Annotated in this window: 55 protein-coding genes, 2 tRNA genes and 2 pseudogenes; 26 read left to right on the top strand and 33 right to left on the bottom strand. The window is 74.2% G+C overall.

The genetic code is table 11. The features are described 5' to 3' along the window. Positions 1–24 precede the first annotated feature (24 nt). From GD970_RS08495 to GD970_RS08485, 3 genes are all read left to right on the top strand, one after another. The gene (locus GD970_RS08495; RefSeq protein ID WP_152202454.1) at positions 25–1,317 is read left to right on the top strand and encodes an alpha/beta fold hydrolase; all 1,293 of its coding nucleotides are present in this window, start codon (positions 25–27) and stop codon (positions 1,315–1,317) included. Positions 1,318–1,574: 257 nt separating this feature from the next. Beyond that, entirely contained in the window at positions 1,575–4,259 is a 2,685-nt protein-coding gene (valS, locus tag GD970_RS08490) for a valine--tRNA ligase (RefSeq protein ID WP_226925231.1), read from the top strand. 81 nt (positions 4,260–4,340) lie between these two features. Beyond that, positions 4,341–6,176, top strand: a complete 1,836-nt coding sequence (locus GD970_RS08485; RefSeq protein WP_211489808.1) for an AMP-dependent synthetase/ligase — start codon at positions 4,341–4,343, stop codon at positions 6,174–6,176. A gap of 140 nt (positions 6,177–6,316) precedes the next feature. On the opposite strand, the gene GD970_RS08480 is transcribed toward GD970_RS08485, so the two are convergent. The 8 genes from GD970_RS08480 to GD970_RS08445 form a co-directional block, all read right to left on the bottom strand. After that, a complete protein-coding gene (locus tag GD970_RS08480) occupies positions 6,317–6,667 on the bottom strand; it encodes a chorismate mutase (RefSeq protein ID WP_152202452.1) in 351 nt (116 codons plus the stop codon). A 9-nt stretch (positions 6,668–6,676) separates the two neighbouring features. Further along, a complete protein-coding gene (locus tag GD970_RS08475; RefSeq protein WP_152202451.1) occupies positions 6,677–8,110 on the bottom strand; it encodes an MFS transporter in 1,434 nt (477 codons plus the stop codon). A gap of 106 nt (positions 8,111–8,216) precedes the next feature. Next, positions 8,217–9,443, bottom strand: a complete 1,227-nt coding sequence (locus tag GD970_RS08470; protein WP_152202450.1) for a baeRF2 domain-containing protein — start codon at positions 9,441–9,443, stop codon at positions 8,217–8,219. A 174-nt stretch (positions 9,444–9,617) separates the two neighbouring features. Then, the gene (gene clpX / locus GD970_RS08465; protein WP_152202449.1) at positions 9,618–10,892 is read right to left on the bottom strand and encodes an ATP-dependent Clp protease ATP-binding subunit ClpX; all 1,275 of its coding nucleotides are present in this window, start codon (positions 10,890–10,892) and stop codon (positions 9,618–9,620) included. A gap of 183 nt (positions 10,893–11,075) precedes the next feature. After that, entirely contained in the window at positions 11,076–11,699 is a 624-nt protein-coding gene (locus GD970_RS08460) for an ATP-dependent Clp protease proteolytic subunit (protein WP_152202501.1), read from the bottom strand. A gap of 95 nt (positions 11,700–11,794) precedes the next feature. After that, a complete protein-coding gene (locus tag GD970_RS08455) occupies positions 11,795–12,436 on the bottom strand; it encodes an ATP-dependent Clp protease proteolytic subunit (protein ID WP_152202448.1) in 642 nt (213 codons plus the stop codon). Positions 12,437–12,620: 184 nt separating this feature from the next. Next, positions 12,621–14,243 (bottom strand): trigger factor, encoded by a 1,623-nt coding sequence (gene tig / locus GD970_RS08450; protein ID WP_152202500.1) that lies wholly within the window; start codon positions 14,241–14,243, stop codon positions 12,621–12,623. 217 nt (positions 14,244–14,460) lie between these two features. Then, positions 14,461–14,811, bottom strand: coding sequence for a hypothetical protein (locus GD970_RS08445; RefSeq protein WP_152202447.1), 351 nt, complete (start codon positions 14,809–14,811; stop codon positions 14,461–14,463). Positions 14,812–14,929: 118 nt separating this feature from the next. Between GD970_RS08445 and GD970_RS21575 the strand changes: the two genes are divergently transcribed. The 6 genes from GD970_RS21575 to GD970_RS08415 all read left to right on the top strand — a co-directional run bounded on the left by GD970_RS21575 (position 14,930) and on the right by GD970_RS08415 (position 17,993). Further along, complete coding sequence (locus tag GD970_RS21575; protein ID WP_155524118.1) at positions 14,930–15,397, top strand: MerR family transcriptional regulator; 468 nt, start codon at positions 14,930–14,932, stop codon at positions 15,395–15,397. Positions 15,398–15,616: 219 nt separating this feature from the next. Next, positions 15,617–15,943 (top strand): WhiB family transcriptional regulator, encoded by a 327-nt coding sequence (locus GD970_RS08435; RefSeq protein WP_152202499.1) that lies wholly within the window; start codon positions 15,617–15,619, stop codon positions 15,941–15,943. A gap of 148 nt (positions 15,944–16,091) precedes the next feature. Then, the gene (locus GD970_RS08430) at positions 16,092–16,676 is read left to right on the top strand and encodes a hypothetical protein (RefSeq protein ID WP_152202446.1); all 585 of its coding nucleotides are present in this window, start codon (positions 16,092–16,094) and stop codon (positions 16,674–16,676) included. Between the two features lie 77 nt (positions 16,677–16,753). Beyond that, the gene (locus GD970_RS08425) at positions 16,754–16,945 is read left to right on the top strand and encodes a hypothetical protein (protein ID WP_152202445.1); all 192 of its coding nucleotides are present in this window, start codon (positions 16,754–16,756) and stop codon (positions 16,943–16,945) included. An 86-nt stretch (positions 16,946–17,031) separates the two neighbouring features. Next, complete coding sequence (locus GD970_RS08420; protein WP_152202444.1) at positions 17,032–17,445, top strand: hypothetical protein; 414 nt, start codon at positions 17,032–17,034, stop codon at positions 17,443–17,445. A gap of 89 nt (positions 17,446–17,534) precedes the next feature. Then, positions 17,535–17,993, top strand: a complete 459-nt coding sequence (locus tag GD970_RS08415) for a hypothetical protein (RefSeq protein ID WP_152202443.1) — start codon at positions 17,535–17,537, stop codon at positions 17,991–17,993. A 174-nt stretch (positions 17,994–18,167) separates the two neighbouring features. On the opposite strand, the gene GD970_RS08410 is transcribed toward GD970_RS08415, so the two are convergent. From GD970_RS08410 to GD970_RS08400, 3 genes are all read right to left on the bottom strand, one after another. After that, complete coding sequence (locus GD970_RS08410; protein ID WP_152202442.1) at positions 18,168–18,455, bottom strand: PLDc N-terminal domain-containing protein; 288 nt, start codon at positions 18,453–18,455, stop codon at positions 18,168–18,170. Next, on the bottom strand, positions 18,452–19,252 hold the full coding sequence (locus tag GD970_RS08405) for a hypothetical protein (RefSeq protein WP_152202441.1): 801 nt from the start codon (positions 19,250–19,252) through the stop codon (positions 18,452–18,454). The genes GD970_RS08410 and GD970_RS08405 overlap by 4 nt, the downstream gene beginning before the upstream one ends. A gap of 238 nt (positions 19,253–19,490) precedes the next feature. Beyond that, positions 19,491–19,564: transfer RNA gene (locus GD970_RS08400), tRNA-Pro, on the bottom strand. Positions 19,565–19,693: 129 nt separating this feature from the next. Between GD970_RS08400 and GD970_RS08395 the strand changes: the two genes are divergently transcribed. Then, positions 19,694–19,767 (top strand) — tRNA-Gly (locus GD970_RS08395). Positions 19,768–19,798: 31 nt separating this feature from the next. On the opposite strand, the gene GD970_RS08390 is transcribed toward GD970_RS08395, so the two are convergent. From GD970_RS08390 to rpmG, 4 genes are all read right to left on the bottom strand, one after another. After that, positions 19,799–20,218, bottom strand: coding sequence for a GNAT family N-acetyltransferase (locus GD970_RS08390; protein WP_152202440.1), 420 nt, complete (start codon positions 20,216–20,218; stop codon positions 19,799–19,801). 40 nt (positions 20,219–20,258) lie between these two features. Continuing rightward, positions 20,259–20,426 (bottom strand): 50S ribosomal protein L32, encoded by a 168-nt coding sequence (rpmF, locus tag GD970_RS08385; RefSeq protein WP_152202439.1) that lies wholly within the window; start codon positions 20,424–20,426, stop codon positions 20,259–20,261. 134 nt (positions 20,427–20,560) lie between these two features. Continuing rightward, positions 20,561–20,815, bottom strand: coding sequence for a type B 50S ribosomal protein L31 (locus tag GD970_RS08380; RefSeq protein ID WP_152202438.1), 255 nt, complete (start codon positions 20,813–20,815; stop codon positions 20,561–20,563). 43 nt (positions 20,816–20,858) lie between these two features. Beyond that, complete coding sequence (gene rpmG, locus GD970_RS08375; protein WP_152202437.1) at positions 20,859–21,026, bottom strand: 50S ribosomal protein L33; 168 nt, start codon at positions 21,024–21,026, stop codon at positions 20,859–20,861. A 114-nt stretch (positions 21,027–21,140) separates the two neighbouring features. On the opposite strand from rpmG, the gene GD970_RS08370 reads away from it, so the two are divergent. From GD970_RS08370 to epsC, 3 genes are all read left to right on the top strand, one after another. Next, entirely contained in the window at positions 21,141–21,776 is a 636-nt protein-coding gene (locus GD970_RS08370; protein WP_211489809.1) for an IMPACT family protein, read from the top strand. 302 nt (positions 21,777–22,078) lie between these two features. Continuing rightward, a complete protein-coding gene (gene cysK / locus GD970_RS08365) occupies positions 22,079–23,014 on the top strand; it encodes a cysteine synthase A (protein WP_152202436.1) in 936 nt (311 codons plus the stop codon). 1 nt (position 23,015) lies between these two features. Beyond that, positions 23,016–23,606 (top strand): serine O-acetyltransferase EpsC, encoded by a 591-nt coding sequence (gene epsC, locus GD970_RS08360; RefSeq protein WP_152202435.1) that lies wholly within the window; start codon positions 23,016–23,018, stop codon positions 23,604–23,606. A 19-nt stretch (positions 23,607–23,625) separates the two neighbouring features. On the opposite strand, the gene GD970_RS08355 is transcribed toward epsC, so the two are convergent. Together GD970_RS08355 and GD970_RS22160 are read right to left on the bottom strand one after the other, a co-directional pair. Then, a complete protein-coding gene (locus tag GD970_RS08355) occupies positions 23,626–24,636 on the bottom strand; it encodes an Fpg/Nei family DNA glycosylase (RefSeq protein ID WP_152202434.1) in 1,011 nt (336 codons plus the stop codon). Beyond that, positions 24,629–24,997, bottom strand: coding sequence for an MGMT family protein (locus GD970_RS22160; RefSeq protein WP_152202433.1), 369 nt, complete (start codon positions 24,995–24,997; stop codon positions 24,629–24,631). Before GD970_RS22160 ends, GD970_RS08355 begins: the two co-directional genes overlap by 8 nt. A 21-nt stretch (positions 24,998–25,018) precedes the next feature. Between GD970_RS22160 and GD970_RS22155 the strand changes: the two genes are divergently transcribed. Further along, positions 25,019–25,723: a hypothetical protein gene (locus tag GD970_RS22155; RefSeq protein WP_152202432.1), complete on the top strand. Its 705-nt coding sequence runs from the start codon at positions 25,019–25,021 to the stop codon at positions 25,721–25,723. Positions 25,724–25,819: 96 nt separating this feature from the next. Further along, positions 25,820–27,115 (top strand): GNAT family N-acetyltransferase, encoded by a 1,296-nt coding sequence (locus GD970_RS08340; protein WP_226925230.1) that lies wholly within the window; start codon positions 25,820–25,822, stop codon positions 27,113–27,115. A gap of 54 nt (positions 27,116–27,169) precedes the next feature. On the opposite strand, the gene GD970_RS08335 is transcribed toward GD970_RS08340, so the two are convergent. Continuing rightward, on the bottom strand, positions 27,170–27,625 hold the full coding sequence (locus tag GD970_RS08335; protein WP_152202496.1) for a ribose-5-phosphate isomerase: 456 nt from the start codon (positions 27,623–27,625) through the stop codon (positions 27,170–27,172). Between the two features lie 160 nt (positions 27,626–27,785). On the opposite strand from GD970_RS08335, the gene GD970_RS08330 reads away from it, so the two are divergent. Continuing rightward, positions 27,786–29,828: a M13 family metallopeptidase gene (locus tag GD970_RS08330; RefSeq protein WP_152202431.1), complete on the top strand. Its 2,043-nt coding sequence runs from the start codon at positions 27,786–27,788 to the stop codon at positions 29,826–29,828. A 140-nt stretch (positions 29,829–29,968) separates the two neighbouring features. Here the strand turns inward: GD970_RS08330 and GD970_RS08325 are convergent, their stop codons facing one another. From GD970_RS08325 to GD970_RS08310, 4 genes are all read right to left on the bottom strand, one after another. Continuing rightward, on the bottom strand, positions 29,969–31,195 hold the full coding sequence (locus GD970_RS08325) for an MFS transporter (RefSeq protein ID WP_152202430.1): 1,227 nt from the start codon (positions 31,193–31,195) through the stop codon (positions 29,969–29,971). Next, positions 31,195–31,761: a hypothetical protein gene (locus GD970_RS08320; protein WP_152202429.1), complete on the bottom strand. Its 567-nt coding sequence runs from the start codon at positions 31,759–31,761 to the stop codon at positions 31,195–31,197. Before GD970_RS08320 ends, GD970_RS08325 begins: the two co-directional genes overlap by 1 nt. 179 nt (positions 31,762–31,940) lie before the next feature. Continuing rightward, on the bottom strand, positions 31,941–32,582 hold the full coding sequence (locus GD970_RS08315) for a mycothiol-dependent nitroreductase Rv2466c family protein (RefSeq protein WP_152202428.1): 642 nt from the start codon (positions 32,580–32,582) through the stop codon (positions 31,941–31,943). Between the two features lie 110 nt (positions 32,583–32,692). Beyond that, the gene (locus GD970_RS08310; protein WP_152202427.1) at positions 32,693–33,664 is read right to left on the bottom strand and encodes a cupredoxin domain-containing protein; all 972 of its coding nucleotides are present in this window, start codon (positions 33,662–33,664) and stop codon (positions 32,693–32,695) included. Positions 33,665–34,030: 366 nt separating this feature from the next. Between GD970_RS08310 and pepN the strand changes: the two genes are divergently transcribed. Continuing rightward, a complete protein-coding gene (gene pepN, locus GD970_RS08305) occupies positions 34,031–36,607 on the top strand; it encodes an aminopeptidase N (RefSeq protein ID WP_152202426.1) in 2,577 nt (858 codons plus the stop codon). A 74-nt stretch (positions 36,608–36,681) separates the two neighbouring features. Here the strand turns inward: pepN and GD970_RS08300 are convergent, their stop codons facing one another. Next, positions 36,682–37,374 (bottom strand): helix-turn-helix transcriptional regulator, encoded by a 693-nt coding sequence (locus GD970_RS08300; protein ID WP_152202425.1) that lies wholly within the window; start codon positions 37,372–37,374, stop codon positions 36,682–36,684. Positions 37,375–37,487: 113 nt separating this feature from the next. Between GD970_RS08300 and folE the strand changes: the two genes are divergently transcribed. The 4 genes from folE (at position 37,488) to GD970_RS08280 (ending at position 41,065) form a co-directional block, all read left to right on the top strand. Next, the gene (folE, locus tag GD970_RS08295) at positions 37,488–38,108 is read left to right on the top strand and encodes a GTP cyclohydrolase I FolE (RefSeq protein WP_152202424.1); all 621 of its coding nucleotides are present in this window, start codon (positions 37,488–37,490) and stop codon (positions 38,106–38,108) included. A 46-nt stretch (positions 38,109–38,154) separates the two neighbouring features. Next, positions 38,155–39,402, top strand: a complete 1,248-nt coding sequence (locus tag GD970_RS08290) for an NAD(P)/FAD-dependent oxidoreductase (protein ID WP_152202423.1) — start codon at positions 38,155–38,157, stop codon at positions 39,400–39,402. A gap of 137 nt (positions 39,403–39,539) precedes the next feature. After that, complete coding sequence (folP, locus tag GD970_RS08285; RefSeq protein WP_152202495.1) at positions 39,540–40,346, top strand: dihydropteroate synthase; 807 nt, start codon at positions 39,540–39,542, stop codon at positions 40,344–40,346. A gap of 11 nt (positions 40,347–40,357) precedes the next feature. Next, positions 40,358–41,065: a pyrimidine reductase family protein gene (locus GD970_RS08280; RefSeq protein WP_152202422.1), complete on the top strand. Its 708-nt coding sequence runs from the start codon at positions 40,358–40,360 to the stop codon at positions 41,063–41,065. Here GD970_RS08280 and GD970_RS08275 read toward each other — a convergent pair. From GD970_RS08275 to GD970_RS08265, 3 genes are read right to left on the bottom strand one after another with little or no spacing between them, the layout of a single operon-like run. Continuing rightward, entirely contained in the window at positions 41,047–41,763 is a 717-nt protein-coding gene (locus tag GD970_RS08275) for an HAD family hydrolase (protein ID WP_170297295.1), read from the bottom strand. The genes GD970_RS08280 and GD970_RS08275 overlap by 19 nt on opposite strands. 7 nt (positions 41,764–41,770) lie before the next feature. Next, positions 41,771–42,229, bottom strand: coding sequence for a PTS sugar transporter subunit IIA (locus tag GD970_RS08270; RefSeq protein ID WP_152202420.1), 459 nt, complete (start codon positions 42,227–42,229; stop codon positions 41,771–41,773). Then, on the bottom strand, positions 42,226–42,471 hold the full coding sequence (locus GD970_RS08265) for a glucose PTS transporter subunit EIIB (protein ID WP_226909287.1): 246 nt from the start codon (positions 42,469–42,471) through the stop codon (positions 42,226–42,228). Before GD970_RS08265 ends, GD970_RS08270 begins: the two co-directional genes overlap by 4 nt. A gap of 330 nt (positions 42,472–42,801) precedes the next feature. Here GD970_RS08265 and GD970_RS08260 point away from each other — a divergent pair. Then, positions 42,802–44,127 (top strand): annotated as a pseudogene (locus GD970_RS08260) (PTS transporter subunit EIIC); the annotation flags it as partial. 350 nt (positions 44,128–44,477) lie between these two features. On the opposite strand, the gene malQ reads toward GD970_RS08260, so the two are convergent. Both malQ and GD970_RS08250 read right to left on the bottom strand, forming a co-directional pair. After that, positions 44,478–46,634 (bottom strand): 4-alpha-glucanotransferase, encoded by a 2,157-nt coding sequence (gene malQ, locus GD970_RS08255; protein ID WP_152202418.1) that lies wholly within the window; start codon positions 46,632–46,634, stop codon positions 44,478–44,480. 195 nt (positions 46,635–46,829) lie between these two features. After that, positions 46,830–47,060, bottom strand: a complete 231-nt coding sequence (locus tag GD970_RS08250) for a glucose PTS transporter subunit EIIB (RefSeq protein ID WP_152202417.1) — start codon at positions 47,058–47,060, stop codon at positions 46,830–46,832. 201 nt (positions 47,061–47,261) lie between these two features. Between GD970_RS08250 and ptsP the strand changes: the two genes are divergently transcribed. The 4 genes from ptsP (at position 47,262) to GD970_RS08230 (ending at position 51,580) form a co-directional block, all read left to right on the top strand. Further along, a complete protein-coding gene (ptsP, locus tag GD970_RS08245) occupies positions 47,262–48,998 on the top strand; it encodes a phosphoenolpyruvate--protein phosphotransferase (protein WP_152202416.1) in 1,737 nt (578 codons plus the stop codon). A gap of 19 nt (positions 48,999–49,017) precedes the next feature. Next, positions 49,018–49,434, top strand: a complete 417-nt coding sequence (locus tag GD970_RS08240; RefSeq protein ID WP_152202415.1) for a globin — start codon at positions 49,018–49,020, stop codon at positions 49,432–49,434. A gap of 99 nt (positions 49,435–49,533) precedes the next feature. Continuing rightward, positions 49,534–50,490, top strand: coding sequence for an acyl-CoA thioesterase (locus tag GD970_RS08235; protein ID WP_405002570.1), 957 nt, complete (start codon positions 49,534–49,536; stop codon positions 50,488–50,490). Between the two features lie 55 nt (positions 50,491–50,545). Next, positions 50,546–51,580 (top strand): DNA topoisomerase IB, encoded by a 1,035-nt coding sequence (locus GD970_RS08230; protein WP_193314907.1) that lies wholly within the window; start codon positions 50,546–50,548, stop codon positions 51,578–51,580. An 81-nt stretch (positions 51,581–51,661) separates the two neighbouring features. On the opposite strand, the gene GD970_RS08225 is transcribed toward GD970_RS08230, so the two are convergent. From GD970_RS08225 to GD970_RS21565, 5 genes and pseudogenes are all read right to left on the bottom strand, one after another. Beyond that, entirely contained in the window at positions 51,662–52,261 is a 600-nt protein-coding gene (locus GD970_RS08225; RefSeq protein WP_211489882.1) for a maleylpyruvate isomerase N-terminal domain-containing protein, read from the bottom strand. Between the two features lie 64 nt (positions 52,262–52,325). Continuing rightward, entirely contained in the window at positions 52,326–52,784 is a 459-nt protein-coding gene (locus tag GD970_RS08220) for an acyl-CoA thioesterase (protein ID WP_152202414.1), read from the bottom strand. Positions 52,785–52,890: 106 nt separating this feature from the next. Next, positions 52,891–54,573, bottom strand: a complete 1,683-nt coding sequence (ettA, locus tag GD970_RS08215; RefSeq protein WP_152202413.1) for an energy-dependent translational throttle protein EttA — start codon at positions 54,571–54,573, stop codon at positions 52,891–52,893. Between the two features lie 223 nt (positions 54,574–54,796). Further along, complete coding sequence (locus GD970_RS08210; protein WP_152202412.1) at positions 54,797–55,303, bottom strand: single-stranded DNA-binding protein; 507 nt, start codon at positions 55,301–55,303, stop codon at positions 54,797–54,799. A 110-nt stretch (positions 55,304–55,413) separates the two neighbouring features. Continuing rightward, positions 55,414–55,842, bottom strand: a pseudogene (locus tag GD970_RS21565) (hypothetical protein); the annotation flags it as partial.

Below are 55,842 nucleotides of genomic sequence, written 5' to 3'. Positions count from 1 at the left end.
GGCCCGGCCCGGGAGAATGCCGCCATGGACACCACCAGCTACCGCCTCGACGGCCACGACGTCTTCGAGCACCGCCTGACCGTCCCGCTCGACCACGCCGACCCGGCCGGGGAGACCCTCACGCTCTTCGCCCGGGAGATCGTGCGCGACGGCGGCGCGGACCTGCCCCACCTCGTGTGGTTCCAGGGCGGGCCCGGCGGGCGGGCCGACCGGCCGGCGCGGATCGGCGGCTGGCTGGACCGGGCGCTGCGCGACTACCGGGTGGTCCTGCTCGACCAGCGCGGCACCGGCGCCTCCACCCCGGCCGACGCCGTCACGGTCACCGCCCGCGGCGACGCCGCCGCGCAGGCGGCCTACCTCGCGCACTTCCGCGCCGACGCCATCGTGGCCGACGCCGAGGCGCTGCGCCGCGAGCTCACCGGGGGCCGGCCGTGGGCGGCGCTGGGGCAGTCCTTCGGCGGGTTCGTCATCACCGCCTACCTCAGCGCCGCGCCCGAGGGGCTCAGCGCCGCCTACATCACCGGCGGGCTGCCCGCCCTGACGGCCAGCGCCGAGGACGTCTACCGCCTCACCTACGCCAAGACCGCCCGCCGCAACGTGCAGTACTTCGCCCGCTACCCCGCCGACCAGGCCCGCCTGCGCGAGCTCGCCCGGCACCTGGCCGACACCGACGAGCGGCTGCCCACCGGGGAGCGGCTCACCGCCCGCCGGCTGCGGCAGGTGGGCATCCGGCTCGGGGCCGACCTGGGGTTCGACGCGCTGCACTACCTCTTCGAGGACCCCTTCGTCACCGTCGGCGGCACCCGGCGGCTCAGCCGGGCCTTCCTCGCCGACGTCGGGGCGCTGGTGAGCTACGCCGGCCGGGAGCTGTACGCGGCGCTCCACGAGGCGATCTACGCCCAGGGCGCCGCCACGCACTGGGCCGCCCAGCGCGTGCGCGGGGAGTTCCCCACGATGGCCGAGGACGCCGACCCCGCCTGGCCCGGCACCCCCTACCACCTCACCGGCGAGCACATCTACCCGTGGCAGCTGCGCGAGGACCCGGCGCTGGCCCCGCTGGCGGCGGCCGCCGACCTGCTCGCCGCCAAGGAGGACTTCCCCCGGCTCTACGACCGCGAGGTGCTCGCCCGTAACACGGTCCCGGTGGCGGCGGCGGTCTACGTCGACGACATGTTCGTCCCGGTCGAGCTGTCCCTGGAGACCGCGCGGACCATCCGGAAGCTGCGCCCGTGGGTGACCAACGAGTATCAGCACGACGGCATCCGGGTCGACGGCGAGCGCATCCTCGACCGGCTCTTCGCCCTCGCGCGGGGCTGAGCGGCGCAGCGGCGGTCGACCACCCGGCAGGCGGGCGCCCGGCGGCCCGGGCACCCGGCGGCCCGGCGCCCGCCTACCGCGCCAGTTCGCGCTGAGCGCGCCAGCTGCGACTGTGGCGGTCGGCGCGAACTGGCACGGGCGGTGAGAGCTGCAGCGCCCGCTGCGCGTGAGGGTCGCCCGTGGGGTCCACGTCCGCGGCCGCCACCGTGACGGGCGTGACGGCGCGCACCGCCGCCGTCATGAAAGAATCGGCCACCATGAGCGAAACGCCCCTGACCGCCGCCGTGCCCGAAGCCGAGTCCCTCCCGGCCCCACAGGTACCGGACAAGGTCAGCCTCGACGGCCTCGAGGAGCGGTGGAACGCCGCGTGGACGGCGGAGGGCACCTACGCCTTCGACCGCACCGCCACCCGTGAGCAGGTGTACTCGGTCGACACCCCGCCGCCGACCGTCTCCGGCTCCCTGCACGTGGGCCACGTGTTCAGCTACACCCACACCGACGTCGTCGCCCGCTACCAGCGCATGCGCGGCAAGGCGGTGTTCTACCCCATGGGCTGGGACGACAACGGCCTGCCCACCGAGCGGCGCGTGCAGAACTACTTCGGCGTGCGCTGCGACCCGTCGCTGCCCTACGACCCCGACTTCACCCCGCCGCACGTCGGGGGCGAGGGCAAGTCGATCAAGGCCGCCGACCAGGTGCCGATCAGCCGCAAGAACTTCGTCGAGCTGTGCGAGCGCCTCACCGCCGAGGACGAGCAGCAGTTCGAGGCGCTGTGGCGCCACCTCGGCCTGAGCGTGGACTGGAAGCACCACTACCAGACCATCGGCCGCGACGCGCAGCTGGTGGCGCAGGCGGCGTTCCTGCGCAACCTCGCCCGCGGCGAGGCCTACCAGGCGCAGGCGCCGGGCCTGTGGGACGTGACCTTCCAGACCGCCGTCGCCCAGGCCGAGCTGGAGGCCCGCGACTACCCGGGCTTCTACCACAAGGTCGCCTTCCACAAGAACGGCGACCCCGGCGACGTCGTGCATATCGAGACGACCCGGCCCGAGCTCCTCCCGGCGTGCGTGGCGCTCATCGCCCACCCCGACGACGAGCGCTACCAGGCGCTGTTCGGCACCACGGTGACCTCCCCGGTCTTCGGCGTCGAGCTCCCGGTCCTCGCGCACCCGGCCGCGGAGATGGAGAAGGGCGCCGGCATCGCCATGTGCTGCACCTTCGGCGACCTCACCGACGTGCAGTGGTGGCGCGAGCTGCAGCTGCCCACCCGTTCGGTCCTCGGCCGCGACGGGCGCATCCTGCGCGACACCCCGGACTGGCTCGCCACCGACCAGGCCCGCGACACCTACGCGGAGATGGCCGGCAAGACCACCTTCTCCGCCCGCAAGGTCGTCGTCGACGCGCTGCGCGCCAGCGGCGACCTCGACGGCGAGCCCACCCCGACCCAGCGCAAGACGAACTTCTTCGAGAAGGGCGACAAGCCGCTGGAGATCGTCACCTCCCGCCAGTGGTACATCCGCAACGGCGGCCGGCCCTACACCGAGGCCAACGGCCGGGAGCTGCGCGAGAACCTCATCGCCCGCGGCCAGGAGCTCGACTTCCACCCCGACTTCATGCGGGTGCGCTACGAGAACTGGGTCAACGGCCTCAACAGCGACTGGCTGGTCTCCCGCCAGCGCTTCTTCGGGGTGCCGATCCCGGTGTGGTACGCCGTGCGCGAGGACGGCGAGGTCGACTACGACCACGTCCTCACCCCCGACGAGGCCGCCCTGCCGGTGGACCCGAGCACCGACGTGCCCGCCGGCTACACCGAGGACCAGCGCGGCGCGCCCGGCGGGTTCGTCGGCGAGGTCGACATCATGGACACCTGGGCGACGTCGTCGCTGTCGCCGCAGATCGCCGGCGGCTGGCTGCGCGACCCGGACCTGTTCGAGCGGGTCTACCCGATGGACCTGCGCCCGCAGGGCCAGGACATCATCCGCACCTGGCTGTTCTCCACGGTGGTGCGCGCCCACCTCGAGTTCGGTGCCCTGCCGTGGAAGCACGCCGCCATCAGCGGCTGGATCCTCGACCCGGACCGCAAGAAGATGTCGAAGTCCAAGGGCAACGTCGTCACGCCCATGGGGCTGCTCGAGGAGCACGGCTCCGACGCCGTGCGGTACTGGGCGGCCTCCGCCCGGCTGGGCACCGACGCGGCGTTCGAGGTCGGGCAGATGAAGATCGGCCGCCGCCTGGCCATCAAGATCCTCAACGCCTCGAAGTTCGCCCTGACCATGGGCGGGGACGAGCCGCTCGCGCTCGACCCCGCGGCGGTCACCGCCCCCATCGACCGGGCGATGCTCGCCGGGCTGTCCGACGTCGTCGAGACGGCCACGGCCGCGTTCGAGGCCTACGACCACACGAAGGCCCTCGAGGTCTCCGAGACCTACTTCTGGACGTTCTGCGACGACTACCTCGAGCTCGTCAAGGACCGCGCCTACAACCGCGACGGCACCCAGCCGGCCGCCGAGGCGGCCTCCGCCCGGGCGGCGCTGGCCATCGCGGTGGACACCTTCCTGCGGCTCTTCGCCCCGGTGCTGCCCTTCGCCACCGAGGAGGTCTGGCACTGGTACCGCACCGGCTCGGTGCACCAGGCCGCCTGGCCGGCCGCGGCCCCGCTGCGCGCGGCCGCCGCGGAGGGCGACCCCACGCTCATCGGCGCCACCGGGCAGGCACTGGCCGCGCTGCGCAAGGTGAAGTCGGAGGCCAAGGTCTCCCAGCGCACCACCTTCGCCCGGGCACGGCTGCAGCTGCCGGTCGAGAGCGTCGCGCTGGTCCAGCAGGCGCTGGGCGACCTGCGCGCGGCCGGCCGGGTGCGCGGGGACCTGGAGATCCTGGGCGTGAGCGGCGCCGAGCACGCGGAGGTCGTCGAGCACCAGCTCGACGAGCCCGAGCCGCGCCGCTGACAAGGCCACCGCCGCCGCCGGTCCCCCGGCGGCGGCGCCATGACGGGCCGCCGCGGCGGCCGGAAGAGCGAAGGGACCACGATGGCGGAGACCGTCAGCGAGCAGGCGGGGGTGCGGCGCGAGGCGTCCACCCCCGGCGTCGGAAAGTTCGAGCCGGGCATGTCGATCCCGGGGATCCTGCGCGAGCGGGTCGCCAAGGACCCCGAGGGAACGATCTTCGAGCGGCAGACCGCCCTCGGGTCGGGCTTCGTGCCCGTCACCGCCCGGGTCTTCGCCGAGGAGGTGCTCGCCGCCGCCAAGGGGCTGATCGCCCTCGGCGTCCGGCCGGGCGAGCGGGTGGCGATCATGAGCCACACCAGCTACGAGTGGACCCTGCTCGACTTCGCCGCCTGGTCCGTGGGCGCCGTCCCGGTCTCCATCTACGAGACCTCCTCCGCCTCCCAGGTGGAGTGGATCGTCACGGACGCCGAGGTCAGGGTCGTCTTCACCGAGAACCGCGCCCAGGCGGCGCTGGCGGAGCCGCTGATCGGCCAGGCCGCGCTCGAGCACGTCCTCGTCATCGCGGAGGACGCGGTGAGCCGGCTGCGTGAGCTCGGCGCCGACGTGCCCGACGCGGACGTCACCACCCGCACCGCCGCCCTCGGCCTGGACGCCCTCGCGACGATCATCTACACCTCGGGGACCACCGGGCGGCCCAAGGGCGTCGAGCTGACCCACGGGAACTTCGTCTCCCTGGTGGTCAACGGCTCCGACGACCCCAACTTCTCCATGGTCGTGCGCGGCGCCGGCAAGCGGACGCTGCTCTTCATGCCGCTGGCGCACGTCTTCGCCCGGTTCGTCGAGGTGCTGTGCGTCTACTCCGGCGCCGTCATGGCGCACGTGCCGGACGCGAAGAACCTCGTCGCCGACCTCGCCGCGTTCCGGCCCACCTTCCTCCTCGCCGTCCCCCGCGTCTTCGAGAAGGTCTACAACGCCGCCGACGCCAAGGCCGGCTCGGGCGCCCAGAAGCGCGTCTTCCGGTGGGCGGCCAAGGTGGCCATCGCCTACTCCCGCGCCCTGGACACCCCCGAGGGCCCCTCGCGCGCCCTCAAGACCCAGCGCGCGCTGGCCAGCCGGCTGGTCTACCGCAAGATCCTCGCCGCGATGGGCGGGACGCTGGACTACGCCGTCTCCGGCGGCGGCCCGCTCGGCGAGCGGCTCGGGCACTTCTTCCGCGGCATCGGCGTGGTGGTGCTCGAGGGCTACGGGCTCACCGAGGTGGGCGCGCCCACCACGGTCAACCGCCCCGGCCTGGTCAAGATCGGCACCGTCGGCCCGCCCTACCCGGGCACCTCGGTGCGCATCGCCGACGACGGCCAGGTCCTGGTCAAGGGCCCGCACGTCTTCCGCGGCTACCACGGCAACCCGGAGGCGACCGCCGCCGCGTTCGACCCCGACGGGTGGTTCATCACCGGCGACCTCGGCACCCTCGACGAGGACGGCTACCTGCGCATCACCGGGCGCAAGAAGGAGATCATCGTGACCGCCGGCGGCAAGAACGTCGCCCCGGCGGTGCTCGAGGACCGGCTGCGCGGGCACCCCCTGGTCTCCCAGGTGGTCGTCGTCGGCGACAACAAGCCGTTCATCGGGGCCCTCGTCACCCTCGACGCCGAGATGCTGCCGCAGTGGCTGGCCAACCACCGGCTGCCCGCGATGACCGTGGAGCAGGCGGCCACCGACGAGCGCGTGCTCGCCGCCCTGGACCGGGCGGTCACCCGCGCCAACGAGGCCGTCTCGCGGGCCGAGTCGATCCGCAAGATCACGGTGCTCACCACGGACTTCACCGAGGCCAACGGGTACCTGACGCCGTCGTTGAAGGTCAAGCGGGCCCTGGTGCTCAAGGACTTCGCCGCCGAGGTGGAGTCGATCTACTCCTGATCCCTGGGCCTCGCGTCCGACGACGCGGCCGCTACAGGACACGGCGAGGGCCACAGGTGCACCTGTGGCGCTCGCCGTGTCCTGTAGCGGCCGGTGACAGCTGGCGCGCCCGGTGGGTCCGTCGCGGTCGCCCGCCCGGGCTATGCCCCGGTCGGGGCGCCCTCCCCCGCCAGCGAGTCGGCGATGTCCTCGTGGTGGCGGATGACCTCCTCGACGATGAACTTGAGGAACTTCTCCGCGAACACCGGGTCCAGCCCGGCGTCCTCGGCCAGCGCGCGCAGCCGCGCGACCTGGCGGTCCTCGCGCCCCGGGTCCGACGGCGGCAGGTTCAGCCGCGCCTTGAGCATGCCGACCTTCTTGGTGCAGCGGAACCGCTCGGCGAGCAGGTGGACGAGGGCGGCGTCGATGTTGTCGATCGTCGCCCGGGCCTCCCGGAGCTCCTCGGGGACCTCGGCGGGCTCGTTGCTGCGGTGGATGCCGGGGGTCGTCATGCGGCGATCCTACGTTCCGCGCCCGCCGGGCCGCGGCGGCGTCCGGGGAGGCCCGGCCCCCGTCCCGCCGGCCGCGTCCCGGCGCGACGGCAGCAACGCACCGGCCACGAGCGCCCCGGCGAGCAGCAGCCCGGCGCACCACCACATCGCGGCGCGGTATCCGGCGTCGAAGACGGCCGGGTCGCCGTAGTCGGCGCCGGACAGGCCCACCACGGCCGGCAGCGCCGCGACGGCGATCAGGCTCCCCGCGCGCGCCACCGCATTGTTGACCCCGCTGGCGATGCCGGCCTGCGCATCGGGCAGGGCGGCCAGTACCGTGGCGGTCAGAGGCGTGACCATGAGGGTGATGCCGGCGCCGAAGACCACGACGCCGGGCAGCGCGTCGCTGACGTAGGACACCCCGCCGGAGACGCCGGTGAGCATCGCCGCCCCAGCGGCTGCCAGCGCGGGACCCGCGGCCAGCAACGGCCGCGGGCCGGTACGCGCCATGAGCGCACCCACCCGGGGCGAGAACACCAGCATGAGCACCGTGAAGGGCAGCGTCGCGAGCCCGGCCTGGAGCGGCGTGAAGCCGCCGACCACCTGGAGCTGGAGCACCAGGAAGAACATCACCGCCGCCAGCGCGCCGTACACCACGAAGGTCATGAGGTTGACGACGGCGAACGTGCGGTCGGCGAACACCCCCAGGGCCAGCATGGGGTTGCGGCCGCGGTGCTCGACAGCGAGGAACGCAGCCAGGCCGACGCCTCCGACGGCGGCCGGCACCCAGCCACCCTGGATGAGCGCGAACGTGACGCCCCCCAAGGCCACCACGGCCAGGGCGGCGCCGGCGACGTCGAACGGAGCCCGGGCTGCCCGCGGCTGCCCACCCGACTCCGGCACGTGCCGCAGCCCCACGGCGACCACGGCCGCCGCCACCGGGACGTTGATGAGAAACACCCAGCGCCAGCTGATCGTGTCGACGATCCAGCCGCCGAGCAGCGGTCCGAGGGCGGCCGCCACGCCCGACCAGGCGGACCAGACGCCGATCGCCCGCGCGCGGTCGTGGACGGCGATGGTGCCCTGGATCATCGCCAGGCTCCCCGGCGTCAGCAGCGCGCCGCCGACGCCCTGCACCCCGCGGGCGACGATGAGTTCGCCGCTGCTCTGGGCGAGCCCGCACGCCAGGGACGCCGCGGCGAACCAGACGACGCCGACGAGAAAGACCCGCCGGCGTCCCAGCCGGTCCCCCAGCGAGCCGCCGACCAGGATGAGGGAGGCCAGGGTGAGCATGTAGGCGTTGACCACCCACTGGAGGTCCGCCAGCGAGGCGCCGAGATCCTCACCCAGCGGGCGCAGCGCCACGTTGACCACGGTGCCGTCGAGGAGCGCCATGGCCGAGCCGAGGGTGGCGGCCAGGACCACCCAGCGCCCCTGGGCGGAGCGCAGGGCGACGTCGGGCACGCCCTTATGTTTCCACGGCGGCGGCGCGGTCGGCAGGCGCGGGAGTGATCGGCGGTCGGCCGTCGCTGCGGGCCGGGACGGCGCCGCCCCGGCCCGCCCCGTCCGGCTAGCGCGCCTCGGCGGCGGCCCGGCGGCGGTTGTGCCCCTCGCCGCGGTGCGGGTCGGCGCTCTGGGTGAACACCCGCTCGTTGGGGGTGGCGGCGTCGTCCCAGCGCAGCAGGGCCCCCACGCCGTCGGCCAGCCCGATGCTGGCGTCGTCCGCCACGGTGATGCCGGCCCCCTGCGCCAGGGCCGCGCGCCCCACGGCGAGGTCGGCGCGCACCTGGTGCGGGGCCGTGGCCCCGAGGTCGATGACGTCCTGCTGGGTCAGCCCGATCTCCAGGGGCCCGTCCCCCACCCACAGCTTCTTGCGGGCCAGGGACGACGGCGGCCCGGCCACCGTCTCGGTGATGATGAGCTCGGCGACCTGCCCGCGCCGCAGCACCGCCAGCACGTCGTCGCGGCCGCTCACCGCCGGGCCGTCCTGGCCCTGCAGCTGGCGCAGCTTGTCGAGGACGTCCTCGCGGCGGCGCATCCGGTACTGCTCGAGGGCCGCGGCGACCCGGGCGTTGAACGTCTGCGGCTTGGCGCCCTCGGAGCGGGAGCCGCCCTCGAGCACGACGGCGATGTCCCGGGCCTGGCGGCCGAGCGCGTCGACGACGAGGGTCCGGGCCCGGATGTCACCGGTGAGGATGAGCAGCTCGGGCCGGCGCTCCGCCACGACCCGGGACAGCTCGGCCGCGACGGCCTCGGCGTTGCGCTCCCAGGAGTCCTCCACCCGCGACTCGTACCGGCGCTGGGACCGGCCGCCGACGTTGGCCTTGCGCAGCTCGTCGTGGCCGCCCTCGACGCTCACCTCCCCGTCCCCGGCCGTGATGGCCGTGGCGGACTCGTGGAACGTCAGGTCCGCCCCCGAGCGGTCCACCGAGGCGAGCAGGTAGCGCACCCGCTCGTCGGCGACGCGGGCGAGGGCGAAGGCGTCGGCGCCCTTGTCGTAGATGCCCTCGTCGGTGGCGGGGGGCTGGCTGAGCGTGCAGTCCATGAAGACCTCGCCCCGCCCGGCGACCAGGACGCGGCCGAACTTGCCCGCCGCCTTGCTGATGGTGCGGATGCGCTCGCTCAGCGCTTCGAGCGTGGCCTCGTCGGCGCCCTGCGCCTCGAGACTGCGCCGCAGATCTTTCCACCGTGTGAGCACCGCCTGGTCGCCGGTCTCGCTCTCCCGTGTCGCGTCCAGCACGACCGTGGCGAGGGGGATGTCCGTGGGAAGGTCGGCGGTGATCCGGTCAAGTCGCATCAAGCACCTCGGTGTGTGGTGGGATCCGTTCTTGGGTCTCCCCACTGTGCATGACGGCGGCGCCCCCTGCCACCCCTGTTGTGGACCTATGTCGTCCGTTCGGCGGTCGCGCACTCCGGACGCGCGACGGGCCGGCGCCGCGGATGCGCACCGGCCCGTCGGCGCGGACGAAGGTCAGGCGCTCTTCTCCCGAGGGGTGCGCCGCTTGGTGGGCGACTCCCGGGGCACGAGGGTGGGGTTGACGTTCTCGAGGACCACCTCGCGGGTGACGACCACGCGGGCGACGTCGTCGCGGGAGGGCACCTCGAACATCACCTCGCGCAGCACCTCCTCCATGATCGCGCGCAGGCCGCGCGCGCCGGTCCCGCGCAGCAGGGCCTGGTCGGCGATGGCCTCGAGGGCGTCGTCGGTGAACTCCAGCTCCACGCCGTCGATCTCGAACATGCGCTGGTACTGCTTGACCAGGGCGTTGCGCGGCTCGGTGAGGATGCGCACGAGCGCGGCCTGGTCGAGCTTGCTCACGGTGGCCACGATCGGCAGGCGGCCGACGAACTCGGGGATCAGCCCGAACTTGTGCAGGTCCTCGGGGCGGACCTCGCCAAAGAGGTCGGCCTCGGCGTCGGCCGAGCGCAGCGGCGCGCCGAAGCCGATCCCCCGGCGTCCCACCCGGGCGGAGATGATCTCCTCGAGCCCGGCGAAGGCCCCGGCCACGATGAACAGCACGTTGGTGGTGTCGATCTGGAGGAACTCCTGGTGCGGGTGCTTGCGCCCGCCCTGCGGGGGCACCGAGGCCTGGGTGCCCTCGATGATCTTCAGCAGCGCCTGCTGCACGCCCTCGCCGGAGACGTCCCGGGTGATCGACGGGTTCTCGCTCTTGCGGGCGATCTTGTCGATCTCGTCGATGTAGATGATGCCCTTCTCGGCCTTCTTGACGTCGAAGTCGGCGGCCTGGATGAGCTTGAGGAGGATGTTCTCCACGTCCTCGCCCACGTAGCCGGCCTCGGTCAGCGCCGTGGCGTCGGCGATGGCGAAGGGGACGTTGAGCATCTTCGCGAGGGTCTGCGCGAGGTAGGTCTTGCCGGTGCCGGTCGGGCCGACGAGCAGGATGTTGGACTTGGAGATCTCGACGCCGGAGTCGTCCTGGCCGGTCTCCTTGGCCTGGACGCGCTTGTAGTGGTTGTACACCGCCACGGCGAGGGACCGCTTCGCGGTGTCCTGGCCGATGATGTACTCCTCGAGGAAGTCGTAGATCTCGCGCGGCTTGGGCAGGTCGACCAGCCCGAGCTCGCTGGACTCGGCCAACTCCTCGTCGATGATCTCGTTGCACAGGTCGATGCACTCATCGCAGATGTACACACCCGGACCCGCGATGAGCTTCTTGACCTGCTTCTGGCTCTTCCCGCAGAACGAGCACTTGAGCAGGTCCGCTCCCTCACCCGTGCGAACCACCGGGCTCCACCACCCTCTCGTCTCGTTCGTGCTCTACGACGCTACCGGCCGTACCCGTCCATTCCACACCACGACGCACCGCCTTGTCCTGCCCGCCGCGCGGGATGGTTGCCGCCGGCGTCGCGGCGGGCGGGCGACCACCGGTCACCCGCCCGCCGCGGTGCCGAGCGCCGGCCGACAGGGTCAGGCCTTCGTCAGCGCCGGGGTCTTGCGGGACTCGAGCACCTGGTCCACGAGCCCGTACTCCTTGGCCTGCTCGGCCGTGAGCATCTTGTCGCGCTCGATGTCCTGACGGACCTGCTCCACCGGGGTGCCGGAGTGCTCCGCGATGGTCTCCTCGAGCCAGGTGCGCATGCGCAGCACCTCGTTGGCGTGGATCTCGATGTCCGAGGCCTGCAGGTAGCCGCCGCCCTCGAGGGACGGCTGGTGGATCATCACGCGCGCGTTGGGCAGCGCGAGCCGCTTGCCCGGCGAGCCGGCGGCGAGCAGGACCGCGGCGGCCGAGGCGGCCTGCCCCAGGCACACCGTCTGGATCTGCGGCTTGATGTACATCATCGTGTCGTAGATGGCCGTCATCGCGGTGAACGAGCCGCCGGGAGAGTTGATGTACATGGTGATGAGGCCGTCCGGGTCCTGGCTCTCCAGGACGAGCAGCTGGGCCATGACGTCGTCCGCCGAGGCGTCGTCGACCTGCACGCCCAGGAAGATGATGCGGTCCTCGAACAGCTTGGTGTACGGGTCCTGACGCTTGTAGCCGTAGGCGGTGCGCTCCTCGAACTGGGGCAGCACGTAGCGCGACGTCGGCATGGCCGGTGCCGTGGCGGCCGGCAGCTGGCCCGCCTGGGCGAGGAAGTTGGTGTTCACAGGTGCTCCTTGGGTGAGGTCGTCGGCCGGGTTCCGCGTCACTTGGTCTCGCCGTCGCCGACGGCGCCGCTGGTGCCGCCGCCGCCGGGCACGCCGGCGGAGGTCTCGACCACGTGGTCGACGAAGCCGTACTCCAGCGCCTCCGTGGCCGTGAACCAGCGGTCGCGGTCGGCGTCCTTGTTGATCTGCTCGACGCTCTTGCCCGTCTGGGCGGCGGTGAGCTCCGCCAGGGTCCGCTTCATGTGGAGGATGAGCTCGGCGTTGATGCGGATGTCGGTCGCCGTGCCGCCGATGCCGCCGGAGGGCTGGTGCATGAGCACGCGGGCGTGCGGGGTGATGTAGCGCTTGCCCTTGGTGCCGGAGGAGAGGAGGAACTGGCCCATCGAGGCCGCCATGCCCATCGCCACGGTCACCACGTCGGGCTGGATGTACTGCATCGTGTCGTAGATCGCCATGCCGGCGGTGATCGAGCCGCCGGGAGAGTTGATGTAGAGGTAGACGTCCTTCTCGGGGTCCTCTGCGGCGAGGAGCATCATCTGCGCGCAGATCGCGTTCGCGTTGTCGTCGCGCACCTCCGAGCCCAGCCAGATGATGCGCTCCTTGAGCAGCCGGTTGTAGATGTTGTCGGTCAGGCCCATCGAGGTCGTCTCGGTCCTCGCCTGCGGCATCTGCTCGCTCACTGCACGCTCCTTCTGGGCCGGGCGGCGCCCGGCCGTGTCGGCCTGTCTGGTCGGTCCTTGGACACTAACGCCGCCCGGCGACAGATCCTTATCCGGGAGGCTCCCTTTTCGCTCACGGCGCACGACGCCCCGGGATACGCCGCGGGCCCGGCACCGATGGTGCCGGGCCCGCGGTCGCGGGAGGTCACTCCGCGTCGTCGGCCTTCGCCTTGGCGGTGGCCTTCTTGGCGGGCGCCTTCTTCGCGGCGGCCTTCTTGGCCGGCGCCTCGGTCTCGGGCTGCTCCTCGGCGGCGGCCTCCTCGGCGGCCTTCTTCGCGGGCTTCTTCGCCGCGGCCTTCTTGGCCGGCGCCTTCTTCGGGGCGGCGGCCTCGGCCGGCTCCCCCGCCTCGTCGGCGGACGGGGCGGACTCGGGCGACTCCGGCGAGTCGGCGGACTCGGGCGACTCCGGCGACTCCGGGGACTCAGGCGACTCGGCGGACTCCGCCTCGCCGGCCTCCGCCGCGCCCTCGGGGCCGGCAGCGTCGAGCTCGTCGGAGCCGATGTACTCGCTGAGGTCGACGGCGTTGCCGGCGCCGTCCTTGACGGTCACCTGGCGCAGCGCCACGGCCAGGGCCTTGTTGCGGGCGATCTCCCCGGTGAAGGCGCCGATCTGGCCGGTCTGCGCGGCGGCCTGGATGAACTGGTTCGGCTCCATGCCGTACTGCTGGGCGTTGCGGACGAGGAACTCCAGCAGCTCGTTCTGGGTCACGCCGACCTCGAGCTGCTCGGCCAGGGTGTCGAGGAGGAGCTGCTCGCGCAGCAGGTCGGTGACCTCCTCGCGGACCTCCTCGCCGTGCGGGTCGTCCTCGGCCTTGCCCTCGGCCTCGAGGTGCCGCTTGATCTCGGCGTCGACGACGCCGGCCGGCACCGGGAAGTCGGTGGCCTCGCGCAGCTTCGCGAGCAGCAGGTCGCGGGCCTGGACGGCGCGGTTGGCGGCCTTGTCGTTCGCGACCTGGGTGCGCAGGTCCTCGCGGAGCTCGTCGATGGTGTCGAACTCGGAGGCGAGCTGGGCGAAGTCGTCGTCGGCGGCGGGCAGGTCCCGCTCCTTGACGGCGGTGGCGGTGACGGTGACGTCGGCCTCCTCGCCGGCGTGCTCGCCGCCGGCCAGGGTCGCCGTGAAGGTCTTCGTCTCGTCGGCGGAGGCGCCGGTCAGGGCCTCGTCGAGGCCGTCGAGCATGTTGCCCGCGCCGATCTGGTAGGAGATCCCGGAGACGGAGTCGACCTCCTCGTCGCCCACCTTGGCGGACAGGTCGATGACGACGAAGTCGCCGTCCTGGATGGGCCGCTCGACGCCGACGAGGGAGCCGAAGCGCTCACGCAGGGCGGTCAGGCGCTCCTCGACGTCGTCCTCGGCGACCTCGACGTCCTCGACGGTGACCTCGAGGGTGTCCAGCGCCGGAAGGGTGATCTCCGGGCGCACGTCCACCTCGGCCTCGAAGACCAGCTGGCCGCCGGGCTTGCCGGTCACCGCGGGGATCTCGGTGACGTTGATGCTCGGCTGGCCGAGGGGCTTGATCTCGGTCTCGGCCACGGCCTGGCTGTAGAAGCCGGAGAGGGAGTCGTTGACGGCGTGCTCGATGACGGCGCCACGCCCCACGCGCTGGTCCAGGATGCGGGGCGGGACCTTGCCCTTGCGGAAGCCAGGCACGTTGACCTGCTCCCCGATGTGCGAGTAGGCGTGGTCGAGGCTCGGCTTGAGCTCGTCGTACGACACCTCCACGGTCAGCTTGACCCGGGTGGGCTCAAGGTTCTCGACGGCGCTCTTCACTGCGGTGCACTCCACTCATCGGACGATCGGTCGGGGCCCGCCGGTCGCGGCGGGGACGTTCGTGGTCTGTCCGTTTCAGCGGCGGTCGTCGCGTGGACAGACCGACCAATGGTAGGGCACGCGGCGGGCGCGGGGCATCCTCGCCCGTGCGCACGCTCGCCCGGGGCATCTCCAGGAGGGCGGCGCACCGGCGCCGCGGTGGACCCAGTCGGGCGCCTCAGGCCGCGGCGGCGTCGAGCTCCTTGGTGGCCGCCGCGGCGTCGAGCCCCTCGGCCCCTGCGACGGCGTCCAGCCCGTCGGCCCCCGCGGCCTGGAGGTCCCCGGCCATCGCGGCGGAGTGCAGGTCGTCGGCGGCGGCATCGGCGCGGTCCCGCGCGACGAGCTCGGCGACGAAGGGCAGCAGCTCCATGAGCTGCTCGGCGCGCGACGCCGACGACAGCGCGTCGAGGCTCGCCCGCGCGCCGACGTACTCGGCCCACTGGGCGGGGCTGATGCCCCGGAAGTAGTAGGTCCCGGCCACCAGGCGGTCGACCGCCTCGCCGTCATATCGGTCGTCCGTCGTCAGCACGTGCCGGATCCTACGAAGGCCCCGGCGGCTCCGCGACCGGAACGGCGGCGGGACACCCCCGTCCGACCGGCCCCGTCCCTCGAGTGGCGGACCGGCCCACAACGGGGAGGATGGCCATATGGACCTAGATCGTCAGATACGGCCGCTTGACAGGGAGGTCGGCGACCTGGTGGAGCAGGTCCGCACGACGCCACCCCCGGCCAACCCCCGTGAGGCCGACGCGCTCGGCCTCTTCCTCGACCGCCACCAGGACGAGCCGATCGCCCTGATCGGGTTCGACGGCGAACAGCTGCCCGTCTCGCCGGAGGTGCGCCAGGTGCTGGCACACGCCGCCCTGGCGCTGCGCGACGGCCATGCCGTGTCGGTGCTGTCGATCGCCGAGCACCTCACCCTGCGCCAGGCCGCGGCCCTGCTGGGCCTGGACCGGGCCGCCCTGCTCGAGCTCGTCGCCGACGGCGAGCTCCCGGTCGGCCCGGACGGCAGGCTCGCCCTGTCGGACCTGGTCGCCCACCACGAGCGGCGCCGCGTCGCGCACCTCGCACACCTGGAGGAGCTGGCCCGCGAGAGGCTCAAGCAGGCCTCCTGACCCCCGCCGCCACGCCGAGCCGCCGGCCGGCGCACCGGGGCGACGGGCCGTTTGCGCAGGTCACGGCGCGCCTGCTGGCGCGGTTGGGGACGATGAGCGACGTTTGTTGCTCATTTTCGATTCAAGTATTCCGTGAACTCGATCACCCCATTAACGTCACTTGTAGCCAAGGCGTACGCCCGCACCCGCGGGGCGCCGCACGGGCTGCAGGAGGTCGTCATGAGGGACCAGTCGTGGGCGGCGCGCGCGGCATGCGCGCAGGGTGAGCCGGACACGCTCTTCGTGCGGGGCGCGGCGCAGCGCTCCGCCCGTGAGGTCTGCTTCAGCTGCCCGGTGCGCCGGGAGTGCCTGGCCGACGCGCTGGACTCGCAGACCGAGTTCGGCGTCTGGGGTGGCATGACCGAGCGCGAGCGTCGCGCCCTGCTCCGCCGTCATCCGGAGGTCACGGACTGGTCGGCCTGGCTCGACCAGCAGGGCGAGGAGATCATCACCACGCCGCTGCGCCGGGCGCGGCGGGCGAGCAGCGTCGCCTACGCCCGGGTCTGACCGGCGCAACCTCACCGGCCGGCGGCCTGCGCCGCCGGGGCGGGACCGAGCCGCGCGCTCGGCGGAGCGAGTGGCAGGCGCTGGCCGGGACCGAGGGCTTACGTGGTGATCCGATTCCTGCTGTTTTATCGGGTGCAGGAGGTTCGCCATGGTCCAGACGATCAGCTCCCCGTTCGCGGCGCCGTTCGGCGTCATCACGAAGCGCACCGAGGCCCGTACTGAGATCGCCGTGGTCCCGCCGACCATCAATGACGCGACCCTGCGCCAGGTCCAGGCCCGGCTCATGTGGGACGAGTCCCTCACCCGGGTGCTGGTGGAGGTGGCCCTCGTCGGCACGGTGCTCATCGGTGCCACGCTGGTCGGCACCGTCAGCGGCGCCACCTGGCTCTCGCTCATCGTCATGGCCGGCATCGGCGTGTGGATGTTCGCCACGGGCTTCGGGAACGACGGTCCCGGCCCGATCGGCCGCGCGCTCGCCCCGCGGCTGTCCGGGGACGCCGCCGCGGCGTACGGACAGGTGGTCCGCGTGAGCCTGTCCCACGAGTCGACAGCAGGCCGGGAGCTGGCCGAGGCGCTCGTCGCCGTCGCCACGACCCCGCTGCCGGACACCGCCGAGGAGCTGGTCCGTTTCGAGACCGCGGCCGCCGTGCGCCGGCTCGCCGCGGACCCCGGCGCCGCCGAGGTGGCCGCCCACCAGCTGCGGCACCTGGCCGGGCACGCCCAGCTCGTCTGACCGGCCCCAGCCTGCCGCCGGAAGTGATGGCAGGCGTCCGACGTGCGCGAAAGCGGCCCGCCGCTACGTTGACGACCATGACGACGCCACCCCAGGAAGCACTGCCGACGCCGTCGCCCGCAGACCTCGACGGTGCCGCCGTGGTCACCGTGCAGGACTTCGTCCTGTCCATCCTGCTCTGGACCGGAGTGCTCGTCGCCCTCGCCGGCCTCGTGGTGGCGGGCGGCTGGTGGCTCGTCCGGCGCCACCGGAGCACCCAGGACGCGTGACGGCACGGGCATTCTCCTCCTGCTGAGGCCGGGTTTCGGGCGTGGCGCGGGCCGATGCGCCGGGCGCCGCACCCGACCATGGGCGCATGACCCCGTTCCCGGGCAGGCGGGTGCTCGACGACCTGCTCTTCCTCCTCGTCGTCCCGCTGTGCCTGCTCGAGACCGACCACGACGCGCTGCGGCTCGCGCCGGCCCTGGTCGTCCTGGTCGCCTCGCTCCTGCAGAGCTTTCCGGCGGTGGCGGCCCGCCTGCGGGCGCACGACCGGCTCGTGCTGCCCGCACTGGTCGCCCTCGCCGCCCTGGGGTGGGCGCTGACGCTCGTGCTGGCCGTGACGGGCCGCCCCGCCGTCCTGGACGTCACCTCGCCCGTGGAGTACCTGCTGGCCGTCGCGATGGTGGTACAGGTCGTCCTGACCGGCCGCACGCTCGCCGCGGCGGCGATTCAGGGCGAGCGGGCACCACGCGCCGCCGCACCGGTCGACGCCACGTGGCCGCGCTGATCCCTCCCGTGGCAACCTGGTTGCATGCCGATGCGTCCCGAGCCCACGCTGACGCCGGTCCTGCCCCAGTGAGCGGGCACGGCTGGCTGGTGAAGGCCCTGACGGAGCAGCACGGGCAAGAGTCGGTGCACGTGCTCGCCATGAACGCCAGCATCGGCCTGAACAGCGACGGCGAGTTCGTCAGCATGGACGAGAACCCGGACATCTCCTTCGACATGGGGCTGGACGCGACGTTCGCCGCGCTCAAGGACGGCACCGCGATCTACAACGACGAGGATTCCGCCGGCGTCGTGGACCGGATCGAGGAGCTCATTGAGACGGGGAGGAGTTGCGCGCTCATCCTCATGAGCGGCGACGAGACCCGTATGCATCAGGAGGACGGGCACGACGTCCCCCTCCAGCTCATCCGGCTGTGGGTGGCCGAGAACGGGTACCTGCACGGCACCACCGCGGCCCAGGTGGCGGAGATCCTGCCGGACGAGCACCACCTGGAGTATCCGTTCGAGACCGCGGACTCCTGGGACGTCCCACCGGTCCTGGCCGGCTGACTGAGCCAGAGCCAGACCGAGTCAACGAAGTCGCTCCAGGCGGTCGCGCAGCGGCACGTCTGTCGCCCGGTGATGCCAGGAGGAACGTACGCGTCCACTGCGTAGCGCCTGTCAGGCCCGATGACATCCACAGAAGCGAGGACACCACCGACGCGGCCCACCATGCGGCGCCGGCTACACGCGCGGGCCCGACGGCGAGGGCGAGCCCTTCGGGCGTCGACCAATCAGGAGGTAGACGGCGGGCCCGACGACCGGGACGAGGAGGACGACCAGGACCCATAGGGCAGTCTCGGCCGAGGTGAGGTCCTTGCGGCGGGCGAGGTGGAGCAGCGTGGCGACGACAAGGAGGGCAGCCACAGCGAGCGCCAGGAACCAGACGATGTCGTACGCGGCCGGGAGGAGAATGTTGTGTTCCTCCGCGGCGCTCAGCAGGAGCGGCCCTGCAGCGCTGGCGGTGATCATGACGCCAGCTGCTCGAAGACGTAGAGGTTCGGGCCTGCCTGGACCCATCCGTCGCCGGGGTCCTCGTGGGTGTCCGGCACGAACAGCGCCGTGCTGCCCTGGACGAGCGGGAGCTCGCCGCTGCCCTTGGAGTAGCTCTCGGGTGGCCCGCACATGGTGACCGCCGGGTAGGGATGGTCGGCAAAGAAGCACAGCACCGTCTCCGTGTTCGATCCCGAGCTGCTCGCCCGGGTCGCGACGCCGATGTAGAACCGGGTGTCGCCGTGGGCCCCGACGAGCCGGGTCGAGGAATCATCGAGCCCCTTGAGGCCGCCATGAGCCCTGACCTCGACAGGAGGTACGTCCTCGCTCGTTTGCTTCCGCTCGAGCACCGCCAGTCCAAAGTCGATCGTCGTCTCCCGCACGTACAAGTTCGTGGACACGCGCTGCCACCCGTCACCCGGGTCGGCATGGTCGTCAGGGACCATCAGCGCACGAAAGTCCCACGCGCGGAGCTCCACCGGGGTGACAGCCCCGGGTGCACCGCATCCGGCGACCAGGCCCTGGAGCCCGCTCGCCTCGGCAATCAGGCACGGGCGGGCCACGCCATCGCGGTGCGCGACGCCGACCCAGTAGGACTTGCCCGCCTTGGACACGATGAAACGGGTCGACTTCGGGTCGACCTCCAGGCCGTCAAGGGTGGCGCCCTCGGGGAGTGTGTCCACCTCTGTCTGGTCCTGCCCGAACAGGGCCACGCCCATGGGCGGCGGGGTGGGGCCGGCGGTGACCTCCTCGGCGGGCGCGCTCTCGCACGCCACGAGTGCGAGGACAGCACCCAGTAGTAGCGCCGTAGAGGTGCCCGTGAGTCTGGTCATCGAGTTAGCCCTCTCATCGCGTCCGATTCATCCCCGAACGTACCGGCTGCCCGGACACCTGTGGCCTCGTTCGAGGAACCGGTGCGCCTTCGAGGAGTCGTCTATTGGCCGCGGGCAGACCTGAGGGCAGAAGAAATGGGCCGCCGACCAGCATTCATGCGAGTCGAGCGGCCCATCTGGGTCGGGATGGACGGATTCGAACCGACGACCTTCCGCTCCCAAAGCGGACGCGCTACCAAGCTGCGCCACATCCCGTCGCGCCACGTCGGGCGCCGCCGTGATTCTACGGTGCCCGGGACGGTCCCCCGGACCGGGGTCCCGACGCCCGGATGCAGGCCCGGCCCCTCGGCTGTGGTTACAATCCGTGTGCGGCTCGTTCGTCGCGCGGGTGTAGCTCAATGGTAGAGCCTCTGCCTTCCAAGCAGATGGTGCCAGTTCGATTCTGGTCACCCGCTCCATCGCCCCGGCCACGACGCCGGGCACGTTCTCTCAGGCCGGACGCCATGATGTGTCGAGCCGGAAGACGAGGTGGCGCTCGCCGGCCTCGCCGAGCGTGGTCTCGCCGGCGGGCACGAAGCCGAGCTTCGCGTGCAGCCTGATGGTCGCGTCGTTGTCGGGCTCCGCGCGGTAGTACAAGGTGGTCGTGAGCGCCTCCAGAAGAGCGATCCTGGCCCGGGTCAGCGCCTCGCCGATCCCCTGCCGTCGGGCACTGTCGGCGACGGTCACGCCACTGAGATACCAGCCAGCGGGGAGCTCTTGTCCTGCCGGCCTCGCTGGATCGTCTCGGCCTCCCGCTGTCGATGCGAGGGTCGCTCGTTCCCGGGCCAGGGGGACGCGATGTCGGTGTGCCAGGCCGTCGGGCCCACGACACCAAGCACCTCCGCGGCAGGTACGCAAGAGCCCCCTCACCCGTGGGTGAGGGGGCTCTCGCGTGGGTTGCTCGTCGAGGTCAGCCCTCGACCAGCATGCCCTTCTGGTAAGCCTTGGCGAGCCGCCGCGGCACCTTCACCTCGCGGCCCTGGACGCGGACGGCGACGAGCTCGGTCAGCTCCGCCTTCCACTGGGACCGGCGAGAGCGGGTGTTGCTGCGGGACATCTTGCGCTTGGGAACTGCCATGCCCTGCCGCTCCTTCCGTCAGTAGGGGGTAATTGCCGACGCCTAGCCTCCCATGAGGAGGGGCCGCGCGGCCAACCTGAGCATCCTACAGCAGGTGTGACGTTGGCCGCCGCGCCCCCGAGGCGTCGGGTACGTCACTTCCGCTCGCGGGTGCCGTAGCGCTGGCGGAACTTCTCCACGCGGCCGGCGGTGTCCACCACGCGCGAGCGGCCGGTGTAGAAGGGGTGCGAGGCCGAGGAGATGTCGACGTCGACCACCGGGTAGGTGTTGCCGTCCTCCCACTCGATCGTCTTGTCCGAGCGCAGGGTGGACTGCGTGAGGAAGGCGAAGTCGGCGGCCGCGTCGCGGAAGACGACCGGGCCGTAGGCCGGGTGGATGTTCTGCTTCATGGCTTCTCCTTTGTCCTTGACGACGACGGCGACCGCTTGGTGCTCAGCGCTCCTCGCGGAACGCCACGTGCCGGCGCACGACCGGGTCGAACTTGCGCAGCACGAGCCGGTCGGGGTCGTTCCGCCGGTTCTTGCGGGTGACGTAGGTGTGCCCGGTCCCGGCGGTGGACCGCAGCTTGATCACGGGCCGAAGCTCGGTACGACTGGCCAACGAGCGCCTCACCTTCTGATCTGCCCGGGTCGAGAACCATTCTCGGCGGGCCCTGGGTAGAACGCAGCCGGGCCGCGAACATTCCCCCGGGCACCGGGGCGGGATACTGGCCCGGTGAGCGACCTTCGGCTGGCGCGCGGCGCCGACGTCATCGTCGAGACGGAGGTGCGCCGCTCCCGCTTCTTCACCCTGCTGCGCCGGGTGGACGACGAGCCCGGCGCACGGGCCCTGGTCGCCGACGCCCGCGGTCGCTACCCCGACGCGCGCCACCACTGCTCCGCCTTCATCGTCGACGTCCCAGGCGCCAACCCGGTCGAGCGCTCCTCCGACGACGGCGAGCCGGCCGGCACCGCCGGCATGCCGATGCTCGAGGTGCTGCGCGGGTCCGGGCTCACGGACGTCGCCGCCGTCGTCGTGCGCTACTTCGGCGGCATCAAGCTGGGCACCGGCGGCCTCGTGCGCGCCTACTCCGAGGCGGTGCGCGCCGCGCTGGCCGCGGCCCCCACCGTGCGCCTGGAACGCCTGGGGCTGTGGGAGGTCGACCTGCCCCACGCCGACGCCGGCCGGGTGGAGGCCGAGCTGCACGGGCGCGGCGTACCCGTCCAGGACGTCGCCTACGCGCCCACCGCCGTCCGCCTCACGCTGGCCAGCGACGACGGGCCGGGCCTCGGCGCGCTGCTCGCCGCCCTCACCGCCGGGTCCGCGTCGCCCCGCCCGGCGGGGAGCACCGTGGTGGAGCACCCGCGATGAGGGCGCGCCCGCCCCTCGGCGGGCGTATGCGCATGGCGTGCGTCACGCGCTAGGGTGGTTGAGGCTTCAAGGTCGGCGCCCGGCGCCGGCCAGCCCACCGCCCGACCGAGAGGACGCCGCCGTGAGCTTCGCGCTCGTCGCCCGCCCCGCCGTCGTGGCCCCCTGCCGCTGCTGCTCCTGTCTGTAGAGCGCCCGGCTCTCGCGCGGCACCCGCGCGCCGGGCGCTCCACACACCCCGCACCCCAGCCCCCGCACGTTCCGACGCCGGACCGGCCGGCCGGACGCACCGACGAAGGAGAACCATGGCCCAGATCTACAAGGACGTCACCGAGCTCATCGGCCGCACCCCGCTGGTCCGGCTGAACAAGATCACCGACGGCGCCGAGGCGACCGTCCTCGCCAAGCTCGAGTTCTACAACCCCGCCAACTCGGTCAAGGACCGCATCGGCGTCGCGATCGTCGACGCCGCCGAGGCGTCCGGCGAGCTCAAGCCCGGCGGCACCATCGTCGAGGCCACCTCCGGCAACACCGGCATCGCGCTGGCTATGGTCGGCGCCGCCCGCGGCTACGACGTCGTCCTGACGATGCCGTCCTCGATGAGCAGCGAGCGCAAGGCGCTGCTGCGCGCCTTCGGCGCCGAGCTGGTGCTCACCGAGCCGGCCGACGGCATGCGCGGCGCCGTGGAGAAGGCCGAGGCGATCGCCAAGGAGCGCCCGGGCGCGGTCCTCGCCCGCCAGTTCGCCAACGAGGCCAACCCGAGGATCCACCGCGAGACCACCGCGGAGGAGATCTGGGCGGACACCGACGGCGCCGTGGACGCCGTCGTGGCCGGCATCGGCACCGGCGGCACCATCACCGGCGTGGGCCAGGTCCTCAAGGAGCGCAAGCCCGAGGTCAAGCTGTTCGCGGTGGAGCCGGCCGAGTCCCCGATCCTCAACGGCGGCCAGCCCGGCCCGCACAAGATCCAGGGCATCGGCGCGAACTTCGTCCCCGAGATCCTCGACACGAATATCTACGACGAGGTCCTCGACGTCGACGCCGAGACGTCCGTGCGGTGGGCCCGCCGCGCCGCCACCGAGGAGGGCCTGCTCGTCGGGCTGTCCTCCGGTGCCGCCCTCGCCGCCGCGATGAACGTGGCGCACCGCCCGGACATGGCCGGCAAGACGATCGTGGTGATCATCCCGTCCTTCGGCGAGCGCTACCTGTCCACCATCCTCTTCGAGGGGCTGGTCGGCTGACGTGCACGACTCCCCGGTGCCGTTCCGGCAGCTGCTGCTGGAGGACCTCCACACCGCGCGCCGCCGCGACCCGGCGGCGCGCAGCCTGGTGGAGGTCGCGCTCGCCTATCCGGGCGTGCACGCGCTGTGGGGTCACCGGCTCGCGCACCGCATGTGGCACGCGAGCCCGTTGCTCAAGCTGCCGGCCCGGCTGCTCTCGCAGGCGATGCGGGCCGCGACGGGCATCGAGATCCATCCCGGCGCGGTGCTGGGCCGGCGGCTGTTCATCGACCACGGCATGGGCGTGGTCATCGGCGAGACGGCCGAGGTGGGCGAGGACGTCGTGATGTTCCACGGCACCACGCTGGGCGGGACGTCCATGAGTCGCGGCAAGCGTCATCCCACGGTCGGGGACCGGGTCCTCATCGGCGCCGGCGCCAAGGTGCTCGGGCCGGTGACGATCGGCCCGGACGCCAAGGTGGGCGCCAACGCCGTCATCGTGCGCGACGTCCCGTCCGGCTCGGTGGCCGTCGGGGTGCCCGCCAAGCCGCGCCCGGTCCCGCCCGCCGTGCGGGCCCTGGACCCGTGGGCGGACCCGGCCGTCTACATCTGACGGCCGATGGCGGGCCGCCTCAGGCCTGCCGGCGCGGGGCCCGCTGGCAGCGCGGGCACCAGAACAGCCGCCGCCCCGCCATCGGCGCCTCGGCGACCTTGGTGCCGCACACCAGGCAGGGCCGCCCGGAGCGGTGGTAGACGTACCAGCGGTCCTCGGGGTCGTGGCGGTCCTCCGGCCGGGTGGTGACGATCCGGCCGGTCGCCACCCCGTCGGCCATGAGCTCGGCCAGGTCCGCCCACATGGCCCGCAGCCGGGTGGCCGGCACGTCCCGGCCGAGCCGCAGCGGGTGCACCCGGGCCCGGTGGAGCGCCTCGGCCCGGTAGATGTTGCCGACGCCGGCCACCACCGACTGGTCCATGAGCAGCTCCCCCACCGCCCGGCGGCGGGCGCGCACGGCGGCGACGAACGCCTCGCCGTCGCCGTCCGGACGCAGCGGGTCGGGCCCCAGGCGCCGGTGGACGGCCGCCTTGTCCTCCGCGGTGATCACCTCGCAGGCCGTCGGCCCGGTGAGGTCGGCCACGCCGTGCGCGCCGAGCAGCCGGACCCGCACGGCCCCGCGCGGGGCGTGCGGGTGCCAGGCGGTCTCCCCCGCGGCCTCGGCATCCGGCTCGGTGCCGGTGTCCTCGACGGCGACGACGACGTCGTCGGCCTCGTCGGGGCTCTCCGGGCTCGCGGGCTCCGCCGGGCTCGCGACCGCGACCTCCTCCTCCCCCACGCGCCGGCGCGGGGCGCCGATGGCGTGCGGGGCACGGAAGGTCTCGTCCCCGGCGAAGGTCCACGACCCGTACAGGCCCAGGTGCACCCGCAGCCAGCGCACGCCGTCGCCGTCGGCGGAGGCGTCGGCGGCGGGCGCGAAGGCGAGGAAGAGCTGCTTGCCGTGCGCCTCGGTGCCCACCAGCGCGTGGCCGTCCAGGAGGGCGGCGCCGTCGGCGAAGCGGCCCTGCGGCGAGCTGACCGCCAGCCGCTGGCCGCCGAAGAGCTCGGCGAAGGCGTGGGCGAGGCGGTGGACTGTGTGCCCCTCAGGCATCGGCGCCCCTCGCGTCCAGACCGGCCGGCGCCCGCCACTCCTCCGGGGCGTCCCACAGCGCCCGGTGCAGCTCGACACGCCCCGCGACGAACGCGCTGACCGGCGTGCCCTCGGCGCGGTAGTGCGCCAGCGCCCGCTCGCGGAGCTGGCGCGGCAGGCTGCCGTCGGCGCGCACGACCCGCCACCACGGCACCTCGGCGCCGTAGGTGGCCATGATCGTTCCCACATGGCGGGCGTGGCCGTGGCCGGTGCGGGCGCGCACCGCCTCGGCCACCAGGCCGTAGGTGGTGACGCGCCCGGGCGGGATCTGGTCGACGACGTCGAGCACGAGCTCGGTCAGCTCGGTCCGGTCTGGGTGCACCCCCTTATGATCGCAAGCACGATGAGTGACCACACCACCGCCCCCTCCGCGGCGGCCACGACCTACCGCTGCGAGCACTGCGACGACTCGGTCCCCCACGAGCACCTCGACGTCGCCGCGATCGTCTCGGCCGCCGCCCGCACAGCGCTGGTGCGCGCCGGGTGGATGCTCGCCCTCGCCCTCGTGCTCACCGTCGCCGCCGTCGCGGTGGCCGTCGCCGACGCCGGCCTCGGCGCGGCGCTGGGCGCGCTCGTCCCGGTGGTCGTGGGCTGGCTGCTGGTCACCGCGGCCGGGCTGGCCGTGGTGGGCGCCGTGCGCGCCCGCTCCTCCGACGCCCGCGCCCTGGTCGCCGGCGGCCTGACCACGGCGGCGCTGACGCCGGTGGCGGCGCTGGCCGTGGCGCTGCTCGCCGGGCCAGGCTGGCCGGCGGCGCTCGTCGCGGGCGGCGGCTGGCTGCTGTGCGGGGCCGTCGCCGCCCTGGTCCGCGCCCGCGCGCTGGGCCTGCTGCTGCAGGCTCCCGGGGAGGCCGGCGAGCGCGAGCGGGCCCGCGCCGTCGCCGGCCGCGACCGGCAGGGCTGGGACGATCAGGTGCGCTGGCTCCTGCAGGGCGTGGCGCTGGCCGTCGCCACCTGGCTGCTGGGCCTGGTGCCCGCCGTGGTCGCCGTGCTCGTTCCGCTCAGCGTCGTGGCCGCGGTGGCGGCCGCACGCCGCGGCCTGCGGGACTGACCGCCCGGGTCCGACGCCGTCCGCGGACCGCCACGCCGCGGCCCGCCGCAGAAAAACGCCTCGCGCAGTCCGCACGGACGCTGACATGCTGACCCGGTGACCACCTTCACGCCTGACCTCGCCGCGCTCGGCGCCACCCTGCCCGCCGGCTACCGCCTCGCCGAGCTGGACGACACCACCGACCGTGACGCCCTGCTCGACGTCGACACCTGGGCCTTCGCCGAGGAGAACACCCCCGAGGACCGCGCCGTCATGCCCTGGCCGCTCGAGCCGGGCCGCAGCGTCGGCGTGTGGGACGAGCGCGGCGCGGAGCCCCGGCTGGCCGCGGGACACTCCTCCTACGCCTTCACCCTGCCGGTCCCCGGCGGGGCACGGCTGCCCACGGCCGGCCTGACCTGGGTGAGCGTGCACCCCGGGCACCGCCGCCGCGGCCTGGCCCGGGCGATGGTCACCGCCCACCTGCACCGGTCGGCGGCGCGCGGTGAGGTGGTCTCCGCCCTCTATGCCGCGGAGATGGGCATCTACGGCCGCTACGGCTACGGCGTCGCCACCCGCCACCTGCAGATGACGCTGGGGCGCGCCGCGACGCTGCGCGAGGTCCCCGGCAGCGCCGACCTCGTCGTCGAGCTCGAGCAGGCCTCGCACGACCGGCACGCCGACCTCGTCCAGCGGGTGCACGCCGCCGTGGACCGGCCCGGCTGGGTCACCCGGGACACCGAGGCCCTGCGCGCCCGTGCGCTGCTCGACCGCCCCTCCCAGCGCCGCGGCACCGAGCCGCTGCGCATCGCCGTCGTCCGCGACCCGGCGGGCGAGCCCCGCGGCTACGCCGTCTTCCGCCGGCACGCCGCCTGGTCGGCCGCGGACCTGCCCGAGGGCACGGTCAAGATCCGTGAGGCGGTGGCCCTCGACCCCGCGGCCGCCCGGGCGCTGTGGGGCACCCTGACCGACCTCGACCTCATGGCCACCGTCGAGTCGGGCCCGCTGGCCCCCGACGACGCCCTGCACGGCCTGCTGCTCGACACCCGCGCGGCGCGGCCCACCCTGCACGACGCGATGTGGCTGCGGCTGCTCGACGTCCCGGCCGCGCTGGCCGGGCGGCGCTACCAGGCGCCGGTCGACGTCGTCCTCGAGGTCCGCGACGCGCTGCTGCCGGCCAACGCCGGCCGCTGGCACCTGCGCGGCGGGCCCGACGGGGCCGAGGTGCGCCGGGCCGACGGCGAGGCCGGGCTCGCGCTCGACGTCGCCGACCTCGCCGAGGCCTACCTCGGTGGCACGTCGCTCGGGGCGTTGGCGCTGGCCGGCCGGGTCGCCGAGCTCGCGCCCGGGGCCCTGGCACCGGCCTCGGCGGCGTTCGGCTGGCCGGTGGCGCCCGCCATCAGCTGGGGGTTCTGAGCCCCCTGCGGGCGGTCGGCGCCGCCCGGCCGGTGACCGGGCGGCGCCACCGTGTCAGCAGCGGTGGTCGCGCTCGTAGGCGCTCATGAGCTCGATGCGCCGGGCGTGCCGCTCGTCGCCGGAGAAGGGCTCGGCGAGGAAGGCGTCGACGATCGCCGTCGCCTCGTCCACCGAGTGCTGCCGGGCGCCGACGGCGACGACGTTGGCGTCGTTGTGCGCGCGGGCGAGCGTGGCGGTGTCGAGGTTCCATGCCAGCGCGGCCCGCACCCCGGCCACCCGGTTGGCCGCCATCTGCTCCCCGTTGCCCGAGCCGCCGATGACGATGCCGAGCGAGCCGGGCTCGGCGACGACCGCCTCGGCCGCGGCGATGCACATCGGCGGGTAGTCGTCCAGGGCGTCGTAGGTGGGGGCGCCGTGGTCGACGACGTCGTGGCCGGCCGCCTCGAGGTGCTCGACCAGCGCGGACTTGAGCTCGAAGCCGGCGTGGTCGGCGGCAATATGGATACGCATGGGGCTCATTGTGCCAAGTGCGCGCGCCCGCCCGGACGCCGCCCCGGCCGGGCGGTCGCCCCGCCGGTGCCGGCCCCGCGGCGCGGGGACGCCAGCCACGTCCGCAGCGGCGGGGTCCGGACACGGGCACGGGCGCGCGCCCCTGCCGTAGGGTCGGAGAATGACCACGACGAACGTGTCCATGAGCGACACCGAGGCGATGGACCCGACGGTGCGCCCGCAGGACGACCTGTTCCGCCACGTCAACGGCACCTGGCTGCGCGAGCACGTCATCCCCGCCGACCGGGCCCGCGACGGTTCCTTCCTGGTGCTGCGCGACCTGTCCGAGGAGCGCGTGCGCGCCATCATCGAGGACGCGGCCCGGCGCACCGCCGAGGCGGCGGCCCAGGGCCAGGAGCCGGCGCCGCACGACGACCAGCCCGGCAACCCGGACAACGCCCGCAAGATCGGGGACCTGTACGCCTCCTTCATGGCCACCGAGCGCATCGAGACGCTGGGCACCAGCCCCCTGCGCGCGGACCTCGACCTGCTCACCGCCGCCCTCGACAAGGAGGCGCTGACCCGGGCGATGGGCGCCCTGCAGCCGACGGGCGTGACCGGCGGGGTGGGCTACGGCGTCGACACCGACCTCAACGACCCCGACCGGTACGTCGTCTTCTTCTGGCAGTCCGGGCTGGGGCTGCCGGACGAGTCCTACTACCGCGAGGACCAGTTCGCCGCCGTCCGCACCGCCTACGTGGCCCACGTCGCCACCATGCTCGCGCTGTCGGGCCTGGTCACCGAGGACGAGGCGATGGGCGCCGGCGAGCGGGTCATGGCGGTGGAGACCCGGCTCGCCGGCGGGCACTGGGACCGGGTGAAGGCGCGCGAGGCGGACCTCATCAACAACCCGATGTCCTGGGAGGAGGTCGTCGCCAGCGCACCGGGCTTCGAGTGGGAGCTGTGGCGCTCCGCGCTCGGCGTGCCGGAGGACGCCTTCGACCGGCTCATCGTCGCGATGCCCTCCTACGTCACCGCCTTCGCCGCGGCCTGGCAGGAGCTGGACGCGGACTCCCTGCGCATGTGGCTGACGTGGCAGGTGGTCCACGCGCGGGCGCCGTTCCTGCCGCAGGCCTTCGTCGACGAGAACTTCGACTTCTACGGCCGCACCCTCACCGGCGCCGAGGAGCTGCGCGAGCGGTGGAAGCGCGGGGTCGCGCTCGTCGAGGGTGCCATGGGCGAGGCCGTCGGGGAGATCTACGTCGCCCGGCACTTCCCGCCCGAGCACAAGGCCGCGATGGAGCGCCTGGTGGACAACCTCATCGCCGCCTACCGCGAGTCCATCACCGCGCTGGACTGGATGGGTGAGGAGACCAAGGCCCGCGCCCTGGCCAAGCTCGAGGCGTTCCGGCCCAAGATCGGCTACCCGGACAAGTGGCGCGACTACTCCAGGCTGGAGATCGACCCCACCGACCTGCTCGGCAACGTGCGCGCGGCGAACCTCTTCGAGGAGCGCCGCGACCTCGACAAGCTCGGCAAGCCGATGGACCGCGACGAGTGGTTCATGCCGCCGCAGATGGTCAACGCCTACTACAACCCCACGATGAACGAGATCGTCTTCCCCGCGGCGATCCTGCAGCCGCCGTTCTTCGACCCCGACGCAGACGACGCCTGGAACTACGGCGGGATCGGGGCCGTCATCGGCCACGAGATCGGCCACGGGTTCGACGACCAGGGCTCGAAGTACGACGGCACGGGCCGGCTCACCGACTGGTGGACCGAGGAGGACCGTCAGGAGTTCGAGGAGCGCACCAAGGCGCTGATCGCCCAGTACGAGGCCTTCAGCCCCGCCCAGCTCGACGGGTCGCACCACGTCAACGGCGCCCTGACCATCGGGGAGAACATCGGCGACCTGGGCGGGCTGTCGATCGCCCTCAAGGCTTACGCGATCGCGCTGCGCGCCGAGGGCAAGGAGCTCGGGGACGCCCCGGTCATCGACGAGCTGACCGGGCTGCAGCGGGTGTTCATCTCGTGGGGCCGGATCTGGCGCGAGAAGGCGCGCGACGCGGAGATCGTCCGGCTGCTGACCATCGACCCGCACTCCCCCGCCGAGTTCCGCTGCAACGGCGTGGTGCGCAACATGGACGCCTTCGTCGAGGCCTTCGGCCTCACCCCCGACGACGCGCTCTACCTCCCGCCCGAGGAGCGCGTGCGCATCTGGTGACCGCGCGGCGGTGGGACGTCACGACGGCGCGTGACGTCCCACCGCGCCTCGCAGGCAGAAGCTGACGTCTGACCGCGCGCAGGGCGCAGAAGTTGACGTCTCACCGCGCATGGGGCGCGGGATGGTCGCTGCCCGCGGGGTCAGCGCGCCGCGGCGCCGCGGCGCTCCAGGACGTAGGAGACGACGGCGATGGCGAGACCGGCGACGGCGAGCAGCGCGCCCGCCCACGCCGGCGCCCGGAAGCCGAACCCGGCGGCGATGACCGCGCCGCCCACCCACGCGCCGAGCGCGTTGCCGATGTTCATGGCGCTGTGGTGCAGCGCCGCGCCGAGCGAGGGCCCCTCGCGCGAGACGTCGAGCAGGCGGGTCTGCAGCGCGGGACCGATGAACTGGCTGGCGATCGCCACGAGCACGACCAGCACCACGGCGCTGACGGGGCCGCGCGCGCCCACCGAGAACAGCAGGAGCGTCACCGCCATCGCGCCCATGCCGGTGAAGATCGCGCCGAACATCGTGCGGTCGGTGAGCCGGCCGCTGAGCACCGTCCCGAGCGTCATCGCGGCCCCGAACGCCGCGAGCACCCAGGGCACGTGCCGCTCGGAGATCCCGGCCGCCGCCATCGTCGGAGTGATGTAGCTGTAGACGGCGAACATCCCGCCGAAGCCGATGGCGCCGATGCCGATGGCCAGCCACAGCTGGCCCGACCGCAGCGCGGACAGCTCGCGCCGCGCCGTCGCCCCGGCGGCGACGGGCACGGGCGGCACCCACCGCCAGATCGCCACCACGGCGACCAGGGCGGTGGCCGTGACCAGCCAGTACAACGAGCGCCAGCCCCACAGCTGCCCCAGCGCGGTCGAGACGGGCACGCCGAGCGTGGTCGCCACGGTGAGCCCGACCATGACCAGGGAGACCGAGCGGGCGCGGCGCTGGGGCGGGGAGATGGTGGCCGCCACGACGGCGGCGATGCCGAAGTACGCCCCGTGCGGCAGGCCGGCGAGGAAGCGGGCGCCCAGCTCGGTGGTCTGGGTCGGGGCCAGCGCGGAGAGCGCGTTGCCGACGGCGAGCGCGGCGGCGAGGCCGATGAGCATGGCGGTGCGCGGCACCCGGGGCAGGGCGAGGATGATCAGCGGGGCGCCGACCACCACGCCGACGGCGTAGGCGGAGACCAGGTGGCCGGCCTGCGGGATGGTCGCGCCCAGGTCCGCGGCGATGCGGGGCAGCAGGCCCATGGTCGCGAACTCGGTGGTGCCGATGGCGAAGCTGCCGATGGCCATCGCGAGGATGGCCCAGGCCAGGCGGCGCGGTCCCAGCGGGCCCGCGAGCCCGGCGCCCGCCGCGGTGGTCCGGTCGGAGGAGATCGCGGCCATCACGACAGCGCGTACGTCGCGCGGCGGACGGAGAAGGAGTAGCCCGACTCCTCGTGGGTGCAGGTCATGCCGGACTCGCTGGAGGCGCAGGTGAAGCCGCTGTCGGTGCGCTTCTGGCCGTAGCTGAGCGTGGGCACGCCCGAGGCGTCGATGGTCAGCGCCTCGCCGGAGGTGTCGCACACCAGGGAGGCGCCCTCGGCGGTGACCTCGAGGAAGTGGCCCACCGTGCCGTCGCAGGCGGACTTCTCGGCAGCCGGGATCTCGTCGGTGTAGGTGAAGTCGGCGATCCCGCACAGCGCCCGTTCGTCGTCGATGGCGCAGGCGATGTTGCCGCTGGGCGCGGCGAAGTCCCACGTGACGTCGGAGAGGTCCTCGCCGGCGGGCGGGGCGGTGGTGGGGGCGGCGGCGGTGGGCGGCGTCGTCGTGCGCGCCTCGGCCGACGGCGAGCCGCTCGACCCGCTCAGCCGGACCCCCAGCATCACGGCGAACACCAGCACGAGCACCGCCGTGACCGCCACCAGGGCCTTCTCACCGCCGCTCAGCCTGCCGCTGCCTTGCTCCGCCATCCCCGCTCCTCGTCAGTTCCCCCTGAGCCGGCGCCGTCCGCGCCTCGGCGGCGTTCGCCGGCCCTGATCGCGGCGCCGGGCGGGTTCGACCCGCCTCGCGATGCTGCCGCCCGCTCGTACGCCCCCGCGCGGGCGCGCGTCGGCCCGCGCCACGGTGGGCGCGGGCCACGCTACTTCATTCAGGAGAAGATCGGTCCGGACGTTCGTGTGCGCTTGATCTCGTAGAAGCCCGGGATGGAGGCGACGGCGACCGCGCCGTCCCACAGCTTGCCGGCGTCCTCGCCCTTGGGCGAGGGGGTGACCACCGGGCCGAAGAAGGCGACGCCGTTGACGGCGACGACGGGGGTGCCGACCTCGTCGCCGACCAGGTCGATGGCGCGCTGGTGGGAGGCGCGCAGGGACGCGTCGAGCTCGTCGGACCCCGCGAAGCGGGCCAGGTCGGCGGGCAGGCCGACCTCGGCCAGCGCCTCGTCGATGACGGCGGGCAGGTCCTCGCCGCGCTCCTGCAGGTGGATGCGGGTGCCGAGCGCGTCGTACAGCGGCTTGACGACGTCCTGCCCGTGGATCTCGCGGGCGGCGTTGACGACGCGCACCGGGCCCCAGGCCCGCTCCATCAGGGCGGCGTACTCCTCGGGCAGGTCGCGGCCCTCGTTGAGGACGGACAGGCTCATGACGTGCCAGCGGACGTGGACGTCGCGGATCTTCTCCACCTCGCCCATCCAGCGCGAGGTCATCCAGGCCCAGGGGCACATGGGGTCGAACCAGAAGTCGGCGGTGTCGGTGGTGGTGCCGGTCTCGGTGGTGGTGACGGTCTCGGTCATGTCCCCATCGTGCGCCACCGCTCCCGCCGTCCGCTAACCGGGCCGCGGGTGTGCCGCCGGACCGCGCGGGACCGGCCGGACCGGCACCGCGCGGATCGTTGCCAGGCGCGCTACCGCCGGACGGTGACGGTGCCGACCATCCCCATCCCGTCGTGGAGGACGCAGATGTAGTGGAACGTGCCGGCCTTCTCGAACGTCACGGTGAACGTCTTCCCCGGCGGGATGATCCCGGAGTGCAGCTGGCCGCCACGGAAGTGCGCGGGGTTGCCGATCGGCGGGGCGAGGATCGAGGACGGCTCGGGACCGAACGTGACGGTGTGCGGGACGTAGAACGCGTTCCGGGCCATGTCGAAGGTGACCTTCTCCCCCACCCGCACCGTGACCTCCTGGCGGATGAAGCGCATGACCATGGCCGTGTCGTCCGCGGCGCCGGCGAAGACGTGGTGGTCGTCCGTCGCCGCGTGGCGGGTGCGCTGCCACAGCGCCTCGCCGTGGCCGATGATCCGGGCGGCCTCGTGGCGGGCCTGGGCGTCGTAGTACGCCTGGCTGTGCGGGTAGGCCGTGCCGGCCGGGCGCACGTGCACCGTGCCCTTCATCGCCCGCCCGTGCACCAGGCAGTAGTAGACGAAGTCGCCGGTGCGGGTGAAGCGCAGCTGATAGGTCCCGACGGACGGGGCGTCGAGCCCGGTCTTCGGCATCGTCGACATGATGCCGGAGTTCAGGTAGGTCCTGCCGTCGTGCGTCTGGCCGCCCTGGCGCCGGATCTGCCGGTGGTCCACGGGGTTGAACTCCGGCAGCCGCTGCCCGGGCGGCAGGAACGTGACCGTGTGGATCTCCGCGGACCGGGCACGCCAGCTGACGGTGTCGCCGACGTTGATCCAGACCTCCCCGGGCAGGAAGGCCATGCCCTGGACGGCCTTGTCCCGCGACTCCTGACCGACGGCGACGTGCCAGGTGCGGGCGTGGTGCTCGGCGGCGGCGACGTCGGCCCGGGAGGGGGCCGCGACGATCAGCGCGAGCACGAGCGAGGCAAGAACGGCGAGGACCGCGCGGCGGCGACGGTCCGGATGACGTGACAACATGTGCGCCTCCAGGGGCGCAGGGCTGCCGGAGCTCGCGGCGCGCGGCGGCGTCGGACCCCGACGGCCGGACGCCCCGCTTGCTGGGATTGATGAGCGCCGGCCGTGACCGACGGCAGCCACGGTGAGCGCCTCACCGGAGGCGGTCAAGCCGTGGTGCCCACAATGTCCCCGCGACGGATCGGTGTCCGCCCCCACTGGACGCCGAGGCCCCGAGCCCTTTTCGTCGGCTCGCCGCCCGCGGTTGCCGGCTTGCCGCCCGCGCTCCGCCCGGACCGGGCGTGGGAGGATCGTCGGGCGTGTGCCGCCGCGGCGGTCGCGCCCCAACCGGACGGCGCCCCGGCGCCGTCGACCAGTCGAAGGAGATCCATGCCCGGAGAGAACCTCACTCGCGCCGAGGCCCAGGAGCGTGCCAGGACCCTCGCCACCTCGAGCTACGACGTCGTGCTCGACCTGACCCGTGGCGATCGCGTGTTCGGCTCGACGACGACGGTGCGCTTCACCGCCACGCCGGGGGCGAGCACGTTCATCGACCTCATCGCCGAGTCGGTGGAGGAGATCACCCTCAACGGCCAGGCGGTGGACACCTCCGCCTTCGCGGACTCGCGCATCGCCCTGGACGGCCTGGCCGCCGATAACGAGCTGCGCGTGGTGGCCACCTGCCGGTACATGAACACCGGCGAGGGGCTGCACCGCTTCGTCGACCCGGTCGACGGCGAGACGTACCTGTACACCCAGTTCGAGGTGGCCGACTCCCGCCGCGTGTTCGCCGTCTTCGAGCAGCCCGACCTCAAGGCGACCTTCGCCTTCACCGTCACGGCGCCGGCGCACTGGACCGTCGTCGCCAACACCGCCACCCCCGAGCCGGAGCCGGCCGGCGACGGCGTCGCCACCTGGCGCTTCGCCCCCACGCAGGTGATCTCCTCCTACCTCACCGCCCTCGTGGCCGGGCCGTACCACGGCGTGACCGGCGAGCTGACCTCCCGCGACGGGCGCACCATCCCCCTGGGCGTGTACTGCCGGGCCTCCCTGGCCGAGCACCTCGACGCCGAGGAGATCATGGACATCACCCGGGCCGGGTTCGCGTTCTACGAGGAGGCGTTCGACCGGCCCTACCCGTTCACCAAGTACGACCAGCTCTTCGTGCCGGAGTTCAACGCCGGGGCGATGGAGAACGCCGGCGCGGTGACCTTCCTCGAGAACTACGTCTTCCGCTCCAAGGTGCCCGAGGCCACGGTCGAGCGCCGGGCGGTGACCATCCTCCACGAGCTCGCGCACATGTGGTTCGGGGACCTGGTGACCATGCGCTGGTGGAACGACCTCTGGCTCAACGAGTCCTTCGCCGAGTTCGCCTCCCACCTGGCCACGGCCGAGGCGACCCGCTGGACCAGCGCGTGGACGACGTTCTCCTCGTTGGAGAAGGCCTGGGCGTACAACCAGGACCAGCTGCCCTCCACCCACCCGATCGTGGCGCCGATCAACGACCTGGAGGACGTCGAGGTCAACTTCGACGGCATCACCTACGCCAAGGGCGCCTCCGTGCTCAAGCAGCTCGTCGCGTGGGTGGGCCGGGACGCCTTCCTCGAGGGGCTGCGCCGCTACTTCGCCAAGCACGCCTTCGCCAACACCGAGCTCCGCGACCTGCTCGTCGAGCTCGAGGCCGCCTCCGGCCGCGACCTGGCCGCCTGGTCCAAGGTCTGGCTCGAGGAGGCGGGCGTGACGCTGCTGCGCCCGGAGGTCGAGACCGACGCGGAGGGGACCATCACCTCCTTCGCCCTCCTGCAGGAGGCCCCCGCCGAGCACCCGACGCTGCGCCCGCACCGGCTGGTCGTCGGCGGCTACGACGTCGCCGAGGACGGCGCCCTGCGCCGCACCGAGCGGATCGAGCTCGACGTCGACGGCGCCCGCACCGAGGTGCCGGCGCTGGTCGGCAAGCGCCGCCCGGACCTCGTGCTCGTCAACGACGAGGACCTCGCCTACGCCAAGGTCCGCCTGGACGAGCGGTCCCTGGCGACCGCCGTCGCGCACCTGGACGGCTTCGCCGAGTCCCTGCCTCGCGCGCTCGTGCTCGCCTCCGCCTGGGACATGACCCGCGACGGCGAGTGGGCGGCGCGCGACTTCGTCGACCTGGTCCTCACCGCCGTGGCGACCGAGACCGACTCCTCGGTGGTCCTGGTGCTGCTGCGCCAGCTCGCCACCGCCCTGACCTCCTACAGCGCCCCGGAGACCCGTGCGGACCTCGAGGCGCGCGCGGCCGACCGGCTGCTCGAGCTGGCCCGGGCCGCGGCCCCCGGCTCGGACACCCAGCTGCAGCTGGTCCGCGCGCTCGCGGCGCACGCCGTCACCGACGCCCAGCTCGACGTCGTCGCCGCCCTGCTCGCCGGCACGACGACGCTCGAGGGCCTGACCGTGGACACGGACCTGCGGTGGGTGCTGCTCCAGGGCCTGGTCGCCGGCGGGCGCGCCGGGGCCGCGGAGATCGACGCCGAGCTCGAGCGCGACGCCACCGCCACGGGGCAGCAGCAGGCGGCCCGGGCCCGCGCGGCCGTGCCGACCATGGCGAACAAGGCGCGGGCGTGGGCGGACGTCGTCGAGTCGGATACGCTGCCCAACGCCGTGCAGTCCAACGTCATCGGGGGCTTCTCCCAGGTGCACGACCGCGCGCTGCTCGTGCCCTTCGCCGGGGCCTACTTCGACGCCCTGGAGAAGGTGTGGGCGGAGCGGACCAACGAGATGGCGCAGAACATCGTCGTCGGCCTCTACCCGTACAAGCTCGCCGGGCTGGCCGATGCCCTCGGCGTCGACGTCGTCGCGCTGACGCAGGGGTGGCTGGACGCCCACGAGGACGCCTCCCCGGCGCTGCGCCGGCTCGTGGTGGAGAACCTCGACGCCGCCCGCCGCGCCGTGCGCGCCCAGGCGGCCGACCGGCTGGCCCACCAGGGCTGAGCCGGCGCGCGCGGAGCCCCGTCCCGGCCCCGGGGCGGGGCTCCGTGCGTCAGCCCGCCGGCAGCACCCGCGCGTCAGCCCGCCGGCAGCACGCGCACGCAGCACCCGCCGGCGCCGGGATCGGTGCGCACCGTGCACGCCGCCCCGGCCCCCTCGGCCACCCCCTCCACCAGCTCGCGGTTGAGCTCGCAGACCAGCGCGGTGTGGCGCCGGGCCAGCCGGTGGAAGGGGCAGTTGCCCATGACGGTCCCGCCGCCGGCGTCGGCCCGGGGCTCGTACCCGGCCGCCGCGAGCGCGTCGTCGAGCGAGCCGGCACCGGCGGCGTCCGCGCGGCCGGTCTCCTTCGCCACCCGGCGCAGCGCCGCGCGCACCGGCGCGGCCGCCTCCCCCGCCTCCTCCACCGCGAGCGCCAGCAGCTCCCCCGCCAGCTCGTAGCGCCGGTCCGGCACCGAGACGCTCACCTCGCCCGGGGCGCGGCGGTAGAGCTTGGCGGGGCGCCCGGAGCCCGGGCCGGTGCGCTCGCCGAGCCGCCGGAACTCCACGGCCAGGAGCCCCTCGCGGGCCAGGCGGTCGAGGTGGAACGCGGCGGTGCTGCGGCTGAGCCCGAGCGCCGCGGCGGCTGCGTCGCGGCTCGTGGGCTCCGTCCCGCTCGACACGAGCTCGTACAGCGCCCGGCGCGTGGGGTCCTCGAGGGCGGCGAGCGCGGCCAGGTCGGCGGCCCGCTCCCCCGGCTCCTGCGCTGGTCCGTGCGGCTCGTCGTCGACCATGCGTCCCAGCCTACCACTCTAAAAACAAGAACACTTGACGAAAGAAGACCGGCGGTCCTACGGTCGTGTGCACAGGTGCGGCGACGCCGCCCAAGCACCCCCAGGGGGCGGAGATGACCATCACCGCGACACCCACGGCCCCGGCTCCGGCCCCGACGCAACTCGCCCCAGCCGCGGCCCGGATCGACCGCCTCGGCGCCAGCCGCGCCGTCGCCGATCTGCTGACCGCGCTGGGCCGTGACGCCGCCGGCCCCCACCTGGCCGACACCCCGCGCCGGGTCGCCGACGCCCTGGCCGAGTTGCTCACCCCGCGCGAGCTGACGCTGACCACCTTTCCCAACGACGAGGGCTACGACGAGCTCGTCCTCGTGCGCGACATCCCCTTCCACTCCCTGTGCGAGCACCACCTGCTGCCCTTCCACGGCGTGGGGCACATCGCCTACCTGCCCGGCGAGCGGATCGTCGGGCTGTCCAAGCTCGCCCGGGTCCTCGAGCACTTCGCGCGCGACCTGCAGGTCCAGGAGCGATTGACCCAGCAGGTCGCCGACCTGCTCCAGGCCGAGCTCGCCCCGCGCGGCGTCGCCGTCGTGCTCGAGGCCGAGCACCTGTGCATGGCGCTGCGCGGCGTGCGCGTCAGCGGCGCGCGCACCGTCACCAGCGCGCTGCACGGCCTGCTGCGCGAGGACGTTCGCACCCGCGAGGAGTTCTTCGCCCTCGCCGGGGTGCGGCCCTGACCACCCCTCACCGGTTCACCCCAACCCGCACACCAGGAGGCACGAGATGGACGGGCGCATCGTCATCGTCGGCGGCGGGCTCGCGGCGGCCAAGGCCGCGCAGCGGCTGCGCAAGGAGGGCTTCACCGGCGAGGTGGTCCTCGTCGGGGAGGAGGGCGAGCGGCCCTACATCCGCCCCCCGCTGTCGAAGGACTACCTGCTCGGCAAGGAGGATCGCGAGCAGGGCTTCGTCCACCCGCCGGGCTGGTACGCCGACCACGACGTCGAGCTGCGCCTGGGCCGGCGGGTCGTGGAGCTGGACGTCGCCGGTCACGAGGTCACCCTCGACGACGGCGCCCGGCTGCCCTACGCCGCCGTCCTGCTCGCCACCGGCTCGGCGCCGCGCCGCCTGACCGGCGCGGGCTCGGGCGCGGGCCTGGACGGGGTGCACTACCTGCGCACCCGGCCGGACTCCGACGCGCTGCGCGCGGCCCTGGCCGCGGGCGGGCGCCGGGTGGTGATCGTCGGCGCGGGCTGGATCGGGCTGGAGGTGGCCGCCGCCGCGCGGGCCTACGGCAACGCCGTCACCGTGCTGGGGCGCGAGGACGTCCCCCTCGAGGGCCCGCTCGGGCCCGAGCTCGGCGCCCTGTTCGCCGACCTGCACCGCGAGCACGGCGTGGACCTGCGGATGTCCACCACCACCCGCGGCATCCTCGGCGACGGCGCGACGGTCACCGGGGTGGAGCTGGGCGACGGCGCGGTGGTGCCCGCCGACGTCGTGGTCGTGGGCATCGGCGCGGCACCGCGCACCGAGCTCGCCGAGTCGGCCGGCCTGGCGGTGGACCGCGGCATCGTCGTCGACGCCGGCCTGCGCGCCTCGGCGCCCGACGTCTGGGCCGCCGGGGACGTCGCCAGCGCGTTCCACCCGCTGCTCGGCCACCACCTGCGGGTGGAGCACTGGGCCAACGCCCTGCGCATGGGGCCCGCCGCCGCGCGGTCGATGCTGGGCCTGGCTGTCTCCTACGACCAGGTGCCCTACTTCTACACCGACCAGTACGACCTGGGCATGGAGTACACCGGCTTCTCCGACCTGGCCGTCGGGGCCCGGGTGGTCTACCGCGGCGACCGGGCCGCGCGGCGGTTCGTCGCGTTCTGGGTCCGGGGCGAGACGGTGGTGGCCGGGATGAACGTCAACGTCTGGGACGTCAGCGACCAGATCGCCGCGCTCGTCCGGGCGCAGGCGCCGGTCGACGACGCCCGCCTCGCCGACGAGGCGGTGCCACTCGGCGACCTCGTCCCCGCCGCGGCGGGCTGAGGGCCGTGGCCACCGTCGCGCCGCCGGCCGGCGCGGCGTCCGCCGCCGCACTGCCGGCGGCCGCCGGCACCTGGCCGGCGGACCCCGTCCGGCGCATCGGCGCCCGCACCTTCGACTTCTCCCGGCAGGTCGCGGTCATGGCGATCGTCAACCGCACCCCGGACTCCTTCCACGACCGCGGCGCCACCTTCGCCCTGGACCGGGCGGTGGACCGGGCGCTGGCCGCCGCCGCCGCGGGCGCGGACTGGGTCGACGTCGGCGGGGTGCCCTTCTCCGCCGACGCCGCGCGGGTGGACGAGGCGGCCGAGCTGGACCGGGTGCTGCCCGTCGTCGAGGCGGTGCGGGCGCGCAGCGACGTCGTCCTCTCCGTCGACACCGCCCGGGCGGAGGTGGCCCGCCGCTGCCTGGCGGCGGGGGCCGACGTCGTCAACGACACCTCGGGCCTGCGCGACCCGGCCATGGCCGAGGCGGTGGCCGCCGCGGGCGCCACGGTGGTCATCGCCCACAGCCTCGCCGGGCCCCAGGGGGTGCTGCGGCGCCCGCGCTACCGCGACGTCGTCGCCGAGGTCGCCGCGTTCTTGCGCCGCCGGGTCGCCGAGGCGGTCCGTCGCGGCGTGGCGCCGTCGCGGATCGTCGTCGACCCGGGTCACGACCTGAACAAGACCACCGCCCACTCCCTGGAGCTCACCCGGCGGCTGGGCGAGATCACGGCCCTCGGGCCGCCCACGCTCGTGGCCGTCTCGCACAAGGACTTCGTGGGCGAGACGCTCGGCCGCGCGCCGGGCGGCCGGCTGCCCGGGTCGCTGGCCGCCGCGGTGTGGTGCATCGCCCAGGGGGCCCGGATCGTGCGGGCGCACGACGTCGCCGCCACGGTCGACGCCGTCCGGATGACCGAGGCGCTCCTGGGCCTGCGGTCGCCCACGCTGGCCCGGCACAACACCTGAGGAGTCCGAGCATGCTCGACACCGACGAGCTGGTGCTGCGCTACGCCGTGCCCGAGCGGGAGACGCCCCATCTGCGGGTGAACTTCATCTCCAGCCTGGACGGCGCCGCCACGCACGACGGCCTGACCGCCGGGCTGAACAACGCCGACGACAAGCAGGTCTTCGACACCCTGCGGATGCTCAGCGACGCCGTCCTGGTCGGTGCGGGCACCCTGCGCCAGGAGGGCTACGGCGCCATGGTCCTGGACGCGCCGGCGGTCGCCTGGCGCACCGCCCGCCGGCTGCCGGCCCACCCCACGCTCGCCGTCGTCTCGGGCCGGCTCGACCTCGACCCGCGATCGCCGCTGTTCGCCGAGGCCCCGGTCCGCCCGCTCGTCCTCACGCACGCGGGCGCCCCGCGGGACCGGCGCCGCGCCCTGGCCGCCGTCGCGGACGTCGTGGTGTGCGGCGACGACGCCGTCGACCCCCACCGCGCGGCGCGCGAGCTGACCCGTCGGGGCCTGACCCAGGTGCTGTGCGAGGGCGGACCGCACCTGCTCGGCACGCTCGTCGCGGCGGACCTGGTCGACGAGCTGTGCCTGACCCTCAGCCCGGTGCTCGAGGGCGGGCACGCCGGGCGGATCACGGCCGGCGGCGCCCAGGTCACCCGGCCGATGCGGCTGGCGCACGTGCTCACCGCCGGGGACCTGCTCCTGCTGCGCTATCTCCGCGCCCGCTGAGGTCGCGCCCGCGCTACCTCCTTGCCCGCCCGCGGCACGAGGGCGGTGAGATCGGCGACGGCGTGGTGGGCGCCCGCGGCCTCCAGCTCGGCCGCCGGGTGCGAGGTGGTGACGCCCAGGACGAGCCCGACCCCGGCGCCCAGGGCCGAGGCGAGCCCGGCCGGGGTGTCCTCGGCGGCCACGCAGGCCGCCGGCTCCGCCCCGACGAGCGCCGCCCCGTGGCGGTAGGGGGCGGGGTCCGGCTTGCCCGCGGCCGTGTCCTCCGCCGTCGCCAGGGCCACCCCGAGGTCGGCCACGCCGAGCCGGTCGAGCACGGTGGCCGCCCACGCGCGGGCGGCCGAGGTGACGACGGCGACCGGCACGCCGGCCGCCCGCCAGCCCGCGATCGCGGCGGCGGCCCCGGGCACCGGTGCCGGCGGGTCCGCGGCGAGGTCGAGGCAGGCGATCACCGCGGCGGTCAGCTCGTGCGGGTCCTCCCCCGCCCAGGGACCGTCGAGCTCGGCGAACGCCTCCGCGCCGCGCCGCCCGGCGAACGCCCGGACCGCCGCCTCGTCCACCCGCCAGCCCCGGCGGGCGAAGTAGCGCCGGTAGGCGGCCCGGTGGGTGGGCTCGGAGTCGACGAGGGTGCCGTCGAGGTCGAGCAGGAGCGCGGCGCCGGGCGCCGCGAGCGCCGCCCCGACGGCGGCCGCGGGGGCCACGGACCCGTCAGCCCCAGGCGAAGAGCTCGTCACCGGCGCTGACGCGCTGCCCGGCGCCGACGGCGATCTGCAGCTGGTCGGCCTTGCCCTCCAGCGCGATGACCGGGGTGACCGGCGAGCGGCCGCCGGCGCGCACGGCCTCCGGCGACCACGTGACCAGGCGCTGCCCCTGGGTGACGACGTCCTTCTCGGCCGCGTGCAGGGTGAAGCCCTCCCCGCCCAGCTGCACGGTGTCCAGCCCGAGGTGCACGAGCACCCCGTTGCCGTCCTCGGCGACGATGACGAAGGCGTGCGGGTGGAACTTCATGATCGTCCCGGCCACCGGGGCGACGACCTCGGACGTGGCGTCGCCGTCGGGGTCGACGGCGATGCCCGGGCCGACGATGGCGCCGGAGAAGACCGGGTCGGGCACGTCCTCGAGGGCGACGACGGTCCCGGAGACGGGCGCGACGACGCGCACCGTCACCGCAGGTCCTCGATGTCCTCGGCGATGGTGTCCGCCTGGGGGCCGACGACGACCTGCACGGCGGAGCCCTGCTGGACGACGCCGAAGGCGCCCGCGGCCTTGAGGCCCGCCTCGTCGACCTTGGCCGGGTCCTCGACCTCCACACGCAGGCGGGTGATGCACGCCTCCAGGTCGAGGACGTTCGCGTCCCCACCCAACGCCGCGAGAATCTGCTCCGCCTGGCTCATCGCTTCCTCCTCCACGGCCGCGGCCGTGCCTCTCGGCGGGTGTGCCCCGCCGCTCGCCTCGGGGCGCGCTCGCCCCCGGGTCCTTCTGGCCCAGGTTACGTGATGACACTCTCCCTGCGACGCGGAGTCAAGGCGCCGCGCGCGGCATCGGCGCAGGTGTGGGCGCCGCCGCCAACGGACGGCGGCGGCGCGGTTCCTTGACACTCCTGGGGCGTCGCGATTCGCTGTGCGCCATCGGCACACGTCGGGGCGCGGTGCCCCTGGCCCGCCGACGCAACGGGGCGTCTGCCGGCGCACTGCCCGTGCGCCGTCGTCCAGGCGCTCCTCAACACCATGGGAGCACGGATGACGACAACCACCGCAGGTGCCGCGACCCGGCAGAAGCGGCAGGTCCCCGGCTTCGCGCAGGCCCAGCGGGTGGGCCGCTCGCTCATGCTGCCGATCGCCACCCTCCCGGCCGCCGGGCTGATGCTGCGCTTCGGCCAGCCGGACATGCTGGGCGCGCAGGGGGTGTCCAGCTGGAGCGGGTTCGGCTGGATGCAGCCCGTGGCCGACGTGCTGGCGGCCGCCGGCAGCGCGATCATCGGCAACCTGCCGATCATCTTCGCCGTCGGCGTCGCGATCGGGTTCGCCCGCAAGTCCGACGGCTCGACGGCGCTCGCCGCCCTCATCGGCTACCTCACCTTCGGCGCCGTGCTCGAGGCCCTGGCCCCCTACTTCGGCGCCGGCGCCGAGGGCGAGGAGACCATCAACTACGGCGTGCTCGGCGGCATCACCATCGGCATCATCGCGGCGCTGCTGTGGCAGCGGTTCTACCGCACCAAGCTGCCGCCCTACCTCGCCTTCTTCGGCGGACGCCGGCTCGTGCCGATCATCACCGCGCTGGTCGCCGTCGTCGTCGCCGTCCTCTTCGCGCTGGTGTACCCGGCGTTCAACTACGTCATCGGCGGCTTCGGCCAGTGGGTCACCCACCCGGGCAACGCGGTCGTGGGCGGCTTCGTCTTCGGCACCGTCAACCGGCTGCTCATCCCCTTCGGGCTGCACCACCTGCTCAACAGCCTGCCGTGGTTCCAGTTCGGGCAGTTCACCAACCCCGAGACCGGCGCGGTGGTCCAGGGCGACATCGCCCGCTTCCTGGCGCAGGACCCCACCGCCGGCACCTTCATGACCGGCTTCTTCCCGATCATGATGTTCGCGCTGCCCGCCGCGGCCCTGGCCATCTGGCGCAACGCCCGCCCGGAGCGGCGCAAGGTCACCGGCGGCATCATGGTCTCGGTCGCGCTGACCGCGTTCCTCACCGGCATCACCGAGCCGCTGGAGTACGCCTTCGCCTACGTGGCGTTCCCGCTCTACGCCGTGCACGCGGTGCTCACCGGCACCTCGCTGGCCCTGGTCAACGCCCTGGGGATCCACGACGGCTTCACCTTCTCCGCGGGCGCCATCGACTACCTGCTCAACTTCGGCATCGCCACCAAGCCGCTGTGGATCATCGTCATCGGCCTCGGCTACGCGGTGATCTACTACCTCATCTTCAGCTTCGCGATCCGCCGGTGGAACCTGCGCACCCCGGGCCGCGAGGACGACGGCGCGGAGGGCAGCGGCGCGCCGTCGGTCTTCGACGAGGCCCAGGAGGCGGCCGCCGTGTCCACCGGCAAGCGCGCCGCCGAGCAGCCTGACGACCCCGACCGCGTGCCCACGATCCGGCCCTCCGCCTACGACGACCCCGCCCGCGCCGTCGGCAAGGCCTACGAGGAGCGCCGGCGCGAGCGGGCCGACCGGGCCATCGCCGAGGACGCCGGCACCGCGGCGCCGGAGAAGGCTCGCGACGACGACGGCCGCGGGACCTCCCTGGCCTGACCGCACCGCTGCGTGCGGGCGCCCCACACCGTGGTGGGGCGCCCGCACGGCGAGAGCTCCACGACACGGCGAGCGCCACAGCCGGAACTGTGGCGCTCGCCGTGTCGTGCCGCTGTCGGCGCAGGCCGGGTGCCCAGGGCCCGTGCACCTCGGGCCCCGCCGCCTCAGCGCTGGAGGCGGTCGTCGCTCCCGAGCGCCGCGCGCACGGCGGCGACCAGCGAGAGCAGCCGCGCGTTGCCGGGCAGGTCCTCGACGAGGACGACCTGCTCGGCGCCGTCGGCCAGGGGGATCTTCCAGTTGGGGTACTCGGTGTCGGTGCCGGGCTGGTTCTGCGCGCGCCGCTCCCCCACGGCGTCGGTGAGGGAGACCCCGACGAGCAGCGACGGGGTGCGCACGACGTAGGCGTGCAGGGCCTCGACGAGCTCGCGCTCGGTGGGGTCGGCGCCCACCAGGCCGTGCTCGCGCAGCCGGGCGACCATCCGCTCGCGCTCGGTGCGGGCGGCCAGGCGCACCTTGGCGACGGGCTCGGTGAGCAGGCCGAGCCGCTCGCGCAGGTCGACGTGCTCCTCGGCGAGGTAGCCGGCGACCGGGGGCAGGTCGTGGGTGTCCACGGTGGCCAGCACGAGGCGCCGGTAGGCCTCGGGCTGCAGCGGCTGGCCGCGGTCGTCCTTCTCGAACCACAGCACCGAGGTGCCCAGCACGCCCCGCTCACCGAGGTAGTCGCGCACCCACGGCTCGACCGTGCCGAGGTCCTCGCCGATGATCACGGCGCCGGCGCGGGCCGCCTCGAGGAGCATGACGCCGACCATCGCCTCGTGGTCGTAGCGCACGTAGGTGCCGTCCTCGGCGCCCATGCCCGCGGGGATCCACCAGAGCCGGAACAGCCCGAGGATGTGGTCCACCCGCACCGCGCCCGCGTGGCGCAGCACGGTGCGCACCATGTCGCGCAGCGGCGCGTAGGCGGTGCGGGCCAGCGCGTCGGGCCGCCAGGGCGGCTGGTGCCAGTTCTGGCCCTGCTGGTTGTACATGTCCGGCGGGGCCCCCACGCCGATGCCCTGGGCGAAGACCTCCCGCAGCGACCACGAGTCGGCGCCGTCGGGGTGCACCCCCACGGCGAGGTCGTGCATGACGCCCAGGCCCATGCCGGACCGCTTGGCCACCTGCTGGGCGCGGGCCAGCTGCTCGTCGGCCACCCACTGCAGCCAGACGTAGAAGTCCACCCGGTCGGCGAGCTCGCGACGGGCGCGGGCCACGAACGGCGAGCGGGCGTCGGTCAGCTCCGCCGGCCATTCCTCGCCGTCGTACTTCTCCCGCAGCGCGCTCCACAGGGCGAAGTCCTCCAGGCCCTGGCCCTCCTCCGCCCGGAAGCGCGCGAGGGAGTGCTGGCGCGAGCGGCTGCGCCCGGCGGCGTAGACCACCTCCAGGGCGCGGCGCTTGGCCTCCCACGAGGCGTCGCGGTCGATGGGGTCGTTGGTGGCGTTGGCCGGCCGGATCTCCTCCGCGGCCCACTCCACCAGCGCGCGCTGCGGGCCGGGCAGGTAGGCGACCTCCGGGATGTCCTCGGGGCGGATGTACAGCGGGTTGACGAATCGGCGCGAGACCGGCAGGTACGGCGAGGGCGTCATGTGCCCGGTCGGCTCGGCGGCGTGCAGCGGGTTGATGAGCAGGAAGTCCGCGCCCAGCTCGCCGAAGAAGCCGGTGAGCTCGGCGAGGTCGCCCAGGTCGCCCACCCCCCACGAGCGCGCCGAGCGCACGGAGTAGAGCTGGGCCATCAGGCCCCAGCCCCGCCCGGTGGCCAGGCGCGGCTCCTCGAGCCGGTCGGGGGTGACGGCGAGCGGCGCGCGGACCGCGCCCACGCCCTCGATCTCGGCGACCAGCTCGTGCCAGCCCAGCGGGAGGTCGGCCGGCAGCACGAACAGCGCCCGGCCGGTGCGCACGCCGTCGACCTCGCGCGGCTCGGCGGCGTGGTCCGTCTGGGTCAGCGGCCAGGTGCCGCCGTCCTCGAGCGCGACGGCGAGGCTCACCGCCGCGCCGTCGGGCACGTGCACGGGCACCTCGTGCTCGCGGCCGGCGCGCACGACCAGCGACGGCGGCAGCGGCGAACGCCAGGGGGCGAGCTCGGCCTCCGTGAGAGAGGCGGTCACCTGCGCGTCGGTCGCGGCCGGGACGCCGAGGGCGGCGAGCACGGCCCGGATGGTGGCGGCGGTGACGAGGCGGTGGTTCCCGGTGAAGTCCCAGAACTCGGTGGACACGCCGTGGGCCTCCGCCAGCCGGCGCAGGTCCTCGCTGGGGGCGTCCGGTGACGCCGGGGTCTCTGTCATCTCGCTCCTGCTTCGTCGGTCGCGACGGCCCCCCGTGGGCAACGTCCACCGACCGTCCCGATCCTGCCAGGTGACGGCGGCGCCGCGCGGCGGGGGCGCGCCGCGGCGACCGAGCGGGAACGCCTGGGCCGGCCCAGCCGCCGACGCGGCCGGGCCGGCCCGGGGCTGCCCGGGTCGCCCGGGCTCAGCGCGATCTCAGAGCAGCGTCTCGATCTGCTCGGCGAGCCCGTCGGCCTCGGGGCCGACGACGATCTGCACCACGCGCCCCGAGCGCACCACGCCGAACGCCCCGGTGGACTTCAGCTGGCTCTCGCCCACGGCGGCGGGGTCGCGCACCTCCACCCGCAGGCGGGTGATGCACGGCTCGACGTCCACCACGTTCGGGGCGCCGCCCAGTGCCGCCAGGATGTCCTCGGCCTTGCTCATCGTGACTCCTCCATGTCCCCGGCATCGCGGTGCGGGGGCGCCTTGGCGCCCCCGCACCTCCTGGCCCTCAGCGTACCCGTGACCAAGTTCTCACCCCAGCAGGGCGAGAGGTGGGTCACCTCCGGGACTCCCGCCCCGCACCGCCCACGGCCCGGGCGGGGCATGATGACCCGAGAGCCGTCGTCGTCCACTGGAGCGCACATGAGCAAGGAGCAGCCCGATCTCGCCTCCCGGGGCGCCAGCACGAGCGAGGCCACGGCCGGGGCCGCCGAGCCGTTGCGGGGCGTGGGCGTGAGCCCGGGGCTCGCCGTCGGGCCCGTCGCCCGCCTCGCCCCGCCGGCCGGCGAGCCGGCGGCGGCGACGCTCGCGCCGGACGTCGACGCCGAGGCCGAGGCCGGGCGGGTCGCCGCCGCCGCACAGGAGGTCGCCGCGGCCCTGTCCGCCTCGGCGCAGGCGGTCGAGGGCGAGCGCCGGGAGCTGCTCGAGACGACGGCGGCCATGGCCACCGACCCCACGCTGGTGAAGTCCGCGCAGAAGAAGGTCCGGGAGGGGCGCACGGTCCCGGACCGGGCGGTGTGGGAGGCGGCCGGGGAGGTCGCCGAGCAGCTGCGCGGCCTGGGCGGGTACATGGCCGAGCGGGCCCGGGACGTGCTGGACGTGCGCGACCGGATCATCGCCGAGCTCACCGGCTCCCCCATGCCGGGGGTGCCCCAGCGCGAGGAGCCGTTCGTGCTCGTCGCGCGCGACCTGGCGCCGGCGGACACCGCCCTGCTCGACCCCGCCCACGTGCGCGCCATCGTCACCGCCGAGGGCGGACCCACCTCGCACACGGCGATCCTCGCCCGCGCCCTGGGCATCCCCGCGGTGGTCGGCGCGCCGGGGGCCCCGGACCTGGCCGAGGACCGCGTCGTGCTCGTCGACGGCGGGGCCGGCACCGTCACCCTCGATCCCGACGAGGCCGCCGTGCAGCGTGCCGAGCGGCACCCCACCGCCGCCCGCACCTTCACCGGGCCCGGCCGGACGGCCGACGGGCACCCCGTGCAACTGCTGGCCAACGTGGGCGACCCGGCCGGCGCCCAGGCGGCCGCCGCGGCCGGCGCGGAGGGCGTGGGCCTGTTCCGCACCGAGTTCTGCTTCCTCGACCGCGCCGAGGAGCCCGGCGTCGAGGAGCAGGTGGCGGCCTACCGGCAGGTCCTCGCCGCCTTCCCGGGCCGCAAGGTGGTGGTGCGCACCCTCGACGCCGGGGCCGACAAGCCCCTGCCGTTCGTCACCGCCGCCGAGGAGGCCAACCCCGCGCTCGGCGTGCGCGGGCTGCGCACCGCCCGGCGCGCCCCCGAGGTGCTCGAGCACCAGCTCGAGGCCATCGCCGCCGCGGCGCAGGCGGAGCAGGCCGAGGTGTGGGTCATGGCGCCGATGGTCGCCACCGTCGCCGAGGCGGAGGATTTCGTGGCCGCCTGCGCGCGCCACGGCCTCGAGACGGCCGGGGTGATGGTGGAGGTGCCCAGCGCCGCCCTGCTGGCCGGGCCGATCCTCGCCCGGGCGCACTTCGCCTCCATCGGCACCAACGACCTCACCCAGTACGCCATGGCGGCCGACCGGCTGCTCGGCTCCCTCGCCGACCTGTCCGACACCTGGCAGCCGGCGGTGCTGCGCCTGGTGGAGGCCACCTGCCGCGGCGGGGACCAGCAGGACCGCCCGGTGGGCGTGTGCGGGGAGGCGGCCGCCGACCCGGCCCTCGCCGTCGTGCTGGCGGGGCTGGGCGTGAGCAGCCTGTCGATGACCCCGCGGGCGCTGGGCGACGTCGCGGCCGTGCTCGCGGCCACCGACCTGGCCCGCTGCCAGGAGCTGGCCCGGGCCGCCGTCGACGCCGAGTCCGCCCAGGACGCCCGGGCCGTGGTCCGCGCGGGCCTGCCCGTCCTCGAGGAGCTCGGCCTGTAGCGGGTGCGATGATGGCCCGGTGAGCACCCAACCCACCGAGGAGCAGTCCGCCTTCGCGGCGCTGGGCGGGCACGAGACGTTCGCCCGCCTCGTCGCGCGTTTCTACGAGGGCGTCCGCACCGACGAGGTGCTGGCGCCGATGTACCCCCAGGACGACTGGGAGGGGTCCGAGGAACGGCTGCGCCTCTTCCTCGAGCAGTACTGGGGCGGGCCGACCACCTACTCCGACACCCGCGGGCACCCCCGGCTGCGCATGCGCCACGTCCGCTTCGCCGTCACCCCCGACGCCCGGGACCGCTGGCTGACGCACATGCGCGTCGCCCTCGACGAGCTGAACCTGGCGCCGGAGGCCGAGCACGTGCTGTGGGACTATCTCGTGCGCGCCGCCCACGCGATGGTCAACACCCCCGAGCCCGGTCGCACGCCGCTCATCTGACGCCCGCCGTCCCCTCTGCCCAAGGAGCCGCGAGTGCCCACCTCGCCCCAGCCGCTGACCCTGACCCCCGCCGTGCCGGCCGCCACCGACGTCATCGTGGTGCCCGACGCCGGCGCCGAGCCGCTCGACTCCGTGCTGCGCACCCTCCGGCTGGAGCGGCTGGGCGAGGACGAGTACCGGGGCGTCTCGCTGCCGCAGATGAACCAGCGGATCTACGGCGGGCAGGTGCTCGCGCAGTCCATCGTCGCCGCCGCCGACACCCTCGCCGACGACGGCGACGGCCCGCGCGCGCTGCACTCGGTGCACGGGTACTTCCTGCGCCCGGGCAAGCTCGACCTGCCCATCACCTTCGCCGTCGAGCGGCTGCACGACGGCCGCTCGTTCAGCACCCGCCGCACCCACGCCCTGCAGCAGGGCCGGCCGATCCTGTCCCTCATCAGCTCCTACCAGGAGGACCAGCCGGGCCGCGACCACGCCGACGCCGCCCCCGAGGCGCCGGACCCCGAGAGCCTGACCTCCGCGATCGACCTGTTCAACGCGGTGGACCACCCGGTCGCGAAGTTCATGTCCTCCATCGCCGCCTTCGACATCCGCCACGTGGGCGATCCGGTCTACCTCCAGCCCCCGGGCGAGCGCGCGGACACCCAGATGCTGTGGATGCGGGCCCGCACGCCGCTGCCCGCCGAGCTCACCGACCTGCAGCACCGGGCGCTGCTCGCCTACGCCTGCGACCAGGTCATGCTCGAGCCGGTGCTGCGCCGGCACGGGCTGAGCTGGCGCACCCGCGGCATGAGCGTGGCCAGCCTGGACCACTCGATGTGGTGGCACCGGCCGCTGCGGGTGGACGAGTGGCTGCTCTTCGTCCAGCACTCCCCCAGCGCGCAGGGTGGCCGCGGGCTCGGCACCGCCGAGGTGTTCGACCGGGCCGGGGCGCACGTGGCCACCATCGCCCAGGAGGGCATGGTCCGGGTGCCGGAGGACGCCGAGCCGGCCGCGGCGGCCGCGGCGGCCGACGTCCGGCCGGACGAGGAGTGGAAGCGGCCCTCGCTGCGCTGAGGCCCACATTGCCGACGGCGTGCGTCCGTCGGGTGGGCGTGCCCAGACTGGCCCCATGAGGACGGTGGTCGGGGTGCGGCTGCGGCGGTCGCACCCGGACAGGCCCGGGTACGGGCGCCGCCGGTCGGGCAAGGGCTTCACCTACCTCGACCGTGACGGCAACCGGCTGACGGACCCCGAGGCGGTCGCCCGGTGCCGCTCCCTGGTGATCCCGCCCGCCTGGCGCGACGTGTGGATCTGCCCCTACCCCAACGGCCACATCCAGGCGGTGGGCACCGACGACGCCGGCCGGCGCCAGTACCTGTACCACCCGGCCTGGCGCGCCACCCGCGACGTCGCCAAGCACGAGCGCGTCCTGGACCTGGCGGAGCGACTGCCCGCCGCCCGGCGGCTGGTCACGATGGACCTGCGCAAGCCGGGCATGCCCCGGGAGCGGGCCCTGGCGGTGGCCTTCCGGCTGCTCGACATCGGCTTCTTCCGGGTGGGCGGGGAGAGCTACGCCGACGAGAACGGCAGCTACGGGCTGGCCACGCTGCTCATGCAGCACGTGCACATCGGCCGCGACGGCCGCCTGACGTTCGCCTACCGGGCGAAGTCGGGCCAGGCGCGGCGCCTGGAGCTGCGCGACGACGAGCTGATCGAGCCGCTGACGACCATGCGGCGGCGGCGGGGCGGCGGCGAGGAGCTCCTGGCCTACAAGGACGACCGGGGCTGGCACGACATCACGAGCGCCGACATCAACGAGTACATCAAGCGCCGACTGGGCCCGGACGCGTCCGCGAAGGACTTCCGCACGTGGCACGGCACGGTGCTCGCCGCCCTCGAGCTCGCCAAGCGCACCCCGGAGGCCACCACGCCCACCGCCCGCAAGCGCGCCGAGCGGGCGGCCGTGAAGTCGGTGGCGGCGTACCTGGGCAACACCCCGGCGGTGGCGCGCGCGTCCTACGTCAACCCGCGCGTGATCAAGCTCGCCGAGGAGGGGGAGACCATCGACCCCGAGCTGGCGCGGAAGGTGGACCCGGTGGACGAGGAAGGCCCACCGGACACCCGCGGCGCCGTCGAGAAGGCCGTGCTCGGCCTGCTGGACTGAGCGGTCAGCCCAGCGCCAGCGACCGCGCGCCCGCGGCGTCCAGCGCCGCCCGCTCGGCCGGCTCCAGCTCGGCCCGGCCGGTCACCTTGCGCAGGAAGCGGACGGCGTCCCAGCCCAGCGCCGCCGGACGGCGGGGTCGTCGAGCCAGAGCGGGCGCAGGTGGGCGGCGGCGTCGTCGGTGAGCCACGGCTCGACGGCAAGCGCGTCCGCCAGGTCGAGGCCGTGGACGGCGACCTCCAGGACGCGGGTGGTGAGGAAGTCGGCCACCAGCATGGCATCGCCGTGCCGGGTGCGCACCACCCGGTCGGCGGGCTCGCGCAGGCAGCGCGCCACGACCGCCGCGACGTGGGCGTCGAAGGCGGCGAGCTGGTGCGCCGGGGAGGGGTGCTCGCGGGCCCGGTCACGGCCCAGGGCCACGCGGCGCGCGTTGGTCGCGGGGGCGAAGCGGCCGTCCGGGCGGTAGTACCCGGCCGCGGTGACGGCGGGCGACGGCGGCGCGGCGTCGTCCAGCATCGGCGGGAGCCAGCCCAGCACCACGTGGACGTGGCCGAGGAGGCCGCGCACGTCCCAGGGGGCGCAGCGCGTAGGCCGGGACCACGCCCCGTCCGGCACCTGGCGCAGGGCCGCCACCAGGGCCGCCGCCTCCGCGCGCAGCACGGCGGCGGTGCTCTCGAGGGTCATCGGCCCAAGTTACGGGGGCGGCCGGGCCGGAACGCTCGACCGGACGGGCCTGCGGACCGGCCGGTCAGCCCCGGCGGCGCCGGAAGGGCACCGGCTCGTCGAGGAACGGCTGGCAGGCCTCCCGCTCGTCGGCGGTGAGGCGGCGCGGGCGGCCGGTGGCCTCGTCGACGAGGACCATCGTGCTCAGGGCGCGCACCGCGGGCCCGTCGGCGCCGGCGATCTCGTAGCAGATGTCCAGGCTGGCGCCGCCGAGGTGGGAGATCCACAGCTGCACCGGCAGCGGCCCGGGGGTGTACGGCAGCGGCTCGAGGTACTCGATCTCCTGCCGGGCGATGTAGGTGTGCGTCCCCGAGCCCGGGCCGGTGGTGAACACCCGGTGTGCCGTGCCGTGGCTGGCCGGACCGTCCCAGAAGGCCGCGATGCGGGTCTCCTCGAGGATGGTGAAGATCTTGGCGTTGTTGACATGCTGGTAGGCGTCGATGTCGCTCCAGCGCAGGTGCACCGGGATCGTCAGCCGGGTCATGGCGGTCCTTCCTCTCGTCCCCGGGATAGCCGGCGGGACCGGCACGAGCACGCGGACGCCCGGCGGGCGGCACCCCCGAGGGGACGCCGCCCGCCGGGCGTGGGCATCAGTCGCGCGTGAGCTTGCGGTAGGTCACCGCGTGCGGCCGGGCCGCGTCGGCGCCGAGGCGCTGGACCTTGTTGGCCTCGTAGGACTCGAAGTTGCCCTCGAACCAGTACCACTTCGCCGGGTTCTCCTCGTCGCCCTCCCAGGCGAGGATGTGCGTCGCGACGCGGTCGAGGAACCACCGGTCGTGGCTGACGACGACGGCGCAGCCGGGGAACTCCAGCAGGGCGTTCTCCAGCGAGCCGAGGGTCTCGACGTCCAGGTCGTTCGTCGGCTCGTCCAGCAGCAGCACGTTGCCGCCCTGCTTGAGGGTGAGCGCGAGGTTGAGCCGGTTGCGCTCGCCGCCGGAGAGCACGCCGGCCGGCTTCTGCTGGTCCGGGCCCTTGAAGCCGAAGGCCGAGACGTACGCGCGCGAGGGCATCTCGACGTTGCCGACCTGGATGAAGTCCAGCCCGTCGGAGACGACCTCCCACAGCGTCTTGGTCGGGTCGATGCCCGCCCGGCTCTGGTCGACGTAGGACAGCTTGACCGTCTCGCCGACCCGGAGGTCGCCGCCGTCGAGCGGCTCGAGCCCCACGATGGTCTTGAACAGGGTCGTCTTGCCGACGCCGTTCGGGCCGATGACACCGACGATGCCGTTCGGGGGCAGCGAGAACGACAGCCCGTCGATGAGCACGCGGTCGTCGAAGCCCTTGCGCAGGTCGTTGGCCTCGATGACCACGGAGCCCAGGCGGGGGCCCGGCGGGATCTGGATCTCCTCGAAGTCGAGCTTCCTGGTGCGCTCGGCCTCGGCGGCCATCTCCTCGTAGCGGGCCAGACGGGCCTTGGACTTGGCCTGGCGGCCCTTGGCGTTGGAGCGCACCCACTCCAGCTCCTCCTTGAGGCGCTTGGCGAGCTTGGCGTCCTTCTTGCCCTGGACCTGCAGGCGCTCCTGCTTCTTCTCCAGGTAGGTCGAGTAGTTGCCCTCGTAGGGGTACAGGCGCCCGCGGTCGACCTCGGCGATCCACTCGGCCACGTGGTCGAGGAAGTACCGGTCGTGGGTGACGGCGATGACGGCGCCGGGGTACTTGGCGAGGTGCTGCTCGAGCCACAGCACCGACTCGGCGTCGAGGTGGTTCGTCGGCTCGTCGAGCAGCAGGAGGTCGGGCTGCTCGAGGAGGAGCTTGCACAGCGCCACGCGGCGGCGCTCACCACCGGAGAGGAGAGTGACGTCGGCGTCCGGCGGCGGGCAGCGCAGCGCGTCCATGGCCTGGGCGAGCTGGGCGTCGAGGTCCCACGCGTTGGCCGCGTCGATCTCGGTCTGCAGCTTGCCCATCTCGTCCATGAGGGAGTCGAAGTCGGCGTCGGGCTCGGCCATGAGGTTGCCGATCTCGTTGAACCGCTCGACCTTGGCGAGGATGTCCGCCACGCCCTCCTGGACGTTGCCCAGGACGGTCTTCTCCTCGTTCAGCGGCGGCTCCTGCTGGAGGATGCCCACGGTGTAGCCGGGCGAGAGCCGGGCCTCGCCGTTGGAGGGCGTGTCCAGACCCGCCATGATCTTGAGGATGGTCGACTTCCCGGCACCGTTGGGGCCGACCATGCCGATCTTGGCGCCGGGCAGGAATGCCATGGTGACGTCATCGAGGATGACCTTGTCTCCGTGCGCCTTGCGCGCGCGGACCATGGAGTAGATGTACTCAGCCACTGCTCTCCGCATCACTTCACGTGGGGCCGGCCTGCCTGAAGGCAGACCTTGTCGCATCCCAGGGTAGGACACGCGGCCGCTGCTGCCCCCTCCGCGTAGGCAACGCCACAGCGCCGATTCGCGTCCGGGGTCCGCGGGCGCGTCCGCGCGCCGTGGCGCCGTGGCGCCGGTCCCGCGCGGTGAGGTCGGGACCGGCGCCTCCGCGGCATCCGGGGCTCAGCCGTCAGGACCCGGCGCCGAGCGCGGCGAGCTCCTCCGCGGCCACCTCCTCGAGGGCGTCCTCTTCACCCGGCTCCGGGGGCGCCTCGGTGGTCTCCCACCGGGTGCCGTCCGGACCGGTCAGCGCGGCCGGGCGGGCGGCCTCCTCGCGCACCGTCCGGACGTACCGCGCGGTCCCGCCGACGAGGTCCACCGCGACGGCGTCGGCGTTGATGACGTGGTCCCACCGCTCGCCGGACTCCCCGGTCCAGGTGTCGACGTAGACCTTGCCCCGGACGATGACCGGGGTGCCCTTGTGCACGGACTCGGCCACGTTCTCGGCCAGCTGCCGCCAGACCTTGACCGTGAACCACCCGGTCCGGTCGTCGCGGTACTCCCCCGTCGCCCGGTCGGGGATGCGCGGGGTCGCCCCGAGCCGGAAGGTCACCCAGCTGGCGCCGTTGGCCGCCACGCGCCGGGTGGGCTCGCTGCCCGCCCGGCCCTGCACCGTGATCTCGATCCTGTCGGTCATGCTCGCTCCTCGCTCCCGGCGGGTCCGGCGCCCGCCCGGGCACCACGCTGCCGGGCGCGGCCCGCCCGGCGCCGCGGGCCGCGCACGGCCTGTGGACGAGGTGGCAGGAGCTACCGGCCCAGCGCCTCGCGCAGGCGCCGGTGGCGCGCGAGCACCTCCGCCGCCGGGTCGGCGAGCAGCCGCTCGACGAGCCCCGTGGTGCGGGCGCCGACCTGCGCCGTGTACGCGGCGGCCGCGGTCGCCCCCTCCTCACGCGCGGCCGAGGCGGCCCCGCCGAGCAGCGCCGCGGCGGCGAGGAGGCCGGCGAGCCCGGGGACCACCGCACCGGCCGCGCCGACCCCCTGGAGCAGGGCCAGGACCACGTACACCACCGCCGCGGCGGCCAGGACCGCCGCGCCGATGCGCATCCGCGTCGCCCGGCGCCCGCCGGCCGGCGGGACCACCTCGGCCACCGCCGCCCCGAGGGCGGCGCGCAGCTCGGCGGCGGGCGCCACGGCATCGTCGACGGCGTCGGCCCACCGCGGCGGGAGGCCCGCGGC

The sequence above is a fragment of the Georgenia thermotolerans genome (assembly GCF_009193185.1).
GTDB lineage: Bacteria > Actinomycetota > Actinomycetes > Actinomycetales > Actinomycetaceae > Georgenia > Georgenia thermotolerans.
This window is presented reverse-complemented; position numbering and strand designations above follow the sequence as displayed.

Coding starts and splice junctions, on each gene's coding strand:
- GD970_RS08495 (WP_152202454.1), top strand. CDS start 25: ATGGACACCACCAGCTACCGCCTCGACGGCCACGACGTCTTCGAGCAC.
- valS (WP_226925231.1), top strand. CDS start 1,575: ATGAGCGAAACGCCCCTGACCGCCGCCGTGCCCGAAGCCGAGTCCCTC.
- GD970_RS08485 (WP_211489808.1), top strand. CDS start 4,341: ATGGCGGAGACCGTCAGCGAGCAGGCGGGGGTGCGGCGCGAGGCGTCC.
- GD970_RS08480 (WP_152202452.1), bottom strand. CDS start 6,667: ATGACGACCCCCGGCATCCACCGCAGCAACGAGCCCGCCGAGGTCCCC.
- GD970_RS08470 (WP_152202450.1), bottom strand. CDS start 9,443: ATGCGACTTGACCGGATCACCGCCGACCTTCCCACGGACATCCCCCTC.
- GD970_RS08460 (WP_152202501.1), bottom strand. CDS start 11,699: ATGCCGACGTCGCGCTACGTGCTGCCCCAGTTCGAGGAGCGCACCGCC.
- GD970_RS21575 (WP_155524118.1), top strand. CDS start 14,930: ATGGACCTAGATCGTCAGATACGGCCGCTTGACAGGGAGGTCGGCGAC.
- GD970_RS08435 (WP_152202499.1), top strand. CDS start 15,617: ATGAGGGACCAGTCGTGGGCGGCGCGCGCGGCATGCGCGCAGGGTGAG.
- GD970_RS08430 (WP_152202446.1), top strand. CDS start 16,092: ATGGTCCAGACGATCAGCTCCCCGTTCGCGGCGCCGTTCGGCGTCATC.
- GD970_RS08425 (WP_152202445.1), top strand. CDS start 16,754: ATGACGACGCCACCCCAGGAAGCACTGCCGACGCCGTCGCCCGCAGAC.
- GD970_RS08420 (WP_152202444.1), top strand. CDS start 17,032: ATGACCCCGTTCCCGGGCAGGCGGGTGCTCGACGACCTGCTCTTCCTC.
- GD970_RS08410 (WP_152202442.1), bottom strand. CDS start 18,455: ATGATCACCGCCAGCGCTGCAGGGCCGCTCCTGCTGAGCGCCGCGGAG.
- rpmF (WP_152202439.1), bottom strand. CDS start 20,426: ATGGCAGTTCCCAAGCGCAAGATGTCCCGCAGCAACACCCGCTCTCGC.
- GD970_RS08380 (WP_152202438.1), bottom strand. CDS start 20,815: ATGAAGCAGAACATCCACCCGGCCTACGGCCCGGTCGTCTTCCGCGAC.
- cysK (WP_152202436.1), top strand. CDS start 22,079: ATGGCCCAGATCTACAAGGACGTCACCGAGCTCATCGGCCGCACCCCG.
- GD970_RS08355 (WP_152202434.1), bottom strand. CDS start 24,636: ATGCCTGAGGGGCACACAGTCCACCGCCTCGCCCACGCCTTCGCCGAG.
- GD970_RS22155 (WP_152202432.1), top strand. CDS start 25,019: ATGAGTGACCACACCACCGCCCCCTCCGCGGCGGCCACGACCTACCGC.
- GD970_RS08335 (WP_152202496.1), bottom strand. CDS start 27,625: ATGCGTATCCATATTGCCGCCGACCACGCCGGCTTCGAGCTCAAGTCC.
- GD970_RS08330 (WP_152202431.1), top strand. CDS start 27,786: ATGACCACGACGAACGTGTCCATGAGCGACACCGAGGCGATGGACCCG.
- GD970_RS08325 (WP_152202430.1), bottom strand. CDS start 31,195: ATGGCCGCGATCTCCTCCGACCGGACCACCGCGGCGGGCGCCGGGCTC.
- GD970_RS08320 (WP_152202429.1), bottom strand. CDS start 31,761: ATGGCGGAGCAAGGCAGCGGCAGGCTGAGCGGCGGTGAGAAGGCCCTG.
- GD970_RS08315 (WP_152202428.1), bottom strand. CDS start 32,582: ATGACCGAGACCGTCACCACCACCGAGACCGGCACCACCACCGACACC.
- GD970_RS08310 (WP_152202427.1), bottom strand. CDS start 33,664: ATGTTGTCACGTCATCCGGACCGTCGCCGCCGCGCGGTCCTCGCCGTT.
- pepN (WP_152202426.1), top strand. CDS start 34,031: ATGCCCGGAGAGAACCTCACTCGCGCCGAGGCCCAGGAGCGTGCCAGG.
- GD970_RS08300 (WP_152202425.1), bottom strand. CDS start 37,374: ATGGTCGACGACGAGCCGCACGGACCAGCGCAGGAGCCGGGGGAGCGG.
- folE (WP_152202424.1), top strand. CDS start 37,488: ATGACCATCACCGCGACACCCACGGCCCCGGCTCCGGCCCCGACGCAA.
- GD970_RS08290 (WP_152202423.1), top strand. CDS start 38,155: ATGGACGGGCGCATCGTCATCGTCGGCGGCGGGCTCGCGGCGGCCAAG.
- folP (WP_152202495.1), top strand. CDS start 39,540: ATGGCGATCGTCAACCGCACCCCGGACTCCTTCCACGACCGCGGCGCC.
- GD970_RS08280 (WP_152202422.1), top strand. CDS start 40,358: ATGCTCGACACCGACGAGCTGGTGCTGCGCTACGCCGTGCCCGAGCGG.
- malQ (WP_152202418.1), bottom strand. CDS start 46,634: ATGACAGAGACCCCGGCGTCACCGGACGCCCCCAGCGAGGACCTGCGC.
- GD970_RS08250 (WP_152202417.1), bottom strand. CDS start 47,060: ATGAGCAAGGCCGAGGACATCCTGGCGGCACTGGGCGGCGCCCCGAAC.
- ptsP (WP_152202416.1), top strand. CDS start 47,262: ATGAGCAAGGAGCAGCCCGATCTCGCCTCCCGGGGCGCCAGCACGAGC.
- GD970_RS08230 (WP_193314907.1), top strand. CDS start 50,546: ATGAGGACGGTGGTCGGGGTGCGGCTGCGGCGGTCGCACCCGGACAGG.
- GD970_RS08225 (WP_211489882.1), bottom strand. CDS start 52,261: ATGACCCTCGAGAGCACCGCCGCCGTGCTGCGCGCGGAGGCGGCGGCC.
- GD970_RS08220 (WP_152202414.1), bottom strand. CDS start 52,784: ATGACCCGGCTGACGATCCCGGTGCACCTGCGCTGGAGCGACATCGAC.
- GD970_RS08210 (WP_152202412.1), bottom strand. CDS start 55,303: ATGACCGACAGGATCGAGATCACGGTGCAGGGCCGGGCGGGCAGCGAG.